This window comes from Plantibacter elymi (nom. nud.) (assembly GCF_900177795.1).
Taxonomy (GTDB): domain Bacteria; phylum Actinomycetota; class Actinomycetes; order Actinomycetales; family Microbacteriaceae; genus Plantibacter; species Plantibacter elymi.
Genome location: NZ_FXWJ01000002.1, coordinates 56,881 through 114,551, shown reverse-complemented (window position 1 = coordinate 114,551; position 57,671 = coordinate 56,881). Strand labels below are relative to the sequence as shown.

The 57,671-nt window shown below is 68.5% G+C and carries 55 protein-coding genes and 1 tRNA gene (2 of these 56 only partly in view); 23 read left to right on the top strand and 33 right to left on the bottom strand.

Features of this window, described 5'->3' with window-relative positions:
• Positions 1–783: the 5' portion of a Sir2 family NAD-dependent protein deacetylase gene (locus CCK91_RS05470; protein WP_086473250.1), read on the bottom strand. The gene continues 120 nt to the left of window position 1, outside the view; the window shows 783 of its 903 coding nt (coding positions 1–783); its start codon is at positions 781–783; its stop codon lies beyond the left edge, outside the window.
• A gap of 138 nt (positions 784–921) precedes the next feature.
• Between CCK91_RS05470 and CCK91_RS05465 the strand changes: the two genes are divergently transcribed.
• Both CCK91_RS05465 and CCK91_RS05460 read left to right on the top strand, forming a co-directional pair.
• Positions 922–1,725, top strand: coding sequence for a TrmH family RNA methyltransferase (locus CCK91_RS05465; RefSeq protein ID WP_086473249.1), 804 nt, complete (start codon positions 922–924; stop codon positions 1,723–1,725).
• A gap of 85 nt (positions 1,726–1,810) precedes the next feature.
• Positions 1,811–3,055, top strand: a complete 1,245-nt coding sequence (locus CCK91_RS05460; RefSeq protein ID WP_086473248.1) for a D-alanyl-D-alanine carboxypeptidase family protein — start codon at positions 1,811–1,813, stop codon at positions 3,053–3,055.
• Positions 3,056–3,094: 39 nt separating this feature from the next.
• Here CCK91_RS05460 and CCK91_RS05455 read toward each other — a convergent pair whose 3' ends face one another.
• Complete coding sequence (locus CCK91_RS05455; RefSeq protein WP_079705978.1) at positions 3,095–3,904, bottom strand: SGNH/GDSL hydrolase family protein; 810 nt, start codon at positions 3,902–3,904, stop codon at positions 3,095–3,097.
• A 148-nt stretch (positions 3,905–4,052) separates the two neighbouring features.
• Between CCK91_RS05455 and CCK91_RS05450 the strand changes: the two genes are divergently transcribed.
• Entirely contained in the window at positions 4,053–5,870 is a 1,818-nt protein-coding gene (locus tag CCK91_RS05450) for a DEAD/DEAH box helicase (RefSeq protein WP_242664399.1), read from the top strand.
• Between the two features lie 207 nt (positions 5,871–6,077).
• Here CCK91_RS05450 and CCK91_RS05445 read toward each other — a convergent pair.
• A tRNA-Leu gene (locus CCK91_RS05445) sits at positions 6,078–6,161 on the bottom strand.
• A 175-nt stretch (positions 6,162–6,336) separates the two neighbouring features.
• Here CCK91_RS05445 and CCK91_RS05440 point away from each other — a divergent pair.
• From CCK91_RS05440 to mshC, 3 genes are all read left to right on the top strand, one after another.
• A complete protein-coding gene (locus tag CCK91_RS05440; protein WP_086473246.1) occupies positions 6,337–7,656 on the top strand; it encodes a M20/M25/M40 family metallo-hydrolase in 1,320 nt (439 codons plus the stop codon).
• Between the two features lie 114 nt (positions 7,657–7,770).
• The gene (locus tag CCK91_RS05435) at positions 7,771–8,595 is read left to right on the top strand and encodes an undecaprenyl-diphosphate phosphatase (protein WP_086473245.1); all 825 of its coding nucleotides are present in this window, start codon (positions 7,771–7,773) and stop codon (positions 8,593–8,595) included.
• Complete coding sequence (gene mshC, locus CCK91_RS05430; RefSeq protein ID WP_086473244.1) at positions 8,592–9,830, top strand: cysteine--1-D-myo-inosityl 2-amino-2-deoxy-alpha-D-glucopyranoside ligase; 1,239 nt, start codon at positions 8,592–8,594, stop codon at positions 9,828–9,830. Before CCK91_RS05435 ends, mshC begins: the two co-directional genes overlap by 4 nt.
• Positions 9,831–9,876: 46 nt before the next feature.
• On the opposite strand, the gene CCK91_RS05425 is transcribed toward mshC, so the two are convergent.
• Positions 9,877–10,803, bottom strand: a complete 927-nt coding sequence (locus CCK91_RS05425; RefSeq protein ID WP_191941123.1) for a proteasome assembly chaperone family protein — start codon at positions 10,801–10,803, stop codon at positions 9,877–9,879.
• 81 nt (positions 10,804–10,884) lie between these two features.
• On the opposite strand from CCK91_RS05425, the gene CCK91_RS05420 reads away from it, so the two are divergent.
• From CCK91_RS05420 to lnt, 9 genes are all read left to right on the top strand, one after another.
• Positions 10,885–11,589, top strand: coding sequence for an HAD family hydrolase (locus CCK91_RS05420; RefSeq protein ID WP_240043848.1), 705 nt, complete (start codon positions 10,885–10,887; stop codon positions 11,587–11,589).
• Positions 11,586–12,650 (top strand): tRNA (adenine-N1)-methyltransferase, encoded by a 1,065-nt coding sequence (locus CCK91_RS05415; protein WP_086473243.1) that lies wholly within the window; start codon positions 11,586–11,588, stop codon positions 12,648–12,650. The genes CCK91_RS05420 and CCK91_RS05415 overlap by 4 nt, the downstream gene beginning before the upstream one ends.
• 71 nt (positions 12,651–12,721) lie before the next feature.
• Positions 12,722–13,678 (top strand): FKBP-type peptidyl-prolyl cis-trans isomerase, encoded by a 957-nt coding sequence (locus tag CCK91_RS05410; protein ID WP_086473242.1) that lies wholly within the window; start codon positions 12,722–12,724, stop codon positions 13,676–13,678.
• Positions 13,679–13,756: 78 nt separating this feature from the next.
• Positions 13,757–14,797, top strand: coding sequence for a helix-turn-helix transcriptional regulator (locus CCK91_RS05405; RefSeq protein ID WP_086473241.1), 1,041 nt, complete (start codon positions 13,757–13,759; stop codon positions 14,795–14,797).
• On the top strand, positions 14,790–15,800 hold the full coding sequence (locus CCK91_RS05400; RefSeq protein ID WP_086473240.1) for a helix-turn-helix transcriptional regulator: 1,011 nt from the start codon (positions 14,790–14,792) through the stop codon (positions 15,798–15,800). Before CCK91_RS05405 ends, CCK91_RS05400 begins: the two co-directional genes overlap by 8 nt.
• Before the next feature lie 81 nt (positions 15,801–15,881).
• Positions 15,882–16,151: a Sec-independent protein translocase subunit TatA gene (gene tatA / locus CCK91_RS05395; protein WP_086473239.1), complete on the top strand. Its 270-nt coding sequence runs from the start codon at positions 15,882–15,884 to the stop codon at positions 16,149–16,151.
• A gap of 138 nt (positions 16,152–16,289) precedes the next feature.
• Positions 16,290–17,051: a twin-arginine translocase subunit TatC gene (gene tatC, locus CCK91_RS05390; protein WP_071260381.1), complete on the top strand. Its 762-nt coding sequence runs from the start codon at positions 16,290–16,292 to the stop codon at positions 17,049–17,051.
• A complete protein-coding gene (locus tag CCK91_RS05385; protein WP_086473238.1) occupies positions 17,048–19,468 on the top strand; it encodes a DEAD/DEAH box helicase in 2,421 nt (806 codons plus the stop codon). The genes tatC and CCK91_RS05385 overlap by 4 nt, the downstream gene beginning before the upstream one ends.
• Positions 19,465–21,048: an apolipoprotein N-acyltransferase gene (gene lnt / locus CCK91_RS05380; protein ID WP_242664398.1), complete on the top strand. Its 1,584-nt coding sequence runs from the start codon at positions 19,465–19,467 to the stop codon at positions 21,046–21,048. Before CCK91_RS05385 ends, lnt begins: the two co-directional genes overlap by 4 nt.
• 60 nt (positions 21,049–21,108) lie before the next feature.
• Here lnt and CCK91_RS05375 read toward each other — a convergent pair whose 3' ends face one another.
• From CCK91_RS05375 to CCK91_RS05360, 4 genes are all read right to left on the bottom strand, one after another.
• Entirely contained in the window at positions 21,109–21,471 is a 363-nt protein-coding gene (locus tag CCK91_RS05375; RefSeq protein ID WP_086473237.1) for an RNA polymerase-binding protein RbpA, read from the bottom strand.
• Between the two features lie 126 nt (positions 21,472–21,597).
• Positions 21,598–22,377, bottom strand: a complete 780-nt coding sequence (locus tag CCK91_RS05370) for a glycerophosphodiester phosphodiesterase family protein (RefSeq protein ID WP_086473236.1) — start codon at positions 22,375–22,377, stop codon at positions 21,598–21,600.
• A gap of 7 nt (positions 22,378–22,384) precedes the next feature.
• Positions 22,385–23,404, bottom strand: coding sequence for an SPFH domain-containing protein (locus tag CCK91_RS05365; protein WP_086473235.1), 1,020 nt, complete (start codon positions 23,402–23,404; stop codon positions 22,385–22,387).
• A 2-nt stretch (positions 23,405–23,406) separates the two neighbouring features.
• The gene (locus tag CCK91_RS05360) at positions 23,407–23,898 is read right to left on the bottom strand and encodes an NfeD family protein (RefSeq protein WP_064296968.1); all 492 of its coding nucleotides are present in this window, start codon (positions 23,896–23,898) and stop codon (positions 23,407–23,409) included.
• 194 nt (positions 23,899–24,092) lie between these two features.
• Between CCK91_RS05360 and CCK91_RS05355 the strand changes: the two genes are divergently transcribed.
• Positions 24,093–24,857, top strand: coding sequence for an SDR family oxidoreductase (locus tag CCK91_RS05355; protein ID WP_086473234.1), 765 nt, complete (start codon positions 24,093–24,095; stop codon positions 24,855–24,857).
• A 70-nt stretch (positions 24,858–24,927) separates the two neighbouring features.
• Here the strand turns inward: CCK91_RS05355 and CCK91_RS05350 are convergent, their stop codons facing one another.
• On the bottom strand, positions 24,928–25,521 hold the full coding sequence (locus CCK91_RS05350) for an HdeD family acid-resistance protein (RefSeq protein ID WP_165766990.1): 594 nt from the start codon (positions 25,519–25,521) through the stop codon (positions 24,928–24,930).
• A gap of 167 nt (positions 25,522–25,688) precedes the next feature.
• Here CCK91_RS05350 and CCK91_RS05345 point away from each other — a divergent pair, with 167 nt between their 5' ends.
• Positions 25,689–28,061 (top strand): ATP-binding cassette domain-containing protein, encoded by a 2,373-nt coding sequence (locus CCK91_RS05345; protein ID WP_207568192.1) that lies wholly within the window; start codon positions 25,689–25,691, stop codon positions 28,059–28,061.
• A gap of 526 nt (positions 28,062–28,587) precedes the next feature.
• Positions 28,588–29,166 (top strand): TetR/AcrR family transcriptional regulator, encoded by a 579-nt coding sequence (locus tag CCK91_RS19800; protein WP_086473232.1) that lies wholly within the window; start codon positions 28,588–28,590, stop codon positions 29,164–29,166.
• A gap of 21 nt (positions 29,167–29,187) precedes the next feature.
• Here CCK91_RS19800 and CCK91_RS05335 read toward each other — a convergent pair whose 3' ends face one another.
• The 5 genes from CCK91_RS05335 to trpD form a co-directional block, all read right to left on the bottom strand.
• Entirely contained in the window at positions 29,188–29,412 is a 225-nt protein-coding gene (locus tag CCK91_RS05335) for a hypothetical protein (RefSeq protein ID WP_133059937.1), read from the bottom strand.
• An 84-nt stretch (positions 29,413–29,496) separates the two neighbouring features.
• Positions 29,497–30,207, bottom strand: a complete 711-nt coding sequence (gene dhaM, locus CCK91_RS05330; RefSeq protein ID WP_086473230.1) for a dihydroxyacetone kinase phosphoryl donor subunit DhaM — start codon at positions 30,205–30,207, stop codon at positions 29,497–29,499.
• Positions 30,204–30,848 (bottom strand): dihydroxyacetone kinase subunit DhaL, encoded by a 645-nt coding sequence (gene dhaL, locus CCK91_RS05325; RefSeq protein WP_086473229.1) that lies wholly within the window; start codon positions 30,846–30,848, stop codon positions 30,204–30,206. The genes dhaM and dhaL overlap by 4 nt, the downstream gene beginning before the upstream one ends.
• A gap of 4 nt (positions 30,849–30,852) precedes the next feature.
• Entirely contained in the window at positions 30,853–31,854 is a 1,002-nt protein-coding gene (gene dhaK / locus CCK91_RS05320) for a dihydroxyacetone kinase subunit DhaK (RefSeq protein ID WP_086473766.1), read from the bottom strand.
• A 116-nt stretch (positions 31,855–31,970) separates the two neighbouring features.
• A complete protein-coding gene (gene trpD / locus CCK91_RS05315; protein ID WP_086473228.1) occupies positions 31,971–33,032 on the bottom strand; it encodes an anthranilate phosphoribosyltransferase in 1,062 nt (353 codons plus the stop codon).
• Positions 33,033–33,215: 183 nt separating this feature from the next.
• Between trpD and ctaE the strand changes: the two genes are divergently transcribed.
• Genes ctaE through qcrB form a run of 4 tightly spaced genes read left to right on the top strand, consistent with a single transcriptional unit; the run spans position 33,216 to position 37,461 of the window.
• Positions 33,216–33,845 (top strand): aa3-type cytochrome oxidase subunit III, encoded by a 630-nt coding sequence (gene ctaE / locus CCK91_RS05310; RefSeq protein WP_428844491.1) that lies wholly within the window; start codon positions 33,216–33,218, stop codon positions 33,843–33,845.
• 18 nt (positions 33,846–33,863) lie between these two features.
• Positions 33,864–34,709, top strand: coding sequence for a cytochrome bc1 complex diheme cytochrome c subunit (gene qcrC, locus CCK91_RS05305; protein WP_064296976.1), 846 nt, complete (start codon positions 33,864–33,866; stop codon positions 34,707–34,709).
• Positions 34,710–34,744: 35 nt separating this feature from the next.
• Complete coding sequence (gene qcrA, locus CCK91_RS05300) at positions 34,745–35,830, top strand: cytochrome bc1 complex Rieske iron-sulfur subunit (protein WP_085510950.1); 1,086 nt, start codon at positions 34,745–34,747, stop codon at positions 35,828–35,830.
• The gene (gene qcrB / locus CCK91_RS05295; protein WP_064296978.1) at positions 35,827–37,461 is read left to right on the top strand and encodes a cytochrome bc1 complex cytochrome b subunit; all 1,635 of its coding nucleotides are present in this window, start codon (positions 35,827–35,829) and stop codon (positions 37,459–37,461) included. The genes qcrA and qcrB overlap by 4 nt, the downstream gene beginning before the upstream one ends.
• A 714-nt stretch (positions 37,462–38,175) precedes the next feature.
• On the opposite strand, the gene CCK91_RS05290 is transcribed toward qcrB, so the two are convergent.
• From CCK91_RS05290 to CCK91_RS05265, 6 genes are all read right to left on the bottom strand, one after another.
• Positions 38,176–38,628 (bottom strand): GNAT family N-acetyltransferase, encoded by a 453-nt coding sequence (locus CCK91_RS05290; RefSeq protein ID WP_086473227.1) that lies wholly within the window; start codon positions 38,626–38,628, stop codon positions 38,176–38,178.
• Positions 38,628–39,050, bottom strand: coding sequence for a cytochrome c oxidase subunit 4 (locus CCK91_RS05285; protein WP_064296980.1), 423 nt, complete (start codon positions 39,048–39,050; stop codon positions 38,628–38,630). Before CCK91_RS05285 ends, CCK91_RS05290 begins: the two co-directional genes overlap by 1 nt.
• Positions 39,051–39,055: 5 nt before the next feature.
• Positions 39,056–40,783, bottom strand: coding sequence for an aa3-type cytochrome oxidase subunit I (gene ctaD, locus CCK91_RS05280; protein ID WP_085510953.1), 1,728 nt, complete (start codon positions 40,781–40,783; stop codon positions 39,056–39,058).
• Positions 40,780–41,682 (bottom strand): aa3-type cytochrome oxidase subunit II, encoded by a 903-nt coding sequence (gene ctaC, locus CCK91_RS05275; protein WP_079706003.1) that lies wholly within the window; start codon positions 41,680–41,682, stop codon positions 40,780–40,782. The genes ctaD and ctaC overlap by 4 nt, the downstream gene beginning before the upstream one ends.
• Before the next feature lie 162 nt (positions 41,683–41,844).
• Positions 41,845–42,210, bottom strand: a complete 366-nt coding sequence (erpA, locus tag CCK91_RS05270) for an iron-sulfur cluster insertion protein ErpA (protein WP_064296983.1) — start codon at positions 42,208–42,210, stop codon at positions 41,845–41,847.
• A gap of 105 nt (positions 42,211–42,315) precedes the next feature.
• Positions 42,316–43,761, bottom strand: a complete 1,446-nt coding sequence (locus CCK91_RS05265; protein ID WP_086473226.1) for a dipeptidase — start codon at positions 43,759–43,761, stop codon at positions 42,316–42,318.
• 43 nt (positions 43,762–43,804) lie between these two features.
• Between CCK91_RS05265 and CCK91_RS05260 the strand changes: the two genes are divergently transcribed.
• Positions 43,805–44,404, top strand: coding sequence for a DUF3043 domain-containing protein (locus tag CCK91_RS05260; protein WP_064296985.1), 600 nt, complete (start codon positions 43,805–43,807; stop codon positions 44,402–44,404).
• 69 nt (positions 44,405–44,473) lie between these two features.
• Here CCK91_RS05260 and CCK91_RS05255 read toward each other — a convergent pair whose 3' ends face one another.
• From CCK91_RS05255 to murC, 13 genes are all read right to left on the bottom strand, one after another.
• Complete coding sequence (locus CCK91_RS05255) at positions 44,474–45,511, bottom strand: quinone-dependent dihydroorotate dehydrogenase (RefSeq protein WP_086473225.1); 1,038 nt, start codon at positions 45,509–45,511, stop codon at positions 44,474–44,476.
• Between the two features lie 3 nt (positions 45,512–45,514).
• Positions 45,515–45,997 carry a transcriptional regulator NrdR gene (gene nrdR / locus CCK91_RS05250; RefSeq protein ID WP_064296987.1) on the bottom strand — a complete coding sequence of 161 codons (483 nt, stop codon included), beginning with the start codon at positions 45,995–45,997 and terminating at the stop codon, positions 45,515–45,517.
• On the bottom strand, positions 45,997–47,367 hold the full coding sequence (hisD, locus tag CCK91_RS05245; RefSeq protein WP_086473765.1) for a histidinol dehydrogenase: 1,371 nt from the start codon (positions 47,365–47,367) through the stop codon (positions 45,997–45,999). The genes nrdR and hisD overlap by 1 nt, the downstream gene beginning before the upstream one ends.
• 61 nt (positions 47,368–47,428) lie before the next feature.
• Entirely contained in the window at positions 47,429–50,893 is a 3,465-nt protein-coding gene (dnaE, locus tag CCK91_RS05240; RefSeq protein ID WP_194718966.1) for a DNA polymerase III subunit alpha, read from the bottom strand.
• Positions 50,894–51,084: 191 nt separating this feature from the next.
• Positions 51,085–52,008, bottom strand: a complete 924-nt coding sequence (locus CCK91_RS05235; RefSeq protein WP_086473224.1) for an RluA family pseudouridine synthase — start codon at positions 52,006–52,008, stop codon at positions 51,085–51,087.
• Entirely contained in the window at positions 52,005–52,631 is a 627-nt protein-coding gene (gene lspA, locus CCK91_RS05230; RefSeq protein WP_242664397.1) for a signal peptidase II, read from the bottom strand. The genes CCK91_RS05235 and lspA overlap by 4 nt, the downstream gene beginning before the upstream one ends.
• Positions 52,632–52,644: 13 nt before the next feature.
• Positions 52,645–53,286, bottom strand: coding sequence for a DivIVA domain-containing protein (locus CCK91_RS05225; RefSeq protein WP_086473222.1), 642 nt, complete (start codon positions 53,284–53,286; stop codon positions 52,645–52,647).
• Positions 53,287–53,460: 174 nt separating this feature from the next.
• Positions 53,461–53,757 carry a YggT family protein gene (locus tag CCK91_RS05220; RefSeq protein ID WP_064296991.1) on the bottom strand — a complete coding sequence of 99 codons (297 nt, stop codon included), beginning with the start codon at positions 53,755–53,757 and terminating at the stop codon, positions 53,461–53,463.
• Between the two features lie 7 nt (positions 53,758–53,764).
• Positions 53,765–54,280, bottom strand: a complete 516-nt coding sequence (locus tag CCK91_RS05215; protein ID WP_064296992.1) for a cell division protein SepF — start codon at positions 54,278–54,280, stop codon at positions 53,765–53,767.
• 44 nt (positions 54,281–54,324) lie between these two features.
• Complete coding sequence (locus CCK91_RS05210; RefSeq protein WP_242664396.1) at positions 54,325–55,038, bottom strand: YggS family pyridoxal phosphate-dependent enzyme; 714 nt, start codon at positions 55,036–55,038, stop codon at positions 54,325–54,327.
• Entirely contained in the window at positions 55,038–56,294 is a 1,257-nt protein-coding gene (ftsZ, locus tag CCK91_RS05205) for a cell division protein FtsZ (RefSeq protein WP_086473221.1), read from the bottom strand. The genes CCK91_RS05210 and ftsZ overlap by 1 nt, the downstream gene beginning before the upstream one ends.
• 159 nt (positions 56,295–56,453) lie before the next feature.
• The gene (locus CCK91_RS05200) at positions 56,454–57,554 is read right to left on the bottom strand and encodes an FtsQ-type POTRA domain-containing protein (RefSeq protein ID WP_086473220.1); all 1,101 of its coding nucleotides are present in this window, start codon (positions 57,552–57,554) and stop codon (positions 56,454–56,456) included.
• A gap of 10 nt (positions 57,555–57,564) precedes the next feature.
• On the bottom strand, positions 57,565–57,671 hold the final stretch of the coding sequence (gene murC / locus CCK91_RS05195; protein ID WP_086473219.1) for a UDP-N-acetylmuramate--L-alanine ligase. 1,306 nt of this gene lie beyond the right edge of the window; the window shows 107 of its 1,413 coding nt (coding positions 1,307–1,413); the start codon falls outside the window, past its right edge; it ends in the stop codon at positions 57,565–57,567.

Genomic DNA, 57,671 nt, shown 5'->3' with positions numbered 1-57,671 from the left:
CGCCTTCGTGACGCCGCGGTTGATGACGACGATCGGCAACCGCTTCCGGCGGGCGAGTTCGAGGAGCCGGATCCCCGAGTTGACCACGAGCGACGACCCGGCGATCACGAGTGCGTCGGCGCCGCGCACGAGTGCTGCCGCCTCGGCGTACTTCTCCGTCGGGATGAATTCGCCGAAGAAGACCACGTCCGGCTTCAACATGCCGCCGCAGACCGTGCACACGGGGACGACGATCTCGTCGACCCGCCCGACCTCGGCATCGCCGTCCGGGTTGATCGTCACGTCCGTCTCGGTGTCGAGCCACGGGTTCAGGGCCGTCATGCGCTCCGCGATGCTCGACCTGGCGTAGCTCTGCCCACAGGAGAGACAGCTGACGCGGTCCATCGACCCGTGCAGGTCGACGACGCGGCGCGAGCCGGCCCTGACGTGGAGGCCGTCGACGTTCTGCGTGATGACGCCGTCGGCGATGCCGGCCTCCTCGAGGAGCGCGATCGCCCGGTGGCCGGCATTCGGGCGAGCACCGTCGAACCGCTTCCAGCCGAGGTGGCTGCCGGCCCAGTAGCGTTTGCGCGCGGCGTCGTCGTTGGACAGGAACTGGTCGACCGTCATGGGGGTCCGGACCGGAGCGCCCTGGCCCCGGTAGTCGGGGATGCCGGAGTCCGTGCTCACGCCGGCCCCGGTGAGGAAGGCGACACGTCGGTCCGCGAGCAGCTCGATCGCCCGTTCGAGCCCGGCCTCGACCGTCTCGTCAGCGGGATCCCCTGCTGCGATCAGCGTGCTCATGCCTGCTCCGTCCATCCGTCCGCGATGACCGGAGTGCTCCGGGCCATCACTTCCCCTGAGTCTAAACGGCCTCGTTTTCGATCGTGTTCCCACTCTGGCAAGGTGGAGGTCGAACATCGCGTCGAGAGGACGTCTCACATGCAGGTCATCCGGATCACCGATCTCGACGACGGACGACTCGACGACTACGCGCGACTGACGGACGTCGCCCTCCGCCGGGTGTCCGAACCCGCCGGTGGCCTGTACATCGCCGAGTCGACGAAGGTCATGGAACGTGCGCTGCGCGCCGGGCACCGACCGCGATCGGTCCTGCTGCAGGAGAAGTGGCTCGAGGACGTCTCGCCACTCCTCGAGGACCACGACGTCCCGGTCTTCGTCGGCGAGCCCGCACTCCTCGAGCAGCTGACGGGCTTCCACCTGCACCGGGGAGCCCTCGCGGCGATGCACCGCCCACCGCTCGCCGATCCCGCCGAACTCCTCGCCGACGCCCGCCGGGTGGTCATCCTCGAGGACATCGTCGACCACACCAACGTCGGCGCCATCTTCCGCTCGGTCGCCGGCCTCGGTGCCGACGCCGTCCTGATCACCCCGCGCTGCGCCGACCCGCTATACCGCCGAAGCGTCCGCGTCAGCATGGGCACGGTCCTGCAGGTGCCGTGGACCCGCCTGCCGGAATGGGACGTCGCGTCCGGCATCCTGCGGGATGTCGGCTTCAAGACGGCCGCCCTCGCCCTGGCCGACGATGCCGTCGACCTCGACACCTATGCCCGGACCGCGCCGGAACGGCTCGCCATCGTGCTCGGCGCCGAGGGCGACGGTCTGAGCGCCTCGGCACTCGCCGCCGCCGACACGATCGTGACCATCCCGATGCTCCACGGCGTCGACTCGCTCAACGTCGCCTCCGCCAGCGCCGTCGCCCTCTGGGAGCTCCGGGTCCGCTGAGCACGGTTCCACGCTGCTCGAGAGCCACCCGCTCGGCGGCACGTCGCGACAGGGTACGCGCAGGAGCGCCGGGTAGCATGACCGGGTGCCACTCACGAGACGACAGATCTACCGCCGCCGCCGTCTCGCCGTTTTCGGCGTCCTCGCCATCCTCATCGGGCTGTTCGGCTACAGCGCTGGCGCACTGCTCCGTCCGGTGCCGGCCGCGGCTGCGACGCTCGAATCCAGTGACGCCCTCACCACCTCGCTCGTCCAGCAGACCACACCGGTCGCCTGGCCCGGATTCGGGCGGGGCGCCATCGGTGCCGTCGGGTTCGACGGCGTCCTGAGTTCGAGTGGCGAACAGACGCCGTTCCCCATCGCGAGCATCACGAAGACGATCACCTCCCTCGTCGTGCTGGAGGCCAAGCCGCTCGCTGCGGGGGACCAGGGCCCGTCCATCACGCTGACCGACGCCGACGTCGGGTTCTACTACGACACCATCGCGGAGAACGGTTCAGCGGCACCCGTCGTCGCCGGGTCGGTGTTCACCCAGCGGCAGATGCTCGAAGCACTGCTCCTCCCGTCGGCGAACAACTACAGCATCTCCCTCGCCGTCTGGGCCTTCGGCTCGGTCGACGCGTACCTCGACGCGGCCCGCGCCTGGCTCGATGCACATGGGCTGACAGGCACCACCGTCACGAACACGAGCGGCCTGGGAGCGACGAACGTCAGCACCCCGAGCGACCTCGTGACCATCGGCAAGCTCGTGCTCGCCGACCCGGTGCTCTCGTCGATCGTCAAGGAGCCGACGGCGGTGCTGCCCGCCATCGGCGAGGTCGAGAACACGAACGCCCTCCTCGGCCGGTACGGGGTGACCGGTATGAAGACGGGGACCGACGACGCCTCCGGCGCGTGCCTGCTGTTCTCCGCCGACCTCCAGGTGGAGGGGCGGACGGTGACCGTCGTCGGCGTCATCCTCGGTGCCGACGACCACACCGTGCTCAACGATGCCGTGGTCTCCCTGTTGCAGAGTGTGCCGGCCGGCTTCCACCAGGTCCAGCTCGCCACCGCCGGGCAATCGGTCGGCTCGTACTCGACCGCATGGGACCAGGCCGCGAAGGTCGTCGTGGCGTCCGACGCCTCCGTGCTCGTCTGGCAGGACACCCCGATCACGGTCGAGAGCCACGCCAGAGCCATCGACGCCGGTGCCGCCGGTTCGACGGTCGGGAAGCTCAGCTACACCGTGGGGGCGGGCGCGGAGGGCGGTGCGGCGACGATCGACGTCCCGCTGGCCCTCGACGCGGACGTCGCCCCGGTCACACCCTGGTGGCGCCTGACCAACCCGTGACCGCAGCAGACGTCGGAGCTCGGGTGATCGGCCGGACGGTCAGACGTCGAGTTCCTGGTCCTGCGCCGCGACCGTGAGGAACGGGCCGGCGAGTGGTCGCTTGGCGGTGATGTGGTCGCCGGACGACTGGTGCCGCACCCGACGGAGCACCCACGGCACGAGGTACTCACGCGCCCAGGCGAAGTCCTCGGTCCGGGCCTGACGCCATCGCCTGACGGGGAGCGGCTCCGGCTGCAGCGGCTTGAGGTCGTTCTCCACGTTCAGCGCGTGCAGGACGAGGCGGGCGACCTCGTGGTGGCCGAGCGCGTTCAGGTGCAGCCGGTCCGGTGCCCACATCCGCGGATCCTGGATCGCCTGGAGGGCCCACTGGTCGGCGATGATGCAGTCGTGTCGGGCGGCGATGGCCCGCAGGTTCTCGTTGTAGATCGCGACCTTGCCGCGGATGCTCCGGAAGACGGGGGAGAAGCCGACGTCCACACCGGTGAACAGCACGACCGTCGCTCCATCGCTCCGGAGGCGGATGATCGCCTGCTCGAGTCGTCTGGCGATGTCGTCGGGGTCGGTGCCGGGCCGGATCACGTCGTTGCCGCCCGCCGAGATCGTGATGAGGTCGGGGTGCAGCTCCAGGGCCGGCTCCACCTGGTCGTCGAGGATCTGCTGCGCGAGCTTGCCGCGCACCGCGAGGTTGGCGTAGGCGAAGTCCGAGTTCTGCGCGGCCAGCACCTCGGCGACCCGATCGGCCCACCCACGGTGCCCGCCCGGCGCCCCCGGCTCGGGATCGCCGATCCCCTCGGTGAACGAGTCGCCGATGGCGACGTACCGCGACCAGGGATGGTGCTGTTCGGTCATGGGTGGTTCCTCCTGCTGTGCATCCGGAACCTCCAGCGTACGCCCGCCCCTCGGCTGGCGGATCAGTCGCGAGTCGGACATCCCGATGGGTGTCGAGGCCGAACACGATGGTCGGCGGTGTCGGCGTGGCCGGGTACAGTGGTCTCCAGTGAACGCGGAAATCTCTTCGACCCAGCACCTGGGCGGGTCCGCAGCCGAACACCTCTCACCGGCCTTCCCGGAACGCGCAGCGTGGGGCACGGCGAGCAAGCTTCGAGCCTGGCAGGCCGAGGCGCTCGAGCAGTACTTCACGACCGAACCCCGTGACTTCCTCGCGGCGGCGACACCGGGCGCAGGCAAGACGACGTTCGCGCTGCGACTCGCCTCCGAACTCCTCCATCGCGGCACGATCGACCGCATCACGGTCGTCGCCCCGACCGATCATCTGAAGCGCCAGTGGGCCGAGGCCGCGAGCCGGGTCGGCATCCGCCTCGACCCGAACTTCGCGAACCGCGACCAGGTCTTCGGCCGCCACTACCACGGTGTCGCCGTCACCTACGCCCAGGTCGCGGCGAACCCGCCCGTGCATCAGCGCACGACCGATTCGGGTCGCACCCTCGTCGTCTTGGACGAGGTCCACCACGGCGGCGACGCCCTGAGTTGGGGCGACGGGATCCACGAGGCCTTCTCGCGGGCCACCCGTCGGCTGTCCCTGACCGGGACCCCGTTCCGGTCCGACACGGCACCGATCCCGTTCGTGGTCTACCAGCCCGACCACCAGGGCATCCGGACCTCCGTCACCGACTACAACTACGGGTACGGTCGCGCGCTCCAGGACGGGGTCGTCCGTCCGGTGCTCTTCATGGTCTACGCCGGTCACATGCGCTGGCGGACCAAGGCCGGCGACGAGATGGAGGCCCGCCTCGGCGAGGGCAACACGAAGGACATCACCTCCGCGGCCTGGCGCACCGCCCTCGACCCGCAGGGTGACTGGATCCCGGCGGTCCTGAAGTCCGCCGACCTCCGGTTGTCCGAGGTCCGTCAAGCGGTCCCGGACGCCGGCGGACTCGTGATCGCCACCGATCAGACGACCGCGCGAGCCTACGCGGCCATCCTGCACGAGTTGACGGGGGAGCAGCCCACGGTCGTGCTCTCCGATGAGAAGGAGGCCAGCGACCGGATCGCCGACTTCTCGGGGAACACCAAGCGCTGGATGGTCGCGGTCCGCATGGTGTCGGAAGGCGTGGACGTCCCACGACTCGCCGTCGGCGTCTACGCGACGTCGTCCGCCACGCCGCTGTTCTTCGCGCAGGCGATCGGGCGATTCGTCCGGGCACGTCGACGCGGCGAGATCGCGAGCATCTTCCTCCCGAACGTACCGAACCTGATGGCCCTCGCTGAGAAACTCGAGCTCGAACGCGACCACGCTCTCGACCGCCCGAGCGACCCGGACGCGGAGGGCGACCTCTTCAACCCTGAGGACGCGATGATGGCGGCCGCGGAGCGCGAGGACAAGGCTTCCGACTCACTCCTCGAGGAGTTCACCTGGCAGGCCGTCTCCTCGGACGCGCACTTCGACCGGGTGGTGTTCGACGGCGACGAGTTCGGCGAGCTCGCCCAGCCGGGCACCGAGGAGGAGTTCGACTTCATCGGGTTCCCCGGGCTCCTCGAGCCTGAGCAGGTGCACGAGCTGCTCGTGCAGCGTCAGAGCCGCCAGGCCAAGCGCGGGGCGTTCGTCGACAAGAACGCCGCCTCGCCGAGTCCGCAGGCGGACATCCCCGCTCCGCTCTACCGCACCCTCAAGGAGCAGCGCCAGGTGCTCAACACCCTGGTGGGCCTCTACGCCAAGCACACGAAGGAGCCGCACGGACTCGTGCACGCCGAACTGCGACGCGTCTGCGGCGGACCCGCCGTGGCACAGGCGAGCGTGACGCAGCTGCAGTCACGCATCGACCTACTCCGGCGTCGCCTGGGTCACGGGCACTGAGGACAGCACCGCTTCTCGCGCGCACGTTCTCCTGCTTCGCGGTCGGCCCGCGAGGGCTGCCCTTCGACAGGCTCAGGGACCGGCGGAGGTGCGCCGGTTTTCGCTCTGGCCGAAGACGATCTCGGGTGTCGGCGTGTCGTGGAGTCCGGCGGGAAAACAAGAACGGCCGGAGCTTTCGCTCCGGCCGTTCGCCGTCTCAACACGGTGTGCGCGAAGGGGGACTTGAACCCCCACGCCCGTAAGGGCACTAGCACCTCAAGCTAGCGCGTCTGCCATTTCCGCCACCCGCGCGTGTTGTGATCGTGTCCGGCTTTCGCTGGGCACGAGAAGAAACTCTAGCACGGATTTCGACAGCCGTTCACCACCTCGTACCGCCAGAGGAACTTCCTGACGCCCTCCGGCCGTGCGTCGACCGTGCAATCGGGGGAGAGGTGCAGCGGTCAGGGCCGACGGGTAGCGTGGAGCCATGACCTCCGGCTCAGACGCATCCGACCTCACGCTCGACGAGACCACGCGGATCGCGCGGGACCTCATCCGCATGGACACGACGAACTACGGCGAGGGCCGCTCCAACGGCGAGACGGAGGCCGCCGAATACGTCGAGGCGTACCTCCGCGACCTCGGCCTGGAGCCGGAGCTGATCGACGCCGCTCCGGGCCGGACCAGCGTGGTCGCGCGGGTCGCCGGTGCGAACCCCGAGAAGCCGGCGCTCGTCGTGCACGGACACCTCGACGTGGTGCCTGCCGACCCTGCGAACTGGTCGGTGGACCCCTTCGGCGGCGAGATCAAGGACGGCCTGCTGTGGGGACGCGGGGCCGTCGACATGAAGAACATGGACGCGATGATCCTCGCGTCGCTCCGCGAGATCCTCGACAGCGGCCGCCGCCCGGAACGCGACCTCGTGATCGCGATGTTCTCGGACGAGGAGAACGGCGGTGTGTTCGGCTCGCACCACCTCGTGACGGAACGACCCGAGCTCTTCGCCGGCGCGACCGAGGCGATCAGCGAGGTCGGCGGGTACTCGATCACGTTCGGCGGACGCCGCTCCTACCTCCTCCAGACCTCGGAGAAGGCCCTCGTCTGGATCAAACTGGTCGCGACCGGACGAGCGGCCCACGGATCCCGCTACGTGCAGGACAACGCCGTCACCCGCCTCGCGGAAGCGGTGGCGGCCATCGGACGCACCGAGTGGCCCGTCCGACTCACCGACACCACCGAGCAGCTGCTCCGTGAGATCGCCACCATCCTCGGCACCACACCCGAACGGCTCGGCCCGGACGAGCTCGCCCTCGCGACGGGTACGGCCTCCGGCTTCATCCAGGCCTCGCTGCGCACGACGAGCAACCCGACCCTGCTGCAGGCCGGCTACAAGCACAACGTGATCCCCGATCGCGCCGAGGCGCTCGTCGACATCCGCACCCTGCCCGGCGAGGAGGACGCCGTGCTCGCGCGCGTCGCGGAGATCGTCGGTGAGGACATCGAGATCATCGTCATGCACCGCGACATCGGCCTCGAGACGCCCTTCTCGGGTCCGCTCGTCGACGCGGTCGTCGAGACGCTCGGGCGCCACGACCCCGGCGCCCCGGTGCTCCCGTACATGCTCTCCGGCGGTACCGACAACAAGGCGCTGTCGCTCCTCGGCATCACCGGGTACGGCTTCGCTCCGCTGCGCCTGCCGGAACACCTGGACTTCCCCGCGATGTTCCACGGAGTCGACGAGCGCGTGCCGCTCGACGCGCTAGGGTTTGGCAAGCAGGTCCTCACGGACCTCCTCCTCGACTACTGACTTCCCACGGTCCGTCTTCGCGCCCTCCGAGCCGCGAGACGCTCCAGGAGCCGCCCCGCCGACGACTGCCGGATCCGGCCGAACACCAGCCATCCGGCTGCAGAAAGGTGCCCTGTGGACCTCATCAACGCCATCATCCTCGGACTCGTCCAGGGACTCACCGAGTTCCTCCCGATCTCGTCGAGTGCGCACCTGCGCATCCTCGGCGAGTTCCTCCCGGGGGCGAAGGACCCTGGCGCGGCGTTCACGGCGATCACCCAGATCGGTACCGAGGCCGCCGTCGTGGTGTTCTTCTGGCGCGACATCGTCCGCATCATCTCCTCCTGGTGCAAGGCCCTCGTCGGCAAGATCCCGAGGGATGACGCCGACGCCCGCATGGGGTGGCTGATCATCATCGGCAGCGTCCCCATCGTCGTGCTCGGCCTGTTGTTCCAGGACGAGATCGAGACGACCTTCCGCTCACTGTGGATCGTCGCGATCATGCTCATCGTGTTCGGCATCCTGCTCGGTGTCGCCGACGCCGTCGGAGCGAAGAAGCGACGACTGAAGAGCCTGACCTACGGCGACGGCGCGATCTTCGGAGGCGCCCAGGCCCTCGCCCTCATCCCCGGTGTCTCCCGCTCCGGCGGCACGATCACGGCGGGGCTGTTCATGGGCTACGAGCGCCGTGCTGCGGCGCGGTACGCCTTCCTGCTCGCGATCCCCGCGGTGTTCGGCAGCGGCTTCTACCAGGTCTTCAAGAGCATCGGCGAGCCGAGCCCGTACGGACCGGTCGAGACGCTCGTGGCCACCGTCATCGCCTTCGTCGTCGGCCTCGCGGTCATCGCCTTCTTCATGAGCTACATCTCGAAGCGCAGCTTCCTGCCCTTCGTCGTCTACCGCATCGTGCTCGGCGTCGTCCTGCTGGTGCTGCTCGGCACGGGCGTGATCAACGCGTGAGGGCCTGGTCCGCCCCGGTCGTGCCGAAGCTGCCCGGCTCCGGCACGGCCCCGTGCCTCTGGGACACCCCGAGCGCCGGGCTCATCGAGGCCTCCGCCGAACGCACGGCGCGGTTGTACGTCTGCGGCATCACGCCGTACGACGCGACCCACCTCGGCCACGCGTCGAGCTACCTCGCCTACGACACCCTGCAGCGCGTCTGGCTGGACGCCGGCTACGAGGTGCACTACGCCCAGAACGTCACCGACGTGGACGACCCGCTGCTCGAGCGGGCCACCGCGACCGGCGTCGACTGGGTCGAACTCGCAGCGAGCCAGGTCGAACTCTTCCGAAGCGACATGGAACGCCTCAGCATCCTTCCCCCCGAGGACTACGTCGCGGTCACCGAGGTCATCGGACCGATCGCCGACGCCGTCGCGCTGCTCATCGAGCGCGGTGTCGCCTACACGGTCGACACCCCGGACAGTGCAGCCGGAGACGACGTCTACTTCGACGTGCGCGCCGCGGCCGACGACGTCTGGCACCTCGGCGCGGAGAGCGGGCTCGACGAAGCGACGATGGCCGCGTTCTTCGCCGAGCGCGGGGGAGACCCCGACCGCGCCGGGAAACGCGACGCCTTCGATCCACTGCTCTGGCGGGCGGCGCGCGACGGCGAGCCGAGCTGGGAGTCACCCGTCGGTCAAGGGCGCCCCGGCTGGCACATCGAGTGCTCGGTGATCGCCCTCCAGCACCTCGGATCCGACTTCACGGTCCAGGGTGGCGGCTCCGACCTCGTCTTCCCGCACCACGATCTGAGTGCCGGGCACGCCGCAGCGCTGTCCGGTCGCCCGCTCGCCAAGGTGTTCAGCCACGCCGGCATGGTCGCCTACGAGGGCACCAAGATGTCGAAGTCCCTCGGCAACCTCGTCCTCGTCTCACGCTTGGCCGCCGACGGAGCAGACCCCTCGGCCATCCGGCTCGCGATCCTCGCGAACCACTACCGCAGCGATTGGGAATGGCACGACGAGCACCTCGTCCTGGCCGATCGTCGGCTCGGGACCTGGCGTTCGGCCTTCGCGACGGACAGCGCGGGTGGCACTTCCGCCGTCGAGCTGCTGCAGGCGATGCGGGTCCGCCTGGCGGACGACCTCGACACGCCGGGCGCCATCGCGCTCGTCGACGCCGCAGCGACGACCGGCGTCGACGACGCCGACCTCGCGCGGTCGGCCGTCGACGCGCTCCTCGGCGTGCGCTGAGTAGGACGGCGACTCACCGGAGTCGCGCCGCGGCGATGGGACCGGGTTACTCGCGGTCCTTCCGCCAGGGCTCGTCGCCCTTGCCCTCGTCCCGACGGAGGTACCGCTCGAACTCCTTGGCGATCGCCTCGCCGCTCGCCTCGGGCGACTCGACGGTGTCGCGCGCCTGCTCCAGCTGCTGGATGTAGGCGGCCATGTCCTCGTCTTCGGCGGCGAGCGTGTCGATCCCGCTCTGCCACTCGCCGGACTCCTCGACGAGGGCTCCGCGGGGGATGACGACGTCGATGAGCTCCTCGAGCTTGTCGATCAGCGCCAGGACGGCTTTCGGGGAGGGCGCGCTGTGCACGTAGTGGGGGACCGAGGCCCAGACCGACAGACTCTGGACACCCTGCCGCTCGGCGGCGTCCGCCAGCACACTGAGGATGCCGACCGGCCCCTCGTACGTGCTGCGCTCGAGCTGCAGAGCCTGCCGCAGCTCCGCGTTCTCGCTCGAGGCGAAGACCGAGATGGGCCGCGTGTGCGGGACGTCGGCGAGCATCGCACCGAGCATCACCATGCCGGTGATGCGCTGCTCGGTGATCACGGCGAGGATCTCGTCGACGAACGCCTTCCAGCCGCGCGAGGGCTCGGCACCGAGCAACACGTAGACGTTGTCGCCACCGCCCTCGCTGACCCGGAGCGCAGCGTCCTCCGCCAGCGGGGTCGCGGGCTTCGCCGCTTCGGGGTCGGGCCCAGAGATCGTGGTACCGGGCCAGGTCAGCGAACGCTTGCCGTCCTCGTCGACGCCGACAGTCGGCCGGTTGAACTGGTAGTCGTAGTAGGGCTCCGGGTCGATCTCGAGCAGCGGGCGGAGGGCGAGCGACTCGCGAAGCACGCGCACCGCGCCGCTCGCCGCCTCGCCGGCATCGTTCCAACCCTCGAACGCCACGACGAGCAGGCGACCGCCCAGCGGCTCCTTGGTGTCTTCCGTCACGTCTCACTCCTCGGTGCACGGGGACCTTCCGCGACCATCCATCCAGGATAGGCGCTTCGCCACCCGGTAGCATGGCACCCCGTGACCACTCTCCTCCCTGCCGCAGTCCTCTGGGACATGGACGGCACCGTCGTCGACACCGAGCCCTACTGGATGGAGGCCGAGACCGAGCTGGTCGCGGCCCACGGTGGCACCTGGACCCATGAGGACGGCCTCCTGCTCGTCGGGAACGGACTCTGGGACTCCGCCGCCGTGCTCCAGGGCCGCGGCGTCGCGCTGGACGCGGACACGATCGTCGCCCACCTCACGGACCACGTCCGGCGCCTCATCCAGGAACGCGGCGTCCCGTTCCGTCCCGGCGCCCAGGAGCTGCTCCACGAGCTCCGGGAGGCCGGCGTGCCGACCGCACTCGTCACCATGTCGATCCGGTCCATGGCCGAGGACATCGCGAGCGGCATCCCGTTCGACGCATTCGACCTCATCGTCGCCGGCGACGAGGTCGAGCAGCCCAAGCCCCATCCGGACCCCTACCTCAGGGCCGCCGAAGCACTCGGCGTCGACCCGCGCGAGTGCATCGCGATCGAGGACTCCGCCACCGGTCTCGCGTCCGCGCTCGCGGCGGGGACCATCGCCGTGTCCGTCCCGCACATCGTGCCGATCCCCGAGGGCCCGCACCACACCACCTGGGACACCCTCGCCGGGCGCTCCGTCGCCGACCTCGCCGAGCTGCGCTCGACCGCGAGCGGCACCACCCACCACCCCGAGACAGAGGCAGCACAGCGATGAGCGCGAACCACCAGCCGGCGAACAGCGGCCCCTTCCGCGAGGGTGACCGCGTGCAGCTGACCGGACCGAAGGGGCGGAAGAACACCATCACGCTGGAGGCCGGCAAGGTCTTCCACACGCACCGCGGGATGATCGAGCACACCACGATCATCGGCCTGCCGGACGGCAGCGTCGTCGCCAACACCGAGGGCATCGAGCACCTCGCGCTCCGGCCGCTGCTGGTCGACTTCGTGATGTCGATGCCTCGCGGTGCCGCCATCATCTACCCGAAGGACGCGGCCGAGATCATCGGCCAGGCGGACATCTTCCCTGGCGCGACGGTCGTCGAGGCCGGTGTCGGTTCCGGTGCGCTCTCCCTCTGGCTCCTCCGGGCCATCGGACCGTCGGGCAGGTTGGCCTCCTTCGAGCGTCGGGACGAGTTCGCCGACGTCGCCCGCGGCAACGTCGCGACCTTCTTCGGCTATGACCCGCAGAACTGGTCGGTCACGGTCGGCGACCTCCAGGAGACCCTGCCCGACACGATGCCCGCCGAATCCGTCGACCGCGTGGTGCTCGACATGCTCGCACCGTGGGAGTGCCTCGACGTCGCGTGGGAGGCGCTGAAGCCCGGCGGCGTGATCCTCTGTTACGTCGCCACCGTCACCCAGCTGTCCCGGGTCGCCGAGGCGATCCGAGGGACGGGCGGCTTCACGAACCCCCAGTCGAACGAGACCATGATGCGCGGGTGGCACGTCGAGGGACTCGCCGTGCGACCGGACCACCGGATGATCGGACACACGGGCTTCCTCATCACCGCACGGAAGCTCGCGCCCGGTACGGTCCTGCCCGAGCTCAAGCGACGCGCCTCGAAGAGCGACTTCAGCGCCGAGGACGTCGAGCTGTGGACGCCGGGCGCCCTCGGGGAACGCTCCGCGAGCGCGAAGATCCTGCGGAAGCGCGCCAGGAGCGCCGGGGCGAGCGCCGAGCTCTCCCGTGCGCGGGGCCTCGACGGCGAGAGCGCGGGGCCCGACGGGTCGGTCGAACCGTCCGCCGCTGAGCCGCCGCTCGGCGACGATCGTTGACCCCGGTTCACGTCGACTAAACTGTGCGACGGCGACCTGCCGTCCCACCCGTACCACCGAAACGAGGATCCGTGCGCACTGCACCAGCTCTCATCGCCGCAGCAGGCCTCCTGCTCGTCTCCCTCACCGGGTGCACCGCGCCGGGTTCGGCCTCGTGCGACACCGCGGCGTCCGCCGGCGACGCGACGAAGCTCATCAGCGTGTCGGGCGACTTCGGCGCCACCCCGAAGGTGGAGCTCCCGAAGCCGCTGTACACGAAGACGACGGAGCGCCAGGTCGTGATCCAGGGCGACGGTCAGCAGGTCTCGGCCGACGGCACCGTCAACCTCAACCTGATGCTCCTCAACGGACGCACGGGCGATGTCCTGCAGCAGACGGACTTCAACGGGCCCGCGAGCACCCTCATCGCCCTGTCCGGAAGCCTCCCCGGCTTCGCGAAGGCGTTCGCCTGCACGACGGTCGGATCCCGCGTCGTCGCGGCGATCTCACCCGAGGACGCGTTCGGCCCGAGCGGTGGCAGCGAGGCGAACGGCATCAAGAAGGACGACGCGATCATCCTCGTCGCCGACATCCAGGGTGCGGCGCTGCCCAAGGCCGACGGTGCCGAGCGCCCGATCCCGTCAGGGTTCCCCTCCGTCGTGACCGCTCCGAACGGTCAGCCCGGTATCACCATCCCGGCGGCCCCCGCCCCGACCGAGACGAAGCACACCTTGTCCCGTGTCGGCGACGGTGACACGGTCAAGGCCGGCGACCAGGTCATCGTCAACTACACCGGCGTGCTGTGGGATCAGAAGAGCGTCTTCGACAGCAGCTGGGAGAAGGGCCAGCCCCTCGTCTTCCAGGCCGACGGCGGTCAGATGATCAAGGCCTTCAACGACGCGGTCGTCGGCCAGCAGGTCGGCTCGCAGATCATCCTCGTGGTGGCGCCGAAGGACGGCTACGGCGAGCAGGGTTCGGGCAGCGTCCCGGCCGGCGCGACACTCGTGTTCGTCATCGATGTGCTCGGCACCCAGCGCGCGGCGAAGTAACCGACACGCCTCGGAGACGGCCCGTCCCACGCCCGCGTCGCGGGTGGGGGACGGGCCGTCCGTCGGTAGACTGGACCGGTGTCCTCAGCCCGCGAGTCCCCGAAGCCGGTCCCGGTGGAGGAGCGACTCTTCAGCCTCGTGCTCGCGCTCCTCGCCACGCAGACCGGCCTGACGAAGAACGAGATCCTGTCGACCGTCCAGGGGTACCGCCAGCAGTATTCGAGTGGCGGCGGCAACGCCAGCCTCGAGCGACAGTTCGAGCGCGACAAGGACAACATCCGCGAACTCGGCGTCCCGCTCGAGACGATCGAGCAGCCGGGCGAACCCGGCAACAACCAGTCGATGCGCTACCGGATCCCGAAGGGCGCCTACGAGCTTCCCACCGACGTCCGGTTCACCCCGGCGGAGCTGTCGCTGCTGTCGCTCGCAGCCACCGTGTGGCGCGAGGGGTCGCTCTCCGGCCAGTCGCAGCGAGCGATGACGAAGTTGCGGTCGCTCGGCATCGAGCCCGATGAACCGATCATCGGATACGCGCCGAGACTCCGCACCCGGGAGGCCTCGTTCGAACCGCTCGACGCAGCGCTCGAACGACGGTCAGTGGTCGCCTTCCCCTACCTGAAGCCCGGCGAGGCCCGGCCACGCGTCCGCACCGTCGCACCGCTGGCACTCGTCCAGCACGAGGGTCGCTGGCACCTCTACGCGACCGACCGGACGGTGGACGAGCCCCGGACGTTCCTCCTGTCGCGGATCGTCGGTCCGGTCAAGCCGACGGGGGAGTCGTTCCCCGCCGACGCCCGCGACCACGCCGCCGACGCGATCGACGGCCTGCGCCGTGTGTCCTCGTCGCAGCGCGCCCTCGTCCGTGTCCGGCCCGGAACCGACGCCGCGGCCCGCCTCGGCAACCGCTACGGCGTCAGCGACACGGAGCGCACGGAACTCACCATCCCGTACCTCGACCACCACATCCTCGCCGACGAGCTCGCCGGGTTCGGCCCGGAGGTCGTCGTCCTCGACCCTCCGGCGCTCGTCGAGGCCGTGGCGTCCAGACTCGAGCTGGTCGTCGCCCGCCACCGCTCGACGGACGACGCACCACACCCCGAGGAGACCGCCCGTGGCTAAGCGACCGGCGGCGCCCCGCGCCCAGGACAAGCTGATCTTCCTCCTCTCGCTCGTGCCGTACCTCATCGACCGCGAGCGGGTCACGGTCGACGAGGCCGCGCGGCACTTCGGGCTGTCCCCGCGCCAGATCCGAGAAGCGGTCGAGCTCTTGACCGTGTCCGGCGTGCCGGGCGACACCCGGCAGTACCTCGCCGGCGACCTCTTCGACATCGACTGGGGCAGCTTCGAGGAGGACGACGAGATCGTCCTCACCCACCGGGTCGCCCTCGACGACAGTCCCCGCTTCTCAGCCCGCGAGGCCTCCGCCCTCATCGCCGGCCTGCAGTCGCTCCAGCGCCTTCCCGAGTTCGTCGACAGCGACGTCATCGGCGGCGTGATGGCCAAGCTCGCCCGCGGGGCGTCGTCCGCACCGGGCCAGCTCGCGGTCACCGAGTCCTACTCCGCGAACGCGGTCGGCATCATCCGGTCGGCTCTGGCCGCCGGCCACAGCGTCGCGTTCGACTACGTCGACGCGAGTGGGGCGACCGAGGCGAGACTGGTGGACCCGCTGCGCCTCGAGTCCCAGGACCAGGACTGGTACCTCTACGGGTGGTGCCACCTGCGCGAGGCGACGCGTCGCTTCCGTCTCGATCGGATGACCGAGCTCCGGGAGACCGAAGCCGAGGTCGTGTTCCGCGAAGCGGACGTCGTCGTCCCGACCGCGTTGTTCGAGCCGAGCGATTCCGACCGCAACGTCACCGTGCTCGTCCGACGCTCGGTCCTGCCGCTCATCGACGACTACGTGGTCGCCGTCGACAGCGCGCCGGGCGGCTCCGCAGCCCGCGAGGACAGCGACGCCGAGGTGACCGCGACCCTGCGCCTCGCGCACCATCACGGCCTCAAACGACTGGTCGCCGCACACCCCGGGCTCATCACCGTGCTCGGCCCGGCGGACGCGCGCGACGCGGTCGCCGATTGGGCGGCCGCCGGTCTCGCGCAGTACCGCACGACATCCGGGAGCTGACTCCCGAGACTCCCGGCAGTAGAGCGGGAGATGCAGGGTAGAGTGAGTGGACCTCGACCTCGAAGATCAGGAACGAAGACTATGTTCGGCAACGCATTCACCGGGTGGCACCTCGTCATCATCCTCCTCATCGTCCTGCTGCTGTTCGGAGCACCGAAGCTCCCGGGTCTCGCCCGCAGCGTCGGCCAGTCGATGCGGATCTTCAAGAGCGAGGTCAAGAGCATGCGCGACGACGAGCCCGCCTCGCCCGACGCGACGGGAACCGTTCCGCCCGCGAGTGCGGCACCCGCCGACCAGACGCCGGCCGCGACAGCCCTGCAGAAGCCGACCGACCCGCCGGTCAAGCCGTAACCCTGAGGACCACCCGAGCCCGATGACGCCAGCACCTGGCCCCCGACGAGTGCGCCTCGAACACGCTGCTCAGGAACGGACGATGTCGCCGTGGCCCTGACCGAGAAGCGTCCCAAGAAACAGAACCGCGAAGGACGGATGTCCCTCGGCGAGCACCTCGTCGAGTTGCGGAAGCGGTTGTTCTACTCCGCCATCGGCATCATCGTCGGCATGGTCGCGGGTTTCATCGCCTCCGAGTGGATCATCGAGGCGATGAGCGCTCCCATCCTCGTCATCGCCGACGATCGCGGGCAGGCGTTCCTGAACTTCACCAACGTCACGAGCGCGTTCGACCTGCGGATGAAGATCGCCCTCACGGCCGGCGTCGTCCTGTCCAGCCCGGTGTGGCTCTACCAGATCTGGGCGTTCCTCGTGCCCGGCCTGACGCGCAAGGAGCTGAAGTACGCGATCGGGTTCTTCGCGACCGCCGTGCCGTTGTTCCTCGCGGGCTGCTACGCGGGCTGGTTCGTGTTGCCGCACATCGTCGAGCTCATGCTCGGCTTCACCCCGACGGCGGCGGCCAACTTCCTCGACGCCACCACCTATTACGACTTCGTCCTGAAGCTGGTGCTCGCGGTCGGTGTCGCCTTCGTCCTGCCCGTGTTCCTGGTCCTGTTGAACTTCGTCGGCGTGCTCTCCGCAGCGGCGATCATCAAGGCGTGGCGGGTCGCGATCCTCGTCATCGTGCTCTTCACGGCCATCGCCACGCCCGCCGCCGACATCGTGTCGATGTTCGTCCTGGCGATCCCGATGGTCCTGTTGTACTTCGCGGCCTACGGCGTCGCCGTCCTCCACGACCGCAGTGCGGCCAAGCGGCAGCGACGCATCGACGCCGAACTCGGTAGCGCGGGGCTCGCATGAGCGACACCGCTTCCCCTGCCGAGCGGTATCGGGCAGCAGCGGTCCGGAACGCGACACCGAGGCTCCAGGAGTTCCGCGCGAGGCAGCGGTTCGACCTCGACGCGTTCCAACTCGAGGCGTGCGAGCGGATCGAGAACGGCAGCAGTGTCCTCGTCGCAGCGCCGACGGGGGCCGGCAAGACCATCGTCGCCGAGTTCGCGATCGCCCTCGCCATGCACGGCGACCGCGGCAAGGTCTTCTACACGACGCCGATGAAGGCGCTCAGCAACCAGAAGTTCCAGGAGCTCACCGCCGAGTACGGTTCCGAGCACGTCGGCCTGCTCACGGGCGACACGAACGTGAACGGCAACGCCCGCATCGTCGTCATGACGACCGAGGTCCTCCGCAACATGCTGTACGCGGACTCCGACGCACTGACCGATCTCGCCTTCGTCATCATGGACGAGGTCCATTACCTGGCGGACCGGTTCCGCGGAGCGGTGTGGGAGGAGGTCATCATCCACCTCCCGCAGGCCGTCCGGATGGTGTCGTTGAGCGCGACCGTGTCGAACGCCGAGGAGTTCGGCGACTGGCTCCAGGCCGTCCGCGGCGACACCGCCGTCATCGTGTCCGAGGAGCGCCCGGTGCCCCTCACCCAGCACGTGCTGATGCGGAACAAACTCATCGACCTGTTCGCCGCGCCGAGCCTCGCCGACACCCACCAGGTCAACCCCGAGCTCGTCCGCATGGCGCAGTTCGGCGGCCGTGCACCGAACAGCCGTCAGTACAAGGACATCAGCCGCTACAACCAGCGACGAGCCCCGCATCGGGCCGAGAAGCTCGACCGCGGGCATTTCGTCCAGATGCTCGACGACCACCACCTGCTCCCGGCGATCTTCTTCGTCTTCAGCCGGGTCGGGTGCGACCAGGCGGTCAAGCAGGTCCTCCGTTCCGGCATCAGGCTGACCGAGGCGCACGAACGCGACGAGATCCGCCAGATCGTCGACGAGCACTGCCGGACCCTCCTCGACGAGGACCTCGCCGTCCTCGGCTACTGGGAGTGGCTCGACGGCCTGGAGCGGGGCGTCGCCGCCCACCACGCCGGTCTCCTGCCGGCGTTCAAGGAGGTAGTCGAGGAGCTCTTCCGGCGGAAGCTCGTCAAGGTGGTCTTCGCGACCGAGACCCTCGCGCTCGGCATCAACATGCCGGCCAGGACGGTCGTCCTCGAGAAGCTCGAGAAGTTCAACGGTGAAGCACGCGTCCCGATCACCCCGGGGGAGTACACCCAGATCACCGGGCGTGCCGGACGCCGTGGCATCGACGTCGAGGGCCACGCCGTCATCCAGTGGACCGAGGGGCTGCACCCGCAGTCCGTCGCCTCGCTGGCCTCCCGACGCACCTACCCGCTCAACTCCAGCTTCCGCCCGACCTACAACATGGCGGTCAACTTGATCGACCAGTTCGGCCGTCAACGCACGCGTCAAATCCTCGAGTCGTCCTTCGCACAGTTCCAGGCCGACCGGGCCGTCGTCGGGATCGCCCGGAAGGTGCGCGAGCAGGAGTCCTCGCTCGCCGGCTACGAGAAGTCCATGTCGTGCCATCTCGGGAACTTCGTCGAATACGCCGGCATCCGGCGCGAGCTCACGGACCTCGAGCGCAAGGGCGAGCCGAACGGCTCGCGCGCGTCGAAGGACCGTCGCCAACGCAAGCTCGCCGAACTCCGCAAGCGGATGCGGGCTCACGCCTGCCACGTCTGCCCGCACTGCGAGGACCACGCTCGCTGGGCGGAACGATGGTTCAAGCTCAAGAAGCAGACCGACCAGCTGCGACAGCAGATCCAGACCCGGACGGGCGCGGTCGCGCGCGTGTTCGACCGGGTCGTCGACGTCCTGCTCGAGTACGAGTACCTGGCACGCGACGAGCACGGCGCGGTCGTCGTCGCGGCTCCCGGACGCACGTTGAAGCGCATCTACGGAGAACGGGACCTCCTCGTGGCGGAGTGCCTGCGCACCGGTGCGTGGAACGAACTCGATGCCGCGTCCCTCGCCGCGATGGCCGCCGCGATCGTGTACGAACCACGGCGTGAGGAGCAGAACACCCCGGAGCGCTTCCTGCCCCGCGGCCCGTTCCGGTCCGCGCTCGAACGGACGCAGGACCTCTGGAGTCGGCTCGACGACAGCGAACGGGAGCACCGCCTCCCGGGGAGCAACCCGATCTCGACCGGCCTCTCCCTCGCGATGCACCAGTGGGCCAAGGGTGCGAACCTCGACACGGTGCTCATCGAGGCGGAACTCGCCGCCGGTGACTTCGTGCGGTGGTGCAAGCAGACCATCGACCTGCTCGATCAGCTCCGCGTCGTCGACGGACCGGTGGGCCGTCATTCGCGTGAGGCGCTGGACTCGATCCGACGCGGCATCGTCGCGTACAGCTCGCTGTGAGGTCCCTGCACCATCGGAGCGACCGGCTCCGAGCGATCGACGCGCTGGTCGACCGTCGTCCGCCGCTCCCGCTCTGGCTCGCGGCCGTCGTGGCCATCGCCACCGGCCCGGTCCTCGACGCCGGCTTCCCGGACCGCGGTGTCTGGCCCCTGACGTTCGTCGGCATCGCCCTCGTCCTCCTCAGCCTCATGGGGCGCAGCGTCGGCGGTGCGCTCCTTGTCGGTTTCCTCGCGGGGGAGTCGTTCTACCTGATCCACATCGAGTGGGCGACCGCCTACCTGGGTCCCGTCCCGTGGGCGGCGCTGTCGACGCTCGAGGCCATCTTCTTCGCGCTCGGAGCCGTGCTCATCACCCTGGCGTACCGCTGGATCCCGCGGGCCTTCCCCGGGATCGGGGGACGGGTCTGGTTGACCGCCGCCGTCGTCGCCGCCCTGTGGACCGCGCGCGAGACACTCGTGAGCACCTGGCCGTACGGCGGATTCCCGTGGGCGAGGATGGCGCTCAGCCAGTCCGAGAGTCCGTTCGCACCGCTCGTCGCCTGGGTCGGGTTCTCGGGGCTGTCGTTCCTCATGGTGCTGCTCATGGCACTCGCCCTGCAGCTCGCCGCGACCGCGGAGCTCCCGACGGTCAGCCGGGTCGGGACCGCCGTTCTCGCGGTCATCGCGGTGCTCGTCGTGCCGGCATGGCCGACGGCGACGACCGGGAGCATGCGGGTGGCTGCCATCCAGGGCAACGGCCCCGCCGGCTACTTCGACGCCGCAGCACCCGGCACCGTCATGCAGACCCAGATCGACGAGACGCTGCAGGTGCTCGATGCGGACGTCGACGTCGTGGTCTGGCCCGAGGGCAGCGCAGACCTCGACCCGCAGCGGGTTCCCCAATCGGCTGCAGCACTCGACGCGTTGAGCCGTCGCATGGACGCACCGTTCGTCGTCGGTGCGATCTCCCAACGCGGCGACCGCTACTACAACTCGTCACTCCTCTGGGACGCCGCCGACGGCGTCCGCGACGTCTACGACAAGAAGCACCCGGTCCCGTTCGGTGAATACGTCCCGGACCGGAAGTTCTGGGAGCCGTTCGCACCCGACCTCATCGGCCTCATCCAGCGCGAGTACACCCCGGGTACGAAGGACAACGTCTTCGACATCGACGGCGTGCTCGCAGGGATCAGCATCTGCTTCGACATCGCCGACGACCAGCTCACCCGCGACGCGGTGGCGGGTGGCGCGCGGATCGTGTTCGCCCAGACCAACAACGCGGACTTCGGGCAGACGGACGAGAACCAGCAACAACTGGCGATCGCACGGCTCCGGGCGATCGAGTCGGCTCGGTCCGTGGTGAACATCTCCACGGTGGGGACCAGCCAGATCATCGGGCCCGACGGCGCGACGATCGACAGCATCCCGGCCTTCCGCCCCGGATCGATGGTCTCCGAGGTGCCGCTGGTGGACACGGTCACGCCGTCGATGGCCTTCGGTCACCAGCTCGAGGTGTTCATCGGTGGCATGGGACTCGCCTCGCTGGTCCTCGCCGGATTCGCCGCCAGGCCTCGGCGCGTCTCGAACCGCCCCCGGACATGACGATCGGCTGATCCGATACCGGATCAGCCGATCGAGGGGAGGCCTGTCAGGGGCTCGGTGTCACGCGCTCTTCTGCTGGCCACGACGGGCGCGCAGATAGGAGAGTCGCTCTTCGAGCAGCTCTTCGAGCTCATCGCGCGAGCGACGCTCGAGCAGCATGTCCCAGTGGCTGCGGGGGATCTTCACGTCACCGCGGTCGACGACGACGGGCTTCGAGTCGACGAGGAGGACGGCCTCCGCACCGCAATGGCGGCACTCCCACAGTTCGGGGACTTCCGCATCGGCAGCGAAGGTCATGGTGGTCTCGCGCTCGCAACTCTGACACCGGTAGATGTGGTTGCTCCGCGCCGAGAATATGACGCCCTCTTCCGTTTGTAGACTCTGGGCGCCCAGGCGCATTCCGCGCAAACTGCGATCTGCCATTGTGTGGTCTCCTCTCGCTCGGCATCCACAGTTATAAACCCACAAGCTGGGTAAACTGTTCCGTTCACCCATCCGGCTCTCAGCTCCTGCCCAGCTGCGGAGACGCCAGCTGCGGGGAGCCGACCCTCAGCGCGAGCGGACCAGCTCGAGTGCGAGATCACAACGGTCGGTGACGATGCCGTCGACGCCGAGATCCAGCAGCCGTCGCATGTCGGTAGGGTCGTTGACCGTCCACACGTGCACCTCGACGCCGAGGGCGTGCATCTGTGCGAGGAGACGCTTCGTCACGACGGGTACGCCGCGGAACCGTTCGGGCACCTGGAGCGCCTGGACACCGGCGAGCGACCGACGGAGTGCTCCACGGAGCCCGAGGGCGGCTGCCGGGAGGACGCGGAGCAGGATCCGGGCCGATGCCGAGGAAGCCACGGAGTCGGCGCCCGCCTCCCGTCCCACGGCCCGTACGATCGCGGAACGTCTACCCTCGTCGAAGGAGGTGACGAGCACCCGATCGGCCGCGCCGGCACCGATGATCGCGGCAGCCGCCGGTGCAGCCGCTGCCGCGGCCTTGATGTCGAGGTTGAAGCGTGCCCCGGGGAACTCGGCCAGCGCCTCAGACAACGTCGGGATGCGATCGCCGCCGAGGTCGATCCGCTGGAGCTCCGCCAGCTCGAGATCCGCGATCGGTCTCGGATCGCCCGTGACGCGGCGCAGGGACGGGTCGTGGAAGAGGACGGCGTGTCCGTCGCGCGTGCAGTGCGCGTCGGTCTCGACGTACTCGGCGCCGGCGGCCAGGGCACGGCGGAAGGACGACAGCGTGTTCTCGGGAACCCCCGGCCCGGCCAGCCCTCGATGGGCGAGGACCCGAGGGCGGGCCGGACGGAAGTAGGGGAGGACCGCTGTCGTCACCGCGTGCTCAGCCCTCGGGCTGGACGGGGGTCGTCGGCGCCGGTGGCGTCTGGGGTGACGAGGCAGGCGCTGCGGTGAAGGAGGGCGCCTGCGCAGCTGCGGCCGCCGCCCGTGCCGTCGCCGCAGGGTCGCGGGTGTTGCCCGGCCCGAAGGCGGAGCCGATGCCCTTGAGCGCCTCGGTCAGTTCGCTCGGGATGACCCAGAGCTTGTTCGCCTGGCCTTCCGCGAGCTTCGGGAGCATCTGCAGGTACTGGTAGCCCAGGAGCTTCTCGTCGGGGTCGCCGTCGTGGATCGCCTTGAACACCGTCTGGATGGCGGACGCCTCACCCTGAGCACGCAGCACGGCTGCCTGGGCGTCACCCTCGGCGCGGAGGATCTCGGCCTGCCGCGCACCCTCGGCCGTCAGGATGGCCGACTGCTTGGTTCCCTCAGCGGTGAGGATGAGGGCTCGACGGTCGCGCTCGGCCCGCATCTGCTTCTCCATGGAGTCCTGGATGGAGAGCGGCGGGTCGATCGCCTTGAGCTCGACGCGTCCGACGCGGATACCCCACTTGCCGGTCGCCTCGTCGAGCACGATGCGGAGCTTGCTGTTGATCTCGTCGCGGCTCGTCAGCGCCTCCTCGAGGTTCAGCCCACCGACGACGTTTCGGAGCGTCGTCGTGGTCAGCTGCTCGACGGCACCCAGGTAGTTCGCGATCTCGTAGGTCGCGGCGCGGGCGTCGGTCACCTGGAAGTAGACGACCGTGTCGATCGAGACGACGAGGTTGTCCTCGGTGATCACCGGCTGCGGCGGGAAGGAGACGACGGTCTCGCGCAGATCGATGAGCGGCCGCAACCGGTCGATGAAGGGGATGAGCAGGTTCAGACCCGGCAAGAGGGTCTTGTGGTACTTGCCGAGCCGCTCGACCACGCCGGCGCTCGCCTGCGGGATGATGCGGATGGATCGGAACAGCACCACCAGCACGAAGATGACGACGATGGCCGCGATCACCCAGCCGATGATCGCTCCTGATGAGATGTCGTTCACGACTACTCCTTCTGCTCGCCCAGCGGTGCCGGGTGGGTTGGGACGGGGACGACGACGGCGGTGGCACCGTCGACGACGGACAGGACGATGCGCGTGCCGGGCTCGAGGGACGACGCGGGGGAGTCGTGCGGGGTCCTGGCGGTCCAGACCTCGCCGTTGCCGAGCTTCACCTGGCCACCGTGCGGGGTGACCGTCGAGAGGACGAGCCCCGGCATGCCGAGGAGCGCGTCGACGTTGCTCTTCGCCGGGTCCGCGCCGCGTTGCAGCGCTCGGAGCAGCGGCGGCCTGACGGCCAACAAGAGCAGCAGGGCGGCAGCGGCTGCGATGAGCAGCTGGAGCCACCACGGAGCGCCGAGGAGGCCGGACAGTAGCCCGACGGTGCCGCCGAGCGCGAGCATGAGGAAGGTGAACTCGAGCGACAGGATCTCGATGATGACGAACACGAGGATCAGGACCAACCAGGCGATCCAGGCGTACTCGGTGATGACGTCCATGGTGCGGATTCCTCCCGGATCGGCTCTCGCGTCTGCCGCCTCGCAGTCCGGGGGAGCGCGAGACGGTGCGCCGGTCGGGTTCAACGCTATCAGCTGGGCGGACCGCCGAACCGGATCCGTCTGCCGGTTGTTGGTAAGGTCGTTGGCTGGAACCAGCCGCCGATGAGCGGCCCCAGATCTGAAGGAGCCCTCACGTGACGAACCCCCTGGCCGCCGGATCACTCTCCGGGAAGAACGTCCTCGTGACGGGCTCGTCCCGCGGTATCGGTGCCGACACCATCCGGTACTTCGCCGGTGCCGGCGCCAACGTCGTGATCAACTACCGGAACAAGGAGGCTCGCGCCGTCAAGCTCGCCGACGAGGTGCGAGCCCTCGGCGTGCAGGCCCTGGTGGTCGGAGCCGACCTCACCGACCCCGCCTCGGTCGCCGCCATGTTCGCGACGACGAAGGCCGACCTCGGCGACCTCGACGTCCTGGTGCTGAACGCCTCCGGAGGGATGGAGAGCGGCATGGCCGAGGACTACGCCATGCAGCTCAACCGTGACGCACAGGTGAGCGTCGTCGAACAGGCCCTCCCGCTCCTCCACCCCGGCTCGCGGATCGTGTTCGTCACGAGCCACCAGGCGCACTTCATCCGGACCACGCCGACGATGCCCGAGTACGTGCCGGTCGCGACCTCCAAGCGTGCAGGCGAGGACGCGCTCCGCGCCAAGCAGGACCAGTTCGACGCCGCCGGTGTCGAGTTCGTGGTCGTCTCGGGCGACATGATCGAGGGGACCATCACCGCGACCCTGCTCGAACGCGCCAACCCCGGTGCGATCAGCTCCCGCAAGGAGTCGGCCGGTCGTCTGTACAACGTCGGTGAGTTCGCGGCCGAGGTCGCCGCGGCCGCCGTGGACCCGATCCCCGAGGACCACACCCGCTACGTGGGGGACACGAGCGACTTCATCGCCGAGTAGTCGACGATCCTGACACGACGAACGCCCGGCCCCTCGAGGGACCGGGCGTTCGTCGTCCTGACAGCCGAGGTCAGCCGGCGAGACCGGCCCGCTTCACCTGCTTGCCGAAGGTGATCGCCTGGATGATCTCGACGACGCCGGCCGCGATGAGGAAGAACGCGGTGACGAGCAGGAGGGTCACGGCGGCGAGCAGCGGGTTCGCGAGGACGAACACGCCGGCGACGACGCTGATGACGCCGTAGAGGATCGTGATCCATCGCGACACGTCCGGTGCCGAGTCGAACAGCGAGGCCACGCCCTCGACGATCCAGGAGACACCGATCACGAAGACGAGTGCGCCGATGCCGAGCAGCGGATCGATGAAGATGTAGACGCCGGCGGCCAGCAGCAGCACACCGAACACGATCGTGAGGACCCGCCAGAGTCCGCCGTGCTCACGGGCGACGACGCCACGCGTGATGCGGGCGATCCCGGCGATCAGGAAGTAGACGGCGAAGATCCACGCGACGGCGACCAGCGAGGCCTTCGGCGCGACCAGCAGGAAGACACCCAAGAGGATCGTGAGGATCCCACCGACGGCGAAGGCCCATCGGACACCGGAGATCTGGCTCGCGGTCAGCTTGGCGGAGTTCAGCGTGTAGGTGGTGGTGGACGGTTCGGACATGGTCGGCTCCTGACGGTGGACAGTGCGGCGCTCCCGAGCAGACCGGGTGCGTTCCACCAGTGTGGCGCATACACACAGGTGTTTCACAGCATGACCTTCCATGTCGCGCGGGTCCGGTGCCGATCGAGGCGAGACGCCAGCCGATGACGACGGATACGCTGATCGCCATGACCGAGACGCCGATGCACACCAGGGCCGCCGACAGCCACGACGTCATCCGGGTCAGGGGTGCTCGCGAGCACAATCTGCGCGAGGTCGACGTCGACCTCCCGAAGCGCCGCCTCACCGTGTTCACGGGTGTGTCCGGCTCGGGGAAGAGCTCGCTCGTCTTCGGGACGATCGCCGCCGAGTCGCAGCGGATGATCAACGAGACCTACAGCGCGTTCGTCCAGGGCTTCATGCCGTCGCAAGCGCGGCCCGACGTCGACGTGCTCGAGGGACTCACCACGGCGATCATCGTCGACCAGGAGCGGATGGGCGCGAACTCACGGTCGACGGTGGGCACGGCGACCGACGCGAACACCATGCTGCGCATCCTCTTCAGTCGGATCGGAGACCCGTCCATCGGGTCTCCGCAGGCCTTCTCCTTCAACGTCGCCTCGATCAGCGGCGCCGGAGCGGTGACCATCGAGCGCGGGGGACAGAGCACGAAGGAACGGCGGAGCTTCTCGATCACCGGCGGCATGTGCCCGCGGTGCGAGGGGATGGGCACCGTGAACGACATCGACCGTTCCCAGCTCTACGACGCCACGAAGTCGCTCAACCAGGGCGCGCTCACGATCCCCGGCTACACACCCGACGGCTGGGGTGTGCGGATCTTCACCGGATCCGGATTCCTCGACGCGGACAAGCCCATCCAGGACTACACGGAGCGGGAGCTCCACGACTTCCTCCACAAGGAGCCGGTGAAGGTCAAGGTCGGCGACATCAACATGACCTACGAGGGCCTGATCCCGAAGGTGCAGAAGTCGTTCCTCTCGAAGGACCGTGAGGCGATGCAGCCGCACATCCGCGCATTCGTCGACCGCGCCGTCACCTTCACCACGTGTCCGGCGTGTGAGGGGACCCGCCTGAGCGAGGGCGCACGGAGTTCGCGCATCGCCGGTCGGAACATCGCCGAACTGTGCGCGATGCAGATCAGCGACCTCGCGGCGTGGACCCGGGCGCTCGACGAACCGTCGGTGCGCCCGCTCCTGACGGTCCTGCAGGAGACGCTCGACTCCTTCGTCGCCATCGGGCTGGGATACCTCTCACTCGACCGCACGACGGGCACCCTCTCGGGTGGGGAGGCGCAGCGGACGAAGATGATCCGCCATCTGGGGTCGTCGCTCACCGACGTGACCTACGTGTTCGACGAGCCGACCGTCGGACTGCACCCCCATGACATCCAGCGGATGAACGAACTGCTCCTGCGGCTCCGCGACAAGGGGAACACCGTCCTCGTCGTGGAACACAAACCGGAGACGATCACGATCGCCGACCACGTCGTCGACCTCGGCCCCGGAGCCGGGACCGACGGGGGACAGGTGACGTTCCAGGGGAGTGTGGAGGGCCTCCGAGCGAGCGACACGCTCACCGGACGCCACTTCGACGACCGCGCCGCGCTCAAGCCGGCGTTGCGTCGGCCGACCGGTGTCATCGAGATCCGCGGCGCCGACCGGCACAACCTGCAGGGCGTCGACGTCGACGTGCCGCTCGGCGTCCTCGTGGTCGTCACGGGTGTCGCCGGCTCGGGCAAGACCTCGCTCATCCACGGCTCGGTCGCCGGGCGTCCCGGTGTGGTGACGGTCGACCAGAGTCCGATCCGCGGCTCGCGTCGCAGCAACCCGGCGACGTACACCGGCCTGCTCGAGCCCATCCGCAAGGCGTTCGCGAAGGCCAACGGGGTGAAGCCGGCACTGTTCAGCTCGAACTCGGCCGGAGCCTGCCCGAACTGCAACGGCGCCGGCGTCGTCTTCACCGATCTCGGCGTCATGGCGAGCGTCTCGACCGTCTGCGAGGTGTGCGAGGGCCGCCGGTTCGATGCTTCCGTTCTGGAATATCAGTTGGGGGAGCGAGACATCAGCGAGGTGCTCGCGATGCCGGTGACGGAGGCCGAGGCCTTCTTCGCCGACGGGCCGGCCCGGACGCCCGCAGCGCACGTCATCCTGGCGCGACTCGCCGACGTCGGGCTCGGCTACGTCAGCCTCGGACAGCCGTTGACGACTCTGTCAGGAGGCGAACGACAGCGACTCAAACTGGCGACACAGATGGCCGATTCGGGCGAGGTCTACATCCTGGACGAGCCGACGACGGGCCTGCACCTCGCCGACGTGGAGAATCTGCTCGGGCTCCTGGACCGGTTGGTGGACTCCGGCAAGTCGGTCATCGTCATCGAGCATCATCAGGCGGTCATGGCGCATGCGGACTGGATCGTCGACCTCGGACCCGGCGCCGGTCATGACGGCGGACGCCTGGTGTTCACCGGGACGCCCGCAGCGCTCGTCGCCGATCGCTCGACGCTGACCGGAGAACATCTCGCTCGGTACATCGGCTCCTGACGCGCCCCGGTCGTCATCGCGATCCTCAGGTCGGTGATGCAGGTCGACGTGACCCGATCCGACCCCGCTCGCGGCGGGCTTTAAAGAGCTGATAATGCACATTATGTCAACTTGTTTCGGATGTGCTCGCTGAGCGCAGCCCCCGGCACGGTCAGTCGTAGTGGATAGGGCGATGTCCTCAGCACGCGGGATCTGACCAGATCCGCTCCGTGACCTCCATTTCGATGCAGGCTGGACTCGAGGACGTCTTCCATGATCGTTCGGGACGCGTCCACCACGGCGTCCTGGAGGGCGAGACGAGAGCGGTGAGCTCGGAGAGAGGCATGTGCCCCTGCCAACCAGGGGTTGATCATCACGGATCGACGCAGCGGTGACGTCATCGTGGAGCGTCCGAGCGCGTGGGAACATCGCCTCGCGACCTGGGCCGTGTGACACTGCCTCGTCGACCGCGAAGTCAGCTCTGACCTGGACCGAATTGATAGAGTGCAGGCTCTAGAGTGTGTGGTCTAGGAATACGGGAGCAGTCATGCCGAGAATCATCGACCCACAGCGGTTCACCGCGCGCCAGACCGCGATCCTCGCTGCGGCCTACCGCTGTTTCGCCACCGACGGGTATGAGACGACCTCGACCGCGGACATCTGCCGAGCAGCGGACATCTCCTCGGGGACCCTGTTCCACTACTTCCCCACCAAGCTCGACATCCTGGTCACGCTGCTGCGGGTGAGCGCCGCCTGGACCGAGGAGCAACTGCACCTCGCCACGCGCGCCGGGCCTGGGCGCCCTGCGTTGACCACCTATCTCGGCGCACTCGACCGCCAACGGGCTGCCGACCAGACGGTCGGTTTCGCTCGCGCGGTCCAGGGCATGGCGCATCTCCACGCCGTGGCGGCCGTCCTCGACGTCGAGCGGGACATGGTCGACCGCTTCCTCCTCGACCACATCACCGAGGCGGTTCGCACCAGCGCAGCCCGCTCCGACGCAACGCCGGAGCAGCTCGTCCGATGGGTGCGCTGGCTCGTCGACGGCAGCGCACTGCACGAGACGCCGGCATCGCGCGCAACGGGTGTCAGCATCGCCGTCCGGTCGTTACTCCTCCTCGGATGACGGCGTGGGCCACCGGGGTCGTCAGGCCGACGGAGCAGGTCGATCGGGGTCCTGGTCCCAGAGCGGCATCCCGAACTCGTTGACCGGGACGGCGGACTGCGCCGGGTCCGGAAGCCGCTCCCCCGTCGGGCAGGTCATGAAGTGATCGTGCCCGGAGGAACGGTCGAAGGTGTGCTCGGCGAGCGGATGGCCACAGACCGTGCACTGGCGGTCTTCGGTGTCCGACGTCTTCGTCTGCTCGTTCATGCGCGTCATGCTACGCCGACCGCCAGCGTCGACCACCCCGTTGCGCCCGGGTCGCCGACCTGCTTCCGCCCCGAGCGCGACCTGTCAGACCTCTCCGAAGCCGGATTCGATGAGCGACGCCAGTGCCCCGATGGCATCCTTCGCGTCCGGACCGTCCGCCTGCAGCTCCACGACCGCCCCTTTGACGAGGCCCAGTGACATGATCCCGAGCAGGCTCTTGGCGTCCTTCCCGTTCACGACCACCTTGGCCGCGAACGTGCTCGCCAGCTTCACGAACTCCGCAGCGGGTCGAGCGTGGAGCCCGTCCTTGTTCCGCAAGGTCACGGAGGCTGCGGCGTGGGACGCTGTCGGGTCGTCGGACCCACCCGCCCGAGTCGCCTCGTCGGCGCCGTGCTGGGCAGGGTCACCGCCGGCTGCAGACCGCGCGGCGGCCACCACCTCGTCGAGCGACGCGCCGGTCTGCGCGGCCACGGCTGCGGCGACCCCGCCTTCGACGAGCGGGGCGTCGACGATGCGTACCCGGCCTCGGACGTCGTCGTCGAGGAAGTCGAGTGCCGTCTCAGCGGTCAGGATCGCCGATCCCAGATCGCACAGCACCACCACCCCGGCCCCGGAGTCCACGGCGGCGATCCCGGCGGAGACCAGCCCGAAGCTCGTGCCGATCCCTCCCTCATCGGTACCGCCGGCTGCGGCGAGGGCCGCGTCGGGCGCCATCTGCCGCGCCAGGGTGATGAGCCCCTCCGCGATCAGCGCGCTGTGCGAGACGAAGACGATGCCGACGGCTCCCCCGCTCATGCAGCACCCTCCCCGGCGGCCGCAGCCGCCGCTTGCAGGAGGTAGGAGGTGGACTGTGCCCCGGGGTCGCGGTGCCCGATGGCCCGTTCACCGAGGTAGCTGGCCCGCCCCTTGCGGGCGACGAGCGGCTCGGTCGCCGCGGCGCCACCCCACGCGGCGTCCGCAGCGGCGGCCAGCACCCGTGCCGGGGACTCCCCCGCTGCCGCGGACGCGGCCGCAGCGTCGACGGCCGGCGTCCACGCGTCGACCATGGTCTTGTCGCCGACCTCGGCCTTGCCACGGAGCACGATCCCGTCGCGTGCCGCCGTCAGCAGGGCGACGACGGCATCGGCGTCGAGGACCTCCTCGCCGGCCACGGCGATCGACGCCTTGAGCAGCGCGGTGCCGTACAGCGGGCCGCTCGCGCCTCCGACGGTCGAGATGAGCGTCGTCGCGGCGAGCTTGAGGATGTCCGCGGGCGTCGCATCGCCAGGCTGCTCGTCGAGCTTCGGCAGGATCGCGGAGAACCCGCGGTCGAGGTTCTCGCCGTGATCGCCGTCCCCGATGTCGCGGTCGAGCGTGATCAGCTCCACGCGATGCTCCGCGACGACCGCCGCACTCCCCCGCATCCAGGCGATCGCCCAGGCTCCATCCAATCCCATCCGTCTACCGTCCCCACCGGAGCGCCGCGGTCTGCACCGGGGCGTCCCACAATTCGATCAGTTCGTCGTCGAGTTTCAGGAGGGTGATCGACACACCCTGCATCTCGAGGCTGGTCGTGTAGTTCCCCACGAGCGACCGCGCCACCTCGATCCCGCGCTCCGCGAGCGCCTCGGCCACGCGGCGGAAGACGATGAAGAGCTCGACCTGCGGCGTCCCTCCCATCCCGTTCACCAGGACGAGGGCCCGCTCGCCCGGTGCGTACGGAAGGTCCTCGAGGATGGCGGCGAGCAGCCGGTCCACGATCCGGTCGGCGGGCTCCAGCGGGATGCGTTCACGGCCGGGCTCACCGTGGATCCCGATGCCGATCTCGATCTCGTCGTCGGCCAGGGTGAAACTCGGCTCGCCCGCGTGCGGGACGACGCACGGCGTGAGTGCCACGCCCATCGTGCGGGTGCGCTCGTTGACCTTCGTCGCGAGGTCGGCGACCTCGTCGAGTCCTCCCCCGGCCTCGGCACGTGCCCCGGCGAGCTTCTCCACGAGGACGGTGCCGGCGACACCCCGTCGCCCCGCCGTGTAGAGCGAATCCTTCACCGCGACGTCGTCGTCGACGATGACCGAGCGCACCTCGATGCCCTCGGCCAGCGCGAGGTCGGCCGCGGTCTCGAAGTTGAGGACGTCGCCCGTGTAGTTCTTGACGATGTGCAGGACGCCGGCACCACCGTCCACCGCCTTCGTGGCGGCGAGGATGGGGTCCGGGGTGGGCGAGGTGAACACCGGGCCGGGTACGGCGGCGTCGAGCATCCCGAATCCGACGAACCCGCCGTGGAGGGGCTCGTGCCCGCTGCCGCCGCCGCTCACGATCCCCACCTTCCCGGCGACCGGCGCATCGGCTCGAGCGATGAACACCGGGTCGAGCGACACGGTGACGAGGTCGGGGTGCGCGGCGCCGAATCCGGCCACCGCCTCGACGACGACGTCCTTGGGATCATTGATGAGCTTCTTCATTGAATCCTCCTGCAAGATCGGTTCGGGTCCGCCGACCGGGTACGCCGGCATCGGGTCTCAACCTACGCGCTGCGGCCCACCGCCGGTAGGGCCGGAAGCCCCGCCCACGGCGCTGATCAGCGCGAACCGAGCGTGCGGGTGGCGTCCACCCAGGCGTCGAGTGTCGCGGTCGCCGCACCCGAGTCGATGACGGCCGCGGCGGACACGAGTGCGGCGGCGAACCGCTCCAGGATCGGCCGCTGGGCCTGCGTCGGATCCTCCGACAGTTCGAACGCGACGATCCCGGCCGCGGCGTTCAGCAGGACGATGTCGCGGACCGGACCCTCCTCGCCGGCGAGCGTGGCGCGCACGACTCCGGCGTTGTGCTGGGCGTCACCGCCGATGAGATCGTCGATCGATGCACGGCGGATGCCGAGTTCCCGGGGATCCAGGTCGTGCTCGGTGACGGCTCCGCGGGTGATCTCCCAGAGGTGGCTGTGTCCCGTCGTCGTCAGTTCGTCGAGTCCGTCGTCGCCCCGGAAGACGAGGGCGGTCGCCCCACGCGTCTGGAAGACGCCCACGAACAACGGGATGCGGTCGGCGTGCGCCACACCGACGGCCGACGCCTCCGGCCGGGCCGGGTTGACGAGCGGACCGAGGAAGTTGAAGACCGTCGGCACGCCGAGCTCCGCACGGACCGCTCCAGCGTGGCCGAAACCGGGGTGGAACGCCGCCGCGTACGCGAAGGTGATGCCCGTCGACGCCAGCACCTCCCCCACCAGGTCCGTCGGCAGGGCGAGGTCGACGCCGAGCGCCGAGAGCACGTCGCTCGATCCCGAGGCGGAGCTCGCCGCGCGGTTGCCGTGCTTGATCACGGGGATGCCCGTTGCCGCCGCGACGATGGACGCGGTCGTCGAGATGTTGACGGTGCCGAAGCGGTCGCCGCCGGTGCCGACGATGTCGAGGGCTCGGGACGGGGCGACGAGCGGCTTCGCGTGGTCGAGGATCGCGTCGCGGAACCCGACGATCTCGTCGACCGTCTCCCCCTTACGCCGCAACGCGATGAGGAAGCCGGCCAGCTGGGCGTCCGTCACCTGACCGGTCATGATGCGTTCCATGGCCCACGTCGACTCCGACACACTGAGATCGGTTCCGGCGAGCAGGTCGCCGATGAGCGTCGGCCAGGTCGTGAGAGGCATGTCGACGATCTTACAAGCGCGACTCGCCGACGCCTCGAGCTGCCTGTGGAGGCGAAGATCACATGAATCCCGCAGCAGAACCGAAGATTCCGGTCAGGAAATAAGGCTACCCTTACTGATCCGAGCGTGCTCGCCGCCCCCGAAATGCGAAAAACCGCTCCGGCTTTCGGCCATAATGGAGGGGTGACGAGCACCTCAATCAACCTTGCGCCGAGCGCGCCCCGGATCAACCGACCGAACACGGTCGCGGTTGGAACGATCGTCTGGCTGGGCAGCGAGGTCATGTTCTTCGCCGGCCTCTTCGCGATCTACTTCACGCTGCGATCGATGGCCCCCGAGCTGTGGGCGGCCGAGGCCGGTCGCCTGAACGTCCCGTACTCGACGATCAACACGATCATCCTCGTGTCCTCGTCGTTCACGTGCCAGTTCGGCGTCTTCGCAGCGGAGCGCATGCAGCCCCGCATGACTGGCTGGAGCCCGCGCAAGTGGGGCATGGTCGAATGGTTCTTCCTCACCTACGCCCTGGGCGCCGTGTTCGTCTCCGGCCAGATCCTCGAGTACGCGACGCTCGTCAGCGAGGGCATCTCCCTCAGCTCGAACGCGTACGGCTCGGCGTTCTACCTCACGACCGGCTTCCACGGCCTGCACGTGACCGGCGGCCTCATCGCCTTCCTCCTCGTGATCGGCCGTGCCTACGCCGTCAAACGATTCGGCCACAAGGAGGCGACGAGCGCCATCGTCGTCTCGTACTACTGGCACTTCGTCGACGTCGTGTGGATCGGCCTCTACTTCGTCATCTACATCCTGCGCTGACCCGGAATGACTGACTCCATGAAGACTGACCCCACCCAGACGACGACCACCAAGGCGTCCAAGAAGGCCGCCCGCGCCACGCGCAAGAGCGGCCGCCGCAGCCCGTTCGCATCGGCGGCGCTGCTCGCGATCGGCCTCCTCGTGACCGGTGGCGCCTACGCAGCCGTCAGCGTCAGCACGGCCAGCGCAGAGCCCGTCGCCGCCGCCAAGTCGCAGGCCTCCGTCGACGAGGGCGAGAAGCTCTTCTCCGCGAACTGCGCCACCTGCCACGGCCTCGACATGCAGGGCACGACCGCCGGACCGAGCCTCCTCGGCGTCGGTGCCGCCGCCGTCGACTTCCAGGTCGGCACCGGCCGGATGCCGCTGCAGAACCAGGGCCCGCAGGCCCCGGAGAAGCCCGTGCAGTTCACCGAGGAGCAGATCTCCTCCCTCGCGGCCTACGTCGCCTCGGTCGCACCCGGCCCGGAGATCCCCGAGGAGCAGTACCTCGACGGTGAGGGCGACGCCTCCAACGGTGCACAGCTCTTCCGCATCAACTGCGCGATGTGCCACAACGTCGCAGCCGCCGGTGGCGCCCTGACCGAGGGCAAGTACGCTCCCTCGCTCGTCGGCGTCAGCGCCGCCCACATCTACGAGGCCATGATCACCGGCCCGCAGAACATGCCCGTCTTCAACGACATGAACCTCTCCCCCGAGGACAAGCGCGACATCATCACCGCGCTCAAGTTCATGGAGAAGAACCCGTCACCGGGCGGCAACGACCTCGGCTCGCTCGGCCCCGTCTCCGAGGGCCTGTTCCTCTGGATCTTCGGCCTCGGCTCGATCGTGGCCCTCACCGTCTGGATCACCGCGAAGTCGAACTGACCGACGCGGATCGACAACACGTAAGAAGGAGCACCATGGCTCACGACAACTCGAGCGGCTCGGGTCACCCAGCCGCCGACTCGTCTGCCGATCCGTCCGCCCACGGGCAGGAGCTGCAGGTCGCGACCGGTACCGGGGTCATCTCCCGCGACGCCGTCGTCGACCCCGGCCTGCCTCCGCACCGGAAGCGCGTCACGGACCTCGACCCCAAGAAGGACAAGCGGGCCGAGCGCGCCGTCTACACCCTCTTCTACCTGTCGATCGCCGGCAGCGTCTGGGCGGTCGCCGCCTACATGGCGTTCCCGATCGAGCCCGAGGACATCGCCTCGGTCCGCCTGAACAACCTGTTCATCGGTCTCGGCATGGCGTTGGCCCTGCTCGCGATCGGTATCGGCGCCGTGCACTGGGGCAAGGCCCTCATGCACGACGAAGAGGGCATCGACTACCGTCACAAGGTCGGCGGCAACCAGGCCAGCCGTGATCGCGCGGTGGAGATCATGCACCAGGCGAACGTCGAGTCCGGTATCGGACGGCGCGCGCTCATCCGCAACAGCCTCATCGGCTCGCTCATCGTCTTCCCGCTCCCGGGCATCGCGCTGTTCCGCGGCCTCGCGCCGTACGACGAAGACCCCGTCGAGCTCATGCAGCACACCATGTGGAAGGAAGGCACGCGCCTCGCCCGCGACCCTTCCGGTACGCCTATCAAGGCGTCCGACGTGACCCTCGGTAGCGCGTTCCACGTGATCCCCGAGAACCTCCACGAGGCCGACCACGTCCTCAACGAGAAGGCGAAGGCGATCGTGCTGCTCATGCGGCTGAAGCCCGAAGACCTCGTCGAGGAGGAGTCCAAGAAGGACTGGTCCTACGACGGCATCGTCGCCTACTCCAAGGTGTGCACGCACGTCGGTTGTCCGGTCGCGCTCTACGAGCAGCAGACGCACCACCTCCTCTGCCCCTGCCACCAGTCGCAGTTCGATGTCACGAACCACTGCGCGGTCATCTTCGGACCGGCCGCCCGGCCGCTTCCGCAGCTGCCGATCACCGTCGACGACGAGGGCTACCTCGTCGCGCGGAGCGACTTCCACGAACCTGTCGGCCCGAGCTTCTGGGAGCGTCATTGAGCACCTCGACCGCAACACGCGCCCCTGAGCAGGCCAAGGCCGCTCCGGCGAAGAGCTCCGGTGGATTCACCGGCGCCGCAGCGAACTACCTCGAAGAACGGACGTCCATCTCGGTCGCCGTCAAGGAGTTCGGCCGCAAGATCTTCCCCGACCACTGGTCGTTCCTCCTCGGCGAGGTGGCGCTCTACAGCTTCGTCATCATCCTGCTGTCGGGCTCCTTCCTCACCTTCTTCTTCCAGGCATCGATGGCGGAGGTCCACTACGACGGGTCCTTCGTCCCGCTGAAGAACATCGAGATGTCCGTCGCCATGGCGTCGACGCTCGACATCTCCTTCGACATCCGCGGCGGCCTCCTGATGCGTCAGGTGCACCACTGGGCGGCCCTGCTGTTCGTGGCGTCCATCGGCCTGCACATGCTGCGCATCTTCTTCACCGGTGCGTTCCGCAAGCCGCGTGAGCTGAACTGGGTGATCGGTTTCGTCCTGTTCATCCTGGCCATGGCCGAGGGCTTCACCGGGTACTCGCTGCCCGACGACCTGCTCTCCGGTAACGGTCTGCGGATCATCGACGGCATGGTCAAGGGCCTGCCCATCATCGGTACCTGGACGACCTTCCTGCTGTTCGGTGGAGAGTTCCCGGGCACCGACATCGTCGGCCGCCTCTACACGCTCCACATCCTGCTCCTGCCGGCGCTGGTGCTGCTCTTCATCGCCCTGCACCTGGTGTTCGTCGTCGTGCACAAGCACACGCAGTTCCCGGGCGCCGGTCGCACCGAGCAGAACGTGGTCGGATTCCCCGTCCTCCCCGTCTACGCGGCGAAGGCCGGTGGCTTCTTCTTCATCGTCTTCGGTGTCGTGATGCTCATCGCCTCGCTGTTCACGATCAACCCGATCTGGAACTACGGTCCGTACGACCCCTCCCCGGTCTCGGCGGGTACGCAGCCTGACTGGTACATCGGGTTCGCCGACGGCGCGCTCCGGCTGGTTCCGCCGCACCTCGAGTTCGTCCTCTGGGATCACACGTTCTCGTTCAACATCATCCTTCCCGTCCTCGTCCTGGGCCTGTTCATCGTCACGGTGTTCATCTACCCGTTCGTCGAGGCGTGGATCACGGGCGACAAGCGCGAGCACCACATCCTCGACCGTCCGCGCAACGCGCCGACCCGCACCGCCATCGGTGCTGCCGGTGTCACCTTCTACGCCGCCCTCTGGGCTGCTGCGAGCTCGGACATCATCGCCACGCACTTCAAGGTGACGATGGAGGGCGTGATCCACACGCTGCAGGCGATCCTCATCCTCGGACCGTTCATCGCCTACTTCATCGCGAAGCGCACCTGCCTGGCCCTGCAGAAGAAGGATCGCGAGATCCTCCTCCACGGCTACGAGACCGGGCGCATCGTCCGCCTCCCCGGTGGCGAGTTCATCGAGGTCCACGAGCCCGTCGACGAGTACGAGCGCTGGCGCCTCGCGAGCTACGACGACCACAAGCCGTTGATGATCCGTCCGAACGCCAAGGGCAAGATCACTGGTGTCCAGAAGGCTCGCGCCGCGATGTCCCGCTGGTTCTTCGAAGATCGGATCGCTCCGGTCACCAACACGGAGATCGAACGTTCCCACGGCGACCACCACTAGGCGGATCCTCTTGGAAGCCCCGCAGTCCTCACGGACTGCGGGGCTTTCGTCGTTGAGGGCGCGGATCGCCGAACCGCGCCGCGGTGGGACGCGTGCGGTTGCGGACGTCCGAGGGGTCCCTCTCCCCCGTTCTCCGGGCGCCGAAGGCAGCTGCGGACGAGGTGAACCCTTCGACAAGCTCAGGGGACCGGCGTTCCCTCCCCCGCGTTTCACCGGCCTTCCTGCGCGACAGCAGACGATGTGAGCCGATCGACCGTCCCCGGGGCCGACGTTCCCGACCCAGGGTGATCGGGGCCGTACCGAGGACACACAGGACTACAGCTGCCCATCGACGGGCTCAGGGGCCGGAATACCCGCGCCAGGGGTGTGTGTCTTCGTACGCATACTGAGCCGTCTGAGGGCGGCGTGTGCCCCCCCGACAGGGCCGTCTGCGCCAGGGTCTCTGGGATACGCACGCTGAGACATCTGCGGGAGGCGCGTGAGCCTCGACACACTCCAGACCGGGCTCATGCCCCCGGTCTCTCAGGCGTGAGGAGGCGTCACCGGAGTACGGCTCCCACCGTGAATCCTCGCCGTCCGGAAGGGTGACGCTCACGACCTTCGGGGGCGGCCCTCGCAACCAAGCCGGCTGCTCGTTCTCCTCGTCCCAGCGAGAACCAGAACACGAAGAGCCCCCGAGCATGGCTCGGGGGCTCTTCGTTGACAGCTTCTGGATCAGCCCAGCGGGAGGATCTTCTTGTAGAACTCCGCCGTCACGTTGTAACCGAGACGACGGTAGAAGTCGCCGGCTCGAGAGGTGGACATCGTCAGCTGGCGCGCACCGCGCTCGACGGCATAGTGCTCGTTCGCCTCGACGAGGGCCGATCCGATGCCGGCGCCGCGGGCGGTCTCGTCGACGACGAGCTCCTGCAGGTGGGCGGTCAGGCCGGCCGCGTGCAGCAGCCGCGACACCGTCATCAGGGTGTATCCGACAACGCGGTTCGCTTCGTCGAGCGCAACGTACAGCACGTTGGTCTCGTCTTCACGAGGGCGCATGACGTTGTTGTACGCCGCCATGAAGTCGTCCGCAGCAGGCGGGATGGACCCGGTGATCAGCTGGCCGGCCAGCGCGAAGACGGCTGAACGGTCGTCGGGCTGACCACGACGGATGCTGAACGAGGCGACCATCAGCGTGCGAAGTATCCGCGGTAGTACTCGTAGTTCCAACCGACGACCGCGATGACGACCAGCGGGATGCCGATGATCGCGATCCAGAACCCGACCGCCAGACCGAGTACGAGCAGACCGCACGCACCGGCGAGGATGATGGGCCACCAGCTCCACGGGCTGAAGTGCCCGATCTCCGGGTCGCCGTCGTCGATGTTGGCCGTCAGCGTGTCCTCGGGGAGCTCTGCGCCCTGGCTTTTGTGCACCCGACTGAGATAGAAGCCGAGGAAGGCGCTCAGGATCGCGGCGAGAGCCAGGGTGACCGTGCCGACCCATTCGACCCGGCCGTGCAGCGGGTCGACGAGCGACCACACCGTGTAGACCGCGCAGAGGAGGGCGCAGAACACCGTCAGGATCGTGAAGAGGATGATATTGGCGCGCATGGCGGCTACTTCACCTTTCCGGCGTCGAGGTCGAGCGTGGGTGCGTCAGGCGCGTCCTTCGCGGGACCGACGCCGACCGGGATACCGACCTCGGGGTGGTGGAGGTCGAAGGCCGGGCGCTCCGAGCGGATGCGCGGGATGGAGACGAAGTTGTGACGAGGCGGGGGCGAGCTGGTCGCCCACTCGAGCGATCCACCGTAACCCCACGGGTCGTCCTCAGTGACTCGAGGAGCCTTCCGAATCGTGATGTACACGTTCAGGAAGAAGGGCAGCAGCGAGATGGCGAGGATGAACGAGCCCACGGTCGACAGCTGGTTCATCCAGGTGAAGCCGTCCTCAGGCGAGTACGTCGCGTAGCGGCGCGGGAACCCGATGACGCCCAACCAGTGCTGGATGAGGAACGTCGTGTGGAAGCCGATGAAGAGCAGCCAGAAGTGCCAGTAGCCGAGCTTCTCGTTGAGCATCTTGCCCGTCCACTTCGGCCACCAGAAGTAGAAGCCGGCGAACATGGCGAACACGACCGTGCCGAACACGACGTAGTGGAAGTGCGCCACGACGAAGTAGGAGTCGGAGACGTGGAAGTCGAGCGGCGGCGAAGCGAGGATGACACCGGTGAGTCCACCGAAGACGAAGGTGATCAGGAAGCCGATCGACCAGAGCATCGGGGTCTCGAAGGTGACCGAACCGCGCCACATCGTGCCCAGCCAGTTGAAGATCTTCACGCCGGTCGGAACCGCGATGAGCATCGTCATGAGGGCGAAGAACGGCAGGAGCACCGATCCGGTGACGTACATGTGGTGTGCCCACACCGTCACGGAGAGGGCCGCGATCGCGATCGTCGCGTAGATCAGGGTCTTGTAGCCGAAGATCGGCTTGCGGCTGAACACCGGGAAGATCTCGGACACGATGCCGAAGAACGGCAGCGCGATGATGTAGACCTCGGGGTGCCCGAAGAACCAGAACAGGTGCTGCCACAGGATGACGCCGCCGTTGGCCGCGTCGTAGATGTGGGCGTCGAACACGCGGTCCGCGGCAAGGCCGAAGAGGGCCGCTGCGAGCACCGGGAACGCCATCAGGACGAGGATGGACGTCACGAGGACGTTCCACGTGAAGATCGGCATGCGGAACATCGTCATGCCGGGAGCGCGCATCGTGATGATCGTGGTGATGAAGTTGACGCCACCGAGGATGGTGCCGAAGCCGCTGAGCGCCAGGCCGAGGACCCAGAGATTGCCTCCGAGCCCTGGCGAGAACGTCGTACTCGACAGTGGCGCATAGGCGAACCAGCCGAAGGCGGCGGCACCCTGCGGGGTGAGGAAGCCACCGACGGCGATGAGGCTACCGAAGGCGTAGAGCCAGAACGCGAAGGCGTTCAGTCGCGGGAAGGCGACGTCCGGTGCGCCGATCTGCAGCGGCATGAGCGCGTTCGCGAACCCGGCGAAGAGCGGCGTCGCGAACATGAGGAGCATGATCGTGCCGTGCATCGTGAAGAGCTGGTTGTACTGCTCCTTGGTCTCCACGATCGTGCCGCCGGGCTCGAAGAGCTGGGCGCGGATGATGAGCGCCATCACGCCGCCGAGGCAGAAGAAGATGAACGAGGCGATCAGGTACATGTACCCGATGGTCTTGTGGTCGGTGGAGGTGATCCACTTGACCAGGATGTTGCCCTTGCGCTCGACCGAGGTGCGTCCGACGACGCTCGCCTGGCCTGCGGGAAGCGTGGTGGAGGTCATTCCCCGTCTCCGTGCTCTTCGAGACCTGCCGGCGCCTTGGTGCCGGGGAGGTTGCTGTTGCGATCGTATTCCGTGCCGTAGTCGCCGATGTTGCCCGACTCGGCCAGGTCTTCGAGGTGCTTGTCGTACTCGGCCTGCGAGACGACCTTCACGTTGAAGAGCATGAGCGAGTGGTACTCGCCACAGAGCTCGGCGCACTTGCCGGCGTACGTGCCCTCGCGCTCAGGGGTGAAGGACATGTAGTTCGTCTTGCCCGGGATCATGTCCTTCTTGTAGAGGAAGTCGATGACCCAGAAGGAGTGGATGACGTCGCGCGACTGCAGCGCGATCTTCACCGTCTTGCCGACGGGCAGGTAGAGCGTGGGGAGTGCGTCCTGGTCGATGACGCCACCGGGCTTCTCATCGGCCTGCACGCCTGCGGTCCAGACGTCCTGGCCGTTGACGGCCTCGTCGTACACGAAGTCCCACGCCCACTGCTTGGCGAAGACCTCGATGGCCACGTCGGGATCCTCGTACTGGGTCTCGATCGCGTTCTGGTCGCGTGCCGTGAATGCGAAGAAGCCGAGGACCAGGATGAGCGGGACGATCGTGTAGAAGATCTCGATCGGCATGTTGTACCGCAGCTGGACCGGGAGACCGGTCTGCCCCTTGCGGCGTCGGTACACGATGACGGCCCAGATGATGAGCCCCCACGTGATGACACCGACTGCGAGCAGCACCAGCCATGCCGTCACCCACAGGCCCGCGATGCGGTCCGTGTGGTTCGTGACGGGAGATTCGCCCTCGACGAATCCCGGCAGGTAACCATGCAGTTCCGCCTGCGTACAACCCGCCAGGACTATGGCGAGTGTGGCTGCGACCGGAATGGCAGCCCATCTGAGACGACGAGTCGAGCGCACCTCTGAAACCTTTCGAATACACACCTGTGGATCGCCCCCCAGTCTAGTGGGGATGGGCGGTGAACGCCGGACCATTCGCGTCCGCGGTGCGGGATCGTGACCGGAAAGACGAAGGGGAAACCACCCAGGACCGGGTAATTTCCCCTTCAGGAAGAATCTGGCTCAGTGGAAGCTGTCGCCGCAGGCGCAGCTGCCCTCGGCATTGGGGTTGTCGATGGTGAACCCCTGCTTCTGGATGGTGTCCTCGAAGTCGATCTTGGCGCCGTCGAGGTAGGGGACGCTCATCTTGTCGACGATGACCTCGACGCCGTCGAAGTCGACCGTGGCGTCGCCGTCGAGCATGCGCTCGTCGAAGTACAGCTGGTAGATGAGGCCCGAGCACCCACCCGGCTGGACGGCCACGCGGAGACGGAGGTCGTCGCGACCCTCCTGCTCGAGGAGGCTCTTGACCTTCTGCGCCGCCGTGTCGGACAGGCCGACGCCGTGAGCCGCGTCGATCTTGGTCTCGGTCAGGATGGTGTCGCTCATGATGCTCCTCGCGAGGTCTGGCGGCGCCGGGTCGACGCCTGTGTGAGATTCTACCGCCTGCCGCGCCGGACGCACCCCGTGGTTCCGGCGGTGCGTCCGTCGCGTTTACGCGTCGGAGGACGGACGGGGTGCGGCCGCCAGGCGGGCGAGGAGCACCGCCTCCGTGAGGATCGCCTTCTGGAAGACGCCGAGGTGCAGCGACTCGTTCGGGCTGTGGGCGCGCGAGTGCGGGTCCTCGACACCGGTGACGAGGATCTGGGCGTCCGGGAAGACCCGGACGAGGTCGGCGATGAACGGGATCGATCCGCCGACACCCGTCTCCACGGGCTCGACCTCCCAGGCGTCGGCCATGGCGCGCTTCGCCTCGGCGACGGCCCAACCGCTCGTGTCCACGAGGAACGGGCTCCCCTGGTCGACCTCGTCGATCGTCAGCTGCGCGCCGAACGGGCTGTTGGCGAGGAGGTGGGCCTCGAGCGCGCGGTAGGCCTCGGCCGGATCCTGCCCGGGGGCGATCCGCGCACTGATGCGCACCGACACCTCCGGGATGAGCGTGTTCGAGGCGTTGGCCACCGACGGCGCGTCGATGCCCGTGACGGTGATCGCGGGCTGCGACCAGATCCGGCTGAGGATGGAGCCGCGTCCGATCGGCGAGACGCCTTCGGACAGTCCGGACTCGGCGCGGAGCTGCGCCTCGTCGAACTCCGGGGTCACGGCGTCGTGCGAGGTGAGTCCGTCGACCGCCACCGAACCGTCCGCGTCCCACAGGGTCGCGAGCAGGGTGACCGTGGCCAGCATCGCATCCGGCACCGCTCCTCCGAGCATCCCGGAGTGGGAGGCGTGGTCGAGGGTCTTCACCCGCAGCCGGAAGGTGACGTTGCCGCGCAGACCGATCGTCAGCGCGGGCGTCCGCTCGTCCCAGTTGTCGCTGTCGGCGACGACGATCACGTCCGCCGCGAGGGTGTCGCGGTGCTCCTCCAGGAAGGAACCGAAGGACCGCGAGCCGAACTCCTCCTCTCCCTCGATGAACAGCACGATCCCGAGGTCGAGGTCGGAGCCGAGGACCTCGGTGACGGCTCGGATCGCGGCGATGTGGGACATGACGCCGGCCTTGTCGTCGGCCGCGCCTCGTCCGTAGATGCGACCGTCGCGGACGGTCGGCTCGAACGGCGGCGAGTCCCACTTGTCGTCGTTTCCGGGGGGCTGGACGTCGTGGTGCGCATAGAGCAGCACGGTCGGTCGGCCGTTCCGCGGTTCGCGGCGGGCCAGCACGGCGGGCTGTCCGAGCTCCGCTCCGCCGTCGATGGCGGACCGGCGCACCGAGACCTCGTCGAAGACACCGAGACCGCGGGCGAGCTCCGCGACCGCTTCGGCACTCCGCGCCACCTCGGCCGCGTCGAACGCCGACCACGACACCGAGGGGATGCGGACGAGCGCCGACAGATCGGCGATCGACGACGGCAACGCACCGGCGACGGATTCGCGCAGCCGATCGAGGACTTCCTGGTCGTTGCGTGGGTCTTGGGTCGATTCCGTCGTGGTACCTGTCGTCATGCGAGTAATCTTAAGGGAATCCCCGAATCAAGGACGTTCCATCGTGGCCAAACAGCAGAGCACCCCGGCATCAGAGCCGATCGTCGAGACCGCAGCGCAGACGGCTGAGCGCCTCGCCCGCGGCGCCAAAGAGGCGAAGGGCCGACCGACCCCGTCGCGGGCGGAACGCGAGGCGCAGAACAAGCGTCCGCTCGTCCCCTCCGACCGCAAGGAGGCCTCGAAGGCGGCGAAGGCGCAGCAGGCCGAAGCACGTCGGCGGGCGCAGGCCGGCATGGCCGCCGGCGACGACAAATTCCTCCCGGCACGCGAGCGCGGTCCGCAGAAGAAGTTCGTCCGCGACTACGTCGACGCGCGGTTCAACATCGGCGAGTTCATGATCCCGGTGATGTTCCTCGTGATCATCCTCACCTTCATGCCGGTGCCCGAGATCCAGGTCTACGGCATGCTCACCCTCTGGGTGTTCTTCATCATCGCGATCGCCGACTGCTTCTTCCTCGGCTTCCGCGTCAGGAAGGCGCTGCGGGCGAAGTTCGGGCAGGACGAGCGGGGCGTGCGCTGGTACGCCGCCATGCGCGCGCTGCAGCTGCGCCCGCTCCGCCTGCCGAAGCCGCAGGTCAAGCGCGGCCAGTTCCCCAACAAGTAGTCCCCGAACCACGAACGCCCGCCGGTCCCAGACCGGCGGGCGTTCGTGGTCGATGGCGCATGAGGCCGATCAGCGGCCGGTTCGGGCCAATCGGTCGAGCCCGCGGTTGATGTGCTTCGCCCAGAGCGGTCCGCGGTAGAGGAACGCCGTGTACCCCTGCACGAGGGTTGCTCCTGCAGCCAGGCGCTCCCGGACGTCTTCGGCGGTGTCGACGCCTCCGACCGAGATGACGCACAGCTCCGGGGGCACGATGGCCCGGATGCGCCGCAGGACGACGAGCGAGCGGGCGGCCAGCGGTGCGCCGGACAGCCCACCGGCTCCGGCCGCCTCGACGACGGCGGGATCGGTGGCAAGGCCGTCGCGGGAGATGGTCGTGTTCGTCGCGATGACGCCGTCCAGGCCGAGTTCCACGACCAGCTCTGCGATGCGGTCGACCTCCGCATCGCTGAGGTCGGGTGCGATCTTGACGAGCAACGGCGTGGATCCGGCGGCGGCACGGACGGCCTCGAGCAGCGGCGCGAGCTGGTCGAGCTCCTGGAGGCCGCGGAGCCCCGGGGTGTTCGGCGAGCTGACGTTGACCACGAGGTAGTCGGCCACGGGCGCGAGGAGCGTCGCGCTCCGGACGTAGTCGGCCGTGGCGTCGGCGACGTCCACGACACGGCTCTTGCCGATGTTCACGCCGAGCACCGGTCGGCGGCTCACCCGCGCGGTCCGTTCGAGCCGACGCCTGGCCTGGTCGGCTCCCCCGTTGTTGAAGCCCATGCGGTTGACGACCGCCCGATCGGCGATGAGTCGGAACAGCCGGGGCTTGGGGTTGCCCGGCTGCGGGATCGCCGTGATCGTGCCCACCTCGACATGGCCGAACCCGAGGAGTCCGAGGCCGAGGACGCCCTTGCCGTCCTTGTCGAAGCCGGCGGCGACACCGAACGGGGTCTCGAACCGCAGCCCCAGCGTCTCCACCGACTGGTCGAGTCGCGGCGCCGTCCAGCGCCTGATGACGGGGCCGAAGCCGGTCGCGGGAAGCGAGCGGATGACGTCGAAGGCCAGGTGGTGTGCGCGTTCGGGATCGAGCTTGGACAGCACCTGCGAGAAGAGGAAGCGGTACATGGCTCAGAGCTCCTCGGACGGCACGGGGGCGGCACCGGAAGCGTGCTCGACGCGGAGCAGCGCGATCGCGGACTCGAAGTCGTCGAGCGACTCGAAGGCCTGGTACACACTGGCGAAGCGGAGGTACGCGACCTCGTCCAGCTCCCGCAACGGTGCGAGGATCGCCAGACCGATGTCGTTCGCGTCGATCTGCGACGCGCCGGTGGCGCGGATGGACTCCTCCACCCGCTGAGCCAGCACGGCGAGGTCGGAGTCCGTCACCGGGCGGCCCTGGCAGGCCTTGCGGACACCACTCACGACCTTCTCCCGGCTGAAGGGCTCCACCACGCCGGAACGCTTGATCACGCCGAGACTCGAGGTCTCCATGGTGCTGAAGCGCCTCCCGCACTCGGGGCACTGCCGGCGTCGGCGGATGGCGAGTCCGTCGTCGCTGGTGCGCGAGTCGATCACACGGGAATCCGGATGGCGGCAGAACGGGCAGTACATCAGCGGGCTCCCTCGGGGGTGGTGGGGGCGGCGGTGTCGTCCGCCGCACGGATCTCGGCATCGACGAGCCCGAACCGGGCCGTCACCGCCTCACCGTGCGCCGGCAGGTCCTCCGAGCCCGAGAGGGCGACGATGTGGGCCGCGACCTGACGGAGCGCCGGTTCGTCGTACCGGACGACCTGCTGCGGCCGGAGGAAGGTGAACGCTCCGAGGCCCGAGGAGAACCGTGCCTGGCCGCCCGTCGGGAGGACGTGGTTCGACCCGGCCAGGTAGTCCCCGAGGCTCACCGGGGTGTGGTCGCCGAGGAAGATCGCGCCGGCGTTGGTGATGGCGCCGAGGAGCGACTCCGGGTCGCGGGTCTGCACCTCGAGGTGCTCCGGTCCGTACGCATTGCTGAACGCCACGGCGGCCTCGAGGTCGTCGACGAGCACAATCGCCGATTGCGGCCCGCCCAGGGCCTCGACGACGCGCGCTCCGTGACGTGTGCCTGCGGCGTACCGCTGCAGCCACTCCTCCACCGCGGTGGCGAGCGCAGCACTGTCGGTGACGAGCAGCGATGCCGCCGCCTCGTCGTGTTCGGCCTGGCTGACGAGGTCGGCTGCGACGAGCCGGGCATCGGCGCCGGTGTCCGCGATGACCAGGATCTCGGTGGTCCCGGCCTCGGCGTCGATCCCCACCTGCCCCTTCACGAGGCGTTTGGCGGCCGCCACGAAGATGTTGCCGGGACCGGTCACGACGTCGACCGGGTCGAGCGCGAGGTCGGGTACCCCGTAGGCGAACGCACCGATCGCTCCGGCGCCGCCCATGGCGTAGACCTCGGTCACCCCGAGCAACCCTGCGGCGCCGAGGATCGTCGGGTGGACGCGGCCTCCGAACTCGCGCTGCGGAGGCGAAGCGAGTGCCACGGAGCCGACGCCTGCCTCCTGGGCCGGCACGACGTTCATGACGACACTCGAGGGGTAGACGGCCTTCCCGCCCGGGACGTAGAGGCCGACACGACCGACCGGGGCCCACCGCTGCACGACGGTCGCGCCGTCGGCGAGCTCGGTCGTGCGCTCCGGCGGGACCTGCGCTCTCGTGGCCGTCCGGACCCGGTCGATGGCCTCCACGAGCGCGGCGCGCACGGCCGGCTCGAGTGCGGTGACGGCGGCGTCGATCTCGGCCTGTGGGACGCGGATCCGCTCAGGTCGTCCTCCGTCGAACCGGTCTGCCTGCGCCGAGAGCGCCTCGGAACCGTCCGCTCGGACGTCGTCGATCAGCGCCTGAGCGGCATGCGCTGCCGCGGTGATGTCGACGACGGGACGGGGCAGCATGTCCAGGAGCTCGGTGCGGCTCGGCCGCACTCCCCTGAGGTCAATGGTGGTGATCATGGCCGTCACAGCCTATCGTCCGCAGCGGTCCGTCCCGGCTGCCGCCCGCGCCCGAGCGGGGTCAGCCGAGACAGTTCGGGCCGAGCAGGGACTTCAGCTCACCGAACAGTCCGGATGAGAGGCTGACGCGGTGGGGCAGCTCGAACACCCGCGCGATCTCACCTCGGATGAGCTTCAATCGGACCTCGGTCGACCCAGCGTGCCGCGTCAGCACGTCGCTGAGCGTCGTCACCGTCTCGGTCGTCGCCCGGGCGTCGGCCATCGAGAGCTGGAGCATGCGGTCGGCACCGGCCTCGGGCAGTTCGGGCGAGAAGATGCTGTACGCGTGGAGGTTCATCCCATCGTCTCGGACACTGACCCGTCCGCGGACCACCACGATCGAGTCGCCGACGAGTTCGGAGGCGAACTCCTGGTACGCCTTGCCCATGAACATGGCGGTCATCTCGCCGCCGAAGTCCTCGACCTGGATCATGCCGTACTGGTTGCCGGAGGCCTTGGCGATCCGGTGCTGGACACTCGTGACGAGCCCTGAGATCACGACGGTCTCGCCGTCCATGCCCTCGGAGGTCATGAGATCGGTGATGGTCGTCGTGGCGTGCTTCGCCAACTCGATCTCGAGTCCGGCCAGCGGGTGGTCCGAGACGTACAGGCCCAGCATCTCCCGTTCGAAGTTGAGTTTGTCGCGCTTGCTCCAGTCGGGGCGCGCGGGGACGCTCGCGAGCGGAACCTCGCCGACCTCGGCGAACAGGCTGTCGAAATCGAAGCCGATGCTCCCGGACGCCTCGGCACGCTTGTCCTTCACGACCGAGTCGACGGCGTCCTCGTGGATCTCGTAGAGCGCACGTCTGCTGTCGCCCATGGAGTCGAACGCGCCGGCCTTGATGAGCGACTCGATGGTCCGCTTGTTCGCCACCGGTAGCGGCACCTTGCGGAGGAAGTCGTGGAAGGAGGTGAACCGGCCCTCGCGCTCGCGCGCCTGCCGGATGAGCTCCACGACGTTCGAACCGACGTTGCGCACGGCACCCAGACCGAACCGGATGTCCTCCCCGACTGCGGCGAAGAACCCGATGGACTCGTTGACGTCGGGCGGCAGGACCTGGATCCCCATGCGGCGGCACTCGTTGAGGTAGAGCGCCATCTTGTCCTTGGAGTCGCCGACGCTCGTCAGCAGGCCTGCCATGTACTCGGCCGGGTAGTGCGCCTTGAGGTACGCCGTCCAGTAGGAGATGACCCCGTAGGCGGCGGAGTGCGCCTTGTTGAACGCGTAGTCCGAGAACGGGAGGAGGATCTCCCACAGCTTGTTGACGGCCTCCATCGAGAAGCCGTTCGCGACCATGCCGCCGGAGAAGCCCTCGAACTGCTTGTCCAGTTCGGACTTCTTCTTCTTACCCATCGCGCGACGGAGGATGTCGGCCTGCCCGAGAGAGAAGCCGGCGACCTTCTGCGCGATCGCCATCACCTGCTCCTGGTAGATGATGAGGCCGTAGCTCGTCGACAGGATCTCGGAGAGCGGTTCCTCGAGCTGCGGGTGGATCGGGGTGATCTCCTGCAGGCCGTTCTTCCGCAGCGCGTAGTTCGTGTGCGAGTTCGCGCCCATCGGCCCGGGCCGGTACAGGGCGATCAGCGCCGAGATGTCCTCGAAGTTGTCGGGCTTCATGAGGCGCAGCAGCGCGCGCATCGGTCCGCCGTCGAGCTGGAACACACCGAGGGTGTCGCCGCGGGACAGGAGTTCGTAAGCGCCGCGGTCGTCGAGTTCGAGGTCTTCGAGGACGAGTTCGATGTCGCGGTTGCTCTTGATGTTGTCGAGGGCGTCGTTGATGATCGTCAGGTTGCGCAACCCGAGGAAGTCCATCTTGATCAATCCGAGGGACTCGCACGCCGGGTAGTCGAACTGCGTGACGATCTGGCCGTCCTGCTCGCGCTTCATGATCGGGATGATGTCGATGAGCGGGTCGCTCGACATGATCACGCCGGCCGCGTGGACGCCCCACTGGCGCTTCAGGTTCTCGATGCCGAGCGCGGTCTCGAAGACGGTCCGCGCCTCCGGGTCGGTGTCGAGGATGCCACGGAGGTCGACCGCCTCCTTGTACCGCGGGTGCTTGGTGTCGAGGATGCCCTCGAGCGGGATGTCCTTGCCCATGACCGCCGGCGGCATGGCCTTCGTCAACTTGTCGCCCATGCCGAACGGGAAGCCGAGGACGCGCGACGAGTCCTTGAGCGCCTGCTTGGCCTTGATGGTGCCGTAGGTGACGATCTGCGCGACGCGCTCGTCGCCGTACTTCTCGGTGACGTACTTGATGACCTCGCCGCGGCGGCGGTCGTCGAAGTCGACGTCGAAGTCGGGCATCGACACGCGGTCGGGGTTGAGGAACCGCTCGAAGATGAGCCCGTGGCGGAGTGGGTCGAGGTCGGTGATCTGCATGGCGTACGCAGCCATGGAACCCGCACCGGAACCACGACCGGGCCCGACACGGATGCCGTTGCGCTTCGACCACTGGATGAAGTCGGCGACGACGAGGAAGTACCCGGGGAAGCCCATCTGCACGATGACGCGCGTCTCGTAGTTCGCGCGCTCGCGGACGTCGGCGGGGATCCCGTTCGGGTACCGCAGGTTCAGCCCGGTCTCGACCTCCTTGATGAACCAGCTCTCCTCGTTCTCGCCCTCCGGCACGGGGAACCGAGGCATGTAGTTGGCCGAGGTGTCGAAGGCGACATCGCACCGCTCGGCGATCGCGAGGGTGTTGTCGCACGCCTCGGGGTACTCGCGGAACAGTCGGCGCATCTCGTCCGCGGACTTCAGGTAGAACTCGTCGGCGTCGAACTTGAACCGGTTCGGGTCGTTGAGGGTGGAGCCGGACTGCACGCAGAGGAGGGCGGCGTGGGCTTTGGCGTCCGCGGCGTGCGTGTAGTGGAGGTCGTTCGTGGCGAGGAGCGGGAGGCCGAGGTCTTTGGACAGCCGGATGAGGTCGGCCATGATCCGGCGCTCGATCCCGAGCCCATGGTCCATGATCTCGCAGAAGTAGTTCTCCGCGCCGAAGATGTCGCGGAAGTCCGCCGCGGCCTTGACCGCTTCGTCGTACTGGCCGAGACGGAGTCGCGTCTGCACCTCGCCGCTCGGGCAGCCGGTCGTCGCGATGAGGCCGGCGCTGTACTGGCTCAGGATCTCGCGGTCCATGCGCGGCTTGAAGTAGTACCCCTCGATCGACGCCTTCGACGAGAGCCGGAAGAGGTTGTGCATCCCCTCGGTGGTCTCCGAGAGCAAGGTCATGTGCGTGTAGGCGCCGGCGCCGGAGACGTCGTCTCCCCCGCCGTCGCCCCACTTGATCCGCGTCCGGTCGCCGCGCGCGGTCCCCGGAGTGATGTACGCCTCGGTGCCGATGATCGGCTTGATCCCGGCATCGGTCGCCGTGCGCCAGAAGTCGAAGGCACCGAACATGTTGCCGTGGTCGGTCACGGCGACGGCGGGCATCCCCTGCTCGACCGCGGCCTGGATGAGCGGCTTCACGCGGGCTGCTCCGTCGAGCATCGAGTACTCGCTGTGGACGTGCAGATGGACGAACGAATCGGTGGACGTGGGCACGGACGGCGCCTCCGGGGATCGTGCTGTGGGGTTCGGCGCGGACGCCGAGGTGGTCTGTGATCCAGCCTAACCGTCACCGCTGACGGTCGGCTCCAGCGATGCCGTCGCGGACGCCGACGGGATGGGCGGGCGTCGGCTCAGTCGAGCTCGAGCACGGACAACGCGTGCTGGAGGTCGGACGGGTAGTCCGCCTCGAACCGCACGAACTCCCCCGTGGCCGGGTGGGCGAACCCGAGCTTCGTGGCGTGGAGCCACTGGCGGGTGAGACCCAACCGCGCTGAGAGCGCCGCGTCTGCCCCGTACATCGTGTCGCCGACGCAGGGGTGCCGCTGGGCCGCCATGTGCACGCGGATCTGATGCGTGCGGCCGGTCTCCAAATGCACCTCGAGCAACGAGGCGTACGGGAACGCCTCGAGCGTCTCGTAGTGCGTGATCGACGGCTTGCCGTCGGCGGTCACGGCGAACCGCCAGTCGTGGCGGGGGTGGCGTCCGATCGGGCCGTCGATGGTGCCGGCGAGAGGATCGGGATGCCCCTGCACCACCGCACGGTAGATCTTCTCGACCTCGCGGTCGTGGAAGGCTCGCTTGAGCCAGGTGTACGCCCGCTCGGTCTTCGCGACGACCATGAGGCCGCTCGTCCCGGCGTCGAGCCGGTGGACGATGCCGGCGCGCTCGGCGGCTCCGGAGGTCGAGATGCGGAAGCCCGCAGACGCGAGGGCACCGAGCACCGTCGGTCCTTCCCAACCGACCGATGGATGCGCCGCGACGCCCGCAGGCTTGTCGACCACCACGATCTCGTCGTCGTCATGGACGATGCCGAGGTCGGGGACGGCGATCGGGACGATCACAGCCTCCCGTCGAGGCGCCCACTCGATCTCGAGCCAGGCGCCGGCGAGCAGGCGATCGGACTTGTCGACCGATTTCCCGTTCATGGCGACACCACCGGCCAACGCCACCTCGGCCGCGTAGCTGCGCGAGAAGCCCAGGAGCTTGGCGAGTCCGGCGTCGACGCGCTCGCCGTCGAGTCCGTCGGGGACATACAGACTGCGGGACTCGTTCACTGGCGGCCTGCGTCCGGGCTCACGTCGCCCGGCTCCGCCGGATCGAGGGTGGCCGCGTCTGCTTCGGCCTCGCGGTCCTCCGCTTCCTGGGCTGCCCGCTCGCTCGCTCGCGTCGTGCGCGTGCCGTCGAGGTTGACACCGAACAGCGTCAACAGGATGAACAGCGCCATGCTGACCACGATGCAGATGTCGGCCACGTTGTAGATCGCGGGGAGCATCCAGGGCGTCGAGATGAAGTCGACGACGTGGCCGAGGCCGAAGGACGGCTCGCGGAAGAGGCGGTCGGTCAGGTTGCCGAGCACGCCGCCGAGGAGCAGGCCGAAGACGATCGCCCAGGCGCGCGAACGGATGCGGCGCGCAAACCAGACGATGACGACGACGACGACCGCGGCGAGGATCGAGAAGATCCAGGTGTAACCGGCCCCCAGCGAGAAGGCGGCACCCGAATTCTTGACGAAGTACAGGACCAGCGCCTGTCCGAAGACGGGGACGGACTCACCGACCGTCAGGTTGGTGGTGACGAGGAACTTCGTGAACTGATCGGCCGAATAGGCCACGACGGCAACCAGCGCCAGGACTGCAAGAGTCCTGGCGCTGGCCTTCGACGGTGATGCGGGAGACAACCGGGTGTCTGCGCTAGACCGCTGCGCTGTCGGCGGTGACGCCGGACTTCGCATCGGGTGCGGAGCTCGACGACGAGGCGTCGAGGTCCTTCAGCTGACCCTCGATGTAGCCGCGGAGCTGCGAGCGGTACTCACGCTCGAAGTTGCGCAGCTCGTCGATCTTGTGCTCCAGCACGGAGCGCTCCTGCTCGAGGATCTGCATCTGTGCGCGCTGCTTGGCCTCGGCTTCGGCGACGACGCGTGCCGCGGTCGCGTGGCCTTCGGCAATGAGTGCGTCGCGACGCTGAGCGCCCTCTGCGACGTGCTCGTCGTGCAGGCGGCGGGCCAGCTGCAGGAGGTTGTTGGAGCTCTCGGCCGTGTTGTCGGTCGGCTCGGCGGCAGGAGCCGCGGCGGGTGCGACGACCGGAGCCGGTGCGGGAGCAGGCTCAGCCTTTGCGAGAGCGGCGGGAGCGGAGGAGCCGCCCTTCTGCAGCTCGGCGACCTTGGCCTCGGCCGCGGTTAGCTTCTGCTGGACCTCGTCCTTCTCCTGGATGAGGCGACGCAGTTCGACGACCACCTCATCGAGGAAGTCGTCTACCTCGTCCTGGTCGTAGCCTTCGCGGAACTTGGTCTGCTGAAACCGCTTCTGGACCACGTCTTCGGGAGTGAGCGCCATAGCGAACCACCTTCACTGTCGAATCGAAAATCTGTGTACAACGCCCCCACGCTAGCAAAGTCTGACCCAGTGGGTGAGACATGTTGTCAGCGTCGGAGCTTCCCGTCAGGTGACGGGCGTTCTATCGTAGCCGCACAATCGTCGTGATCCCTGCGCGGAAACCGACGTCGGCGGCTACAAGAGCTGGACGAGCGTCATCGCGATGATGCAACACAGCATCGTCAGCGTCCAACCGAAGTCGAGCGCGACGGGACCGACCGCGACGCGCGGCAGGACACGGCGGAAGAACCGGATCGGCGGGTCGGTGACCGTGAAACTGAGCTCGGCGAGGACCAGGCCGACGCCCGACGGTCGCCACTGCGGGCGGAGTACCCGTGCCAGGTCGAGGATGAACCGCGCCCAGAGGACGAAGAAGTACAGGAGCAGCGCGAGGTAGAGGATCGTGCCGATCACGGAGATGAGAGAAGCCACCCCTCGATTATGACTGAGCGAAGAAGGTCGCCTCGGTCGCTTCCGGTGCACCCTGCCCGTTGTCGCCGGAAACGGCGACGTGCTCGGGCGAAAGCAGGAAGACCTTGCTCGTCACCCGCTCGATCTTCCCGTAGAGGCCCTGCGAGAGGCCACTGGCGAAGTCGATGAGGCGTCGGGCGTCGCCGTCGCTCATCTGGGAGAGGTTGATGATGACCGGGACACCGTCGCGGAAACTCTCGGCGATGATCTGAGCGTCGCGGTACTGCTTGGGGTGCACCGTGAGGATCTCGTTGAGGTCGGAGCTCGGGGCGACCGGCTGACGGACCGGGACCGGCTTGCGCAGCGGGGTCACGGGAGCGGCCTTCTCGACGCGCTCGACCCGCTCTGCGCGCTCGGGACGCTCTGCCCGGCGAGGCTCGGCCTGCTGCGTGGGCTCGGCCTGGGCAGCGTGCTGCTGCTCGTACTCGAGATCATCGTCGGCGAGCCCGAGGTACACCATGGTCTTCTTCAGTGGGTTCGACATCGTTTCCTCCGTGATCTGCGGTCCTTGCACCTTCGAGATTAACGTCACACCGGGCGATTCCCGGTGATTGCCGTGCCGATGCGTAGGTGTGTCGCGCCCGCCTCGATCGCCTCGACGTAGTCGTGGCTCATCCCGATCGACAGTCCATCGGCCTGCGGAGCGAGGGATCGCACCCGCGCAGACGCATCGACGACCCGCGCGAACGCGGCGGCCGGTGGTTCGTCGAGCGGGGCGACGGCCATGACGCCTCGCAGGAGGATACCGTCAGCCTCCAGCGCCTCCGTGGCGAGCGCTTCGAGCGCCGCATCGCCGACCACACCGCCGCGACCCGGGTCGTCGGTCAGGTTCACCTGGAGGAACACCTCGAGGAGTCGGTCAGGTGACGAGAGAGCGCGCAGGAGCTCGGGTCGGTCCACCGAGTGCACGGCGTCGACGTATCGACGCACCTGCTTGGCCTTGTTCGTCTGCAACTGGCCGATGAAGTGCCACCGCAACCCGAGCGCCGCAGCCGCCTCGGCCTTGTCGTGGGCCTCCGGGTGCCGGCTCTCCCCGACGTCGGTGACACCGGCCGCCGCGAGCTGCTGCACGAGCGCGACCGGATGGAACTTCGTCACGACGATGAGTGTCGGCTCGTCGGCTCGCCCGGCTGCACGGGCAGCGTCTGCGACGCGGCCGCGGATCGTGGTGAGGCGATCGAGCAGAGCCGGATCGGGCTCCGAAGAGCCCGATCCGGCCGGGGTGATCGTGTCGCCGCCCACTACTTCAGGAAGTCGGGGATGTCCAGCTCACCCTCGTCGTCGAACGAAGGGTCGACGACGGCGGTCTCGACGACTGCCTCGGGCTGACGGTGCGTCGCACCGGAGAAGGGTGAGGACGCGTTCTGCCTGGAGCCCCAGTCGCCACCGGGGGCGACCTGCGCCGCAGCAGGTGCCGAGCGGTGCTCGGACGACTCGGAGACCGTGTTGGCCGAGGTGCTGATGGGAGCGCTGGGCGCCTCGTCCGAGGTGCTCATGACGCCGCCCGAGATGACCGCGTCGGCCGGCGAGGCCGCCGTCCTGGTGAGAGGCTCGCCGCCGTCGAATCCGGCGGCGATGACCGTCACGCGCACCTCGTCGCCCAGCGTGTCGTCGACGACCGCACCGAAGATGATGTTCGCCTCGGGGTGCACGGCCTCCTGGACGAGCTTGGCGGCGTCGTTGATCTCGAAGATGCCGAGGTTCGAGCCACCCTGGATGGACAGCAGGACACCGTGGGCGCCCTCGATGCTCGCTTCGAGGAGCGGGGAGGCGACGGCGAGTTCGGCCGCCTTGATGGCGCGATCCGCCCCACGCGAGGAGCCGATACCCATCAGGGCGGAGCCGGCTCCCTGCATGACCGACTTGACGTCGGCGAAGTCGAGGTTGATGAGGCCGGGGGTGGTGATGAGGTCGGTGATCCCCTGGACACCGGCGAGGAGCACCTGGTCGGCGGTCGCGAACGCCTCGAGCATGCTGATGCCGCGGTCGCTGATCTCCAGCAGGCGGTCGTTCGGCACGACGATGAGGGTGTCGACCTCCTCCTTCAGACGGGCGACGCCGAGCTCGGCCTGCGCCTGACGGCGCCGACCCTCGAAGCCGAACGGCTTCGTGACGACACCGATGGTCAGCGCACCGATCGACTTCGCGATCCGCGCCACGACGGGTGCGCCACCGGTTCCGGTACCGCCACCCTCACCGGCGGTGACGAACACCATGTCGGCGCCGGCGATGGCCTCTTCGATCTCCTCGGCGTGATCCTCCGCCGCGCGGCGTCCGACCTCGGGGTCGGCGCCGGCGCCGAGGCCGCGGGTGATCTCGCGGCCGACGTCGAGCTTGACGTCGGCATCGCTCATCAGCAGCGCTTGCGCATCCGTGTTGATGGCGATGAATTCCACGCCTCGGAGGCCGAGCTCGATCATGCGGTTGACCGCGTTCACGCCGCCGCCGCCGATACCGACGACCTTGATGACGGCGAGGTAGTTCTGGTTTGTAGTCACTTCAGGCCTCCGTGAGAACTCTCAACCTCTAGTTAAGGTTTAAAGTTATGCTGCGTATGCATTTTCTGTCCTGAGCACGACGTTAGGGCCCAGTCCCGACCGTGTCGGGACGCTTCCGGGCGTGTCGGCACATCGACGGGAATATCCCGGCGTGCTTCCTCAGCGGACGATCGCGGCGGACGGCGACGACACGTCGTACTGGTTCACCTGGGAGGGATCGGTGGCCGCCATCGTCTTGGCGAGGATCACTGCTTTCACGGCTGAGTCCTCGGCACTCCCCCACACGACCTCGGCGGGCGAGTCCACGAGCGTGAGGGTGACGTCGTCCGCGGTCGACGCCGAGACCGACGCCACGCGGGCGCGGAGATCCGTCGGGAGCGCCCGGATCACCGCGGCCGCGGCGACGAAACCCTTGGAGGTCGGGCCGCCGGTGACCATGAGCGTCGGATACCCGGCGATCGGCTGGTCGCTGCGCTCGATCGTGACCCCAGCGGCGTCGACAAGGGTGTACACCGACCCTGATTGCAGCACACCCACCGGCTCGCGTTCGACGATCCGCACGACGAGCGTGCTCGGGGGCTGCGATTCGAGGGAGTAGCTCTCGATGAGCGGGTACCCGACGAGTACCGCCTTGACGGCGCCCGGGTCGACCAGTGCGAGTGGGCGACCCAGCTGGTCGCTGAGCGCCTCGGTGATCTCGGCCTGGTTCACCCGGCTCGCACCGACGACCTCGATGGACCGGACGGCCAGCAGCGGCGAATAGGCTCCGGCGAGCGAGACGACGATCAGGACGCCGAGGATCGCGGCCGCGATCACCCAGGGACGGTGGCGACCGCGCTTGCGGGCCGTGAACCGACGGATCTCCTGACGTTCGTGACGACGTCGCAGCTTGGCTGCCTCACGCGGGGTGAGGAACGCCTCATCCTCCGGTTCGTCCGGATGTTCAAGGGTCGCCGTCGCCGTCGCCGCGGCGGAGGACGTCGCCGCCGGTTTCGCACCGACCTTCGACGATCGTGCCGGCGTCGATGAGGCCGACGCCGACTTCGGCTTGGCCTTCGAGCCCGACGGCTGGGAGGGTGCGCCGGCGCCCGGTCGCTTCGGTCGGAGCCGCGCGGCGTCCAGCTCGATGACGTCCGTCTCCTGCTCGGCGACGGGCTCAGCGGTCACGCCGGTGCGGTCGACCGGCGTGGACGCAGCCGACCGTGTCTGACGCTCGGGGCGCGGACCGGCCGCGGGGTCGAAGCCGTCCGGGCGCTTCACCGGACGCCCATCAGACGGACTCGCGACCGGCGATGGCCTCGAGGAGCTGCGGCACGATCCGGTAGACGTCGCCGCATCCGAGTGTGATGACGAAGTCGCCGGGTCGCACGACCGTCG

Coding starts and splice junctions, on each gene's coding strand:
- CCK91_RS05465 (WP_086473249.1), top strand. CDS start 922: ATGCAGGTCATCCGGATCACCGATCTCGACGACGGACGACTCGACGAC.
- CCK91_RS05455 (WP_079705978.1), bottom strand. CDS start 3,904: ATGACCGAACAGCACCATCCCTGGTCGCGGTACGTCGCCATCGGCGAC.
- CCK91_RS05440 (WP_086473246.1), top strand. CDS start 6,337: ATGACCTCCGGCTCAGACGCATCCGACCTCACGCTCGACGAGACCACG.
- CCK91_RS05415 (WP_086473243.1), top strand. CDS start 11,586: ATGAGCGCGAACCACCAGCCGGCGAACAGCGGCCCCTTCCGCGAGGGT.
- tatA (WP_086473239.1), top strand. CDS start 15,882: ATGTTCGGCAACGCATTCACCGGGTGGCACCTCGTCATCATCCTCCTC.
- tatC (WP_071260381.1), top strand. CDS start 16,290: ATGTCCCTCGGCGAGCACCTCGTCGAGTTGCGGAAGCGGTTGTTCTAC.
- CCK91_RS05385 (WP_086473238.1), top strand. CDS start 17,048: ATGAGCGACACCGCTTCCCCTGCCGAGCGGTATCGGGCAGCAGCGGTC.
- CCK91_RS05375 (WP_086473237.1), bottom strand. CDS start 21,471: ATGGCAGATCGCAGTTTGCGCGGAATGCGCCTGGGCGCCCAGAGTCTA.
- CCK91_RS05360 (WP_064296968.1), bottom strand. CDS start 23,898: ATGGACGTCATCACCGAGTACGCCTGGATCGCCTGGTTGGTCCTGATC.
- CCK91_RS05350 (WP_165766990.1), bottom strand. CDS start 25,521: ATGTCCGAACCGTCCACCACCACCTACACGCTGAACTCCGCCAAGCTG.
- CCK91_RS05345 (WP_207568192.1), top strand. CDS start 25,689: ATGACCGAGACGCCGATGCACACCAGGGCCGCCGACAGCCACGACGTC.
- CCK91_RS19800 (WP_086473232.1), top strand. CDS start 28,588: ATGCCGAGAATCATCGACCCACAGCGGTTCACCGCGCGCCAGACCGCG.
- CCK91_RS05335 (WP_133059937.1), bottom strand. CDS start 29,412: ATGAACGAGCAGACGAAGACGTCGGACACCGAAGACCGCCAGTGCACG.
- dhaM (WP_086473230.1), bottom strand. CDS start 30,207: ATGAGCGGGGGAGCCGTCGGCATCGTCTTCGTCTCGCACAGCGCGCTG.
- dhaL (WP_086473229.1), bottom strand. CDS start 30,848: ATGGGATTGGATGGAGCCTGGGCGATCGCCTGGATGCGGGGGAGTGCG.
- dhaK (WP_086473766.1), bottom strand. CDS start 31,854: ATGAAGAAGCTCATCAATGATCCCAAGGACGTCGTCGTCGAGGCGGTG.
- trpD (WP_086473228.1), bottom strand. CDS start 33,032: ATGCCTCTCACGACCTGGCCGACGCTCATCGGCGACCTGCTCGCCGGA.
- qcrC (WP_064296976.1), top strand. CDS start 33,864: ATGAAGACTGACCCCACCCAGACGACGACCACCAAGGCGTCCAAGAAG.
- qcrA (WP_085510950.1), top strand. CDS start 34,745: ATGGCTCACGACAACTCGAGCGGCTCGGGTCACCCAGCCGCCGACTCG.
- CCK91_RS05290 (WP_086473227.1), bottom strand. CDS start 38,628: ATGGTCGCCTCGTTCAGCATCCGTCGTGGTCAGCCCGACGACCGTTCA.
- CCK91_RS05285 (WP_064296980.1), bottom strand. CDS start 39,050: ATGCGCGCCAATATCATCCTCTTCACGATCCTGACGGTGTTCTGCGCC.
- ctaD (WP_085510953.1), bottom strand. CDS start 40,783: ATGACCTCCACCACGCTTCCCGCAGGCCAGGCGAGCGTCGTCGGACGC.
- erpA (WP_064296983.1), bottom strand. CDS start 42,210: ATGAGCGACACCATCCTGACCGAGACCAAGATCGACGCGGCTCACGGC.
- CCK91_RS05265 (WP_086473226.1), bottom strand. CDS start 43,761: ATGACGACAGGTACCACGACGGAATCGACCCAAGACCCACGCAACGAC.
- CCK91_RS05255 (WP_086473225.1), bottom strand. CDS start 45,511: ATGTACCGCTTCCTCTTCTCGCAGGTGCTGTCCAAGCTCGATCCCGAA.
- nrdR (WP_064296987.1), bottom strand. CDS start 45,997: ATGTACTGCCCGTTCTGCCGCCATCCGGATTCCCGTGTGATCGACTCG.
- hisD (WP_086473765.1), bottom strand. CDS start 47,367: ATGATCACCACCATTGACCTCAGGGGAGTGCGGCCGAGCCGCACCGAG.
- dnaE (WP_194718966.1), bottom strand. CDS start 50,893: ATGCTCGACGGAGCAGCCCGCGTGAAGCCGCTCATCCAGGCCGCGGTC.
- CCK91_RS05225 (WP_086473222.1), bottom strand. CDS start 53,286: ATGGCGCTCACTCCCGAAGACGTGGTCCAGAAGCGGTTTCAGCAGACC.
- CCK91_RS05215 (WP_064296992.1), bottom strand. CDS start 54,280: ATGTCGAACCCACTGAAGAAGACCATGGTGTACCTCGGGCTCGCCGAC.